Origin of the sequence: Streptomyces netropsis, assembly GCF_014203545.1 — a bacterium.
GTDB lineage: Bacteria > Actinomycetota > Actinomycetes > Streptomycetales > Streptomycetaceae > Streptomyces > Streptomyces netropsis.
Map to the genome: position 1 here is coordinate 1 of NZ_JACHJG010000026.1, position 41,976 is coordinate 41,976.

Annotated in this window: 36 protein-coding genes and 3 pseudogenes; 16 read left to right on the forward strand and 23 right to left on the reverse strand. The window is 69.8% G+C overall.

Annotated elements, in window-relative coordinates:
• Positions 1–702: 702 nt before the first annotated feature.
• The 3 genes from FHS38_RS33880 to FHS38_RS33890 form a co-directional block, all read right to left on the reverse strand.
• A complete protein-coding gene (locus tag FHS38_RS33880) occupies positions 703–1,362 on the reverse strand; it encodes a hemerythrin domain-containing protein (protein WP_229822911.1) in 660 nt (219 codons plus the stop codon).
• A gap of 615 nt (positions 1,363–1,977) precedes the next feature.
• Entirely contained in the window at positions 1,978–2,865 is an 888-nt protein-coding gene (locus FHS38_RS33885) for a LysR family transcriptional regulator (RefSeq protein ID WP_184740352.1), read from the reverse strand.
• Positions 2,866–2,932: 67 nt separating this feature from the next.
• On the reverse strand, positions 2,933–3,556 hold the full coding sequence (locus FHS38_RS33890; protein ID WP_184740358.1) for a hypothetical protein: 624 nt from the start codon (positions 3,554–3,556) through the stop codon (positions 2,933–2,935).
• Positions 3,557–3,619: 63 nt separating this feature from the next.
• On the opposite strand from FHS38_RS33890, the gene FHS38_RS33895 reads away from it, so the two are divergent.
• Positions 3,620–6,163 (forward strand): PEP/pyruvate-binding domain-containing protein, encoded by a 2,544-nt coding sequence (locus FHS38_RS33895; protein ID WP_221495690.1) that lies wholly within the window; start codon positions 3,620–3,622, stop codon positions 6,161–6,163.
• A 44-nt stretch (positions 6,164–6,207) separates the two neighbouring features.
• Complete coding sequence (zapE, locus tag FHS38_RS33900) at positions 6,208–7,281, forward strand: cell division protein ZapE (RefSeq protein ID WP_184740297.1); 1,074 nt, start codon at positions 6,208–6,210, stop codon at positions 7,279–7,281.
• 41 nt (positions 7,282–7,322) lie between these two features.
• Here zapE and FHS38_RS33905 read toward each other — a convergent pair.
• From FHS38_RS33905 to FHS38_RS33915, 3 genes and pseudogenes are all read right to left on the reverse strand, one after another.
• Positions 7,323–7,704, reverse strand: a pseudogene (locus tag FHS38_RS33905) (transposase family protein); the annotation flags it as partial.
• 112 nt (positions 7,705–7,816) lie between these two features.
• The gene (locus FHS38_RS33910) at positions 7,817–9,103 is read right to left on the reverse strand and encodes an MFS transporter (protein ID WP_184740299.1); all 1,287 of its coding nucleotides are present in this window, start codon (positions 9,101–9,103) and stop codon (positions 7,817–7,819) included.
• A 555-nt stretch (positions 9,104–9,658) separates the two neighbouring features.
• The gene (locus FHS38_RS33915; protein ID WP_184740301.1) at positions 9,659–10,558 is read right to left on the reverse strand and encodes an SDR family NAD(P)-dependent oxidoreductase; all 900 of its coding nucleotides are present in this window, start codon (positions 10,556–10,558) and stop codon (positions 9,659–9,661) included.
• Between the two features lie 1,611 nt (positions 10,559–12,169).
• Between FHS38_RS33915 and FHS38_RS33920 the strand changes: the two genes are divergently transcribed.
• Positions 12,170–13,039: an IS5 family transposase gene (locus FHS38_RS33920; protein WP_184740303.1), complete on the forward strand. Its 870-nt coding sequence runs from the start codon at positions 12,170–12,172 to the stop codon at positions 13,037–13,039.
• A gap of 77 nt (positions 13,040–13,116) precedes the next feature.
• Here the strand turns inward: FHS38_RS33920 and FHS38_RS33925 are convergent, their stop codons facing one another.
• From FHS38_RS33925 to FHS38_RS33930, 3 genes and pseudogenes are all read right to left on the reverse strand, one after another.
• Positions 13,117–13,605: a DUF4265 domain-containing protein gene (locus tag FHS38_RS33925; protein WP_184740305.1), complete on the reverse strand. Its 489-nt coding sequence runs from the start codon at positions 13,603–13,605 to the stop codon at positions 13,117–13,119.
• A 130-nt stretch (positions 13,606–13,735) separates the two neighbouring features.
• A pseudogene (locus FHS38_RS36575) lies at positions 13,736–13,996 on the reverse strand (helix-turn-helix domain-containing protein); the annotation flags it as partial.
• Between the two features lie 94 nt (positions 13,997–14,090).
• Entirely contained in the window at positions 14,091–14,528 is a 438-nt protein-coding gene (locus FHS38_RS33930) for a hypothetical protein (RefSeq protein ID WP_184740307.1), read from the reverse strand.
• Between the two features lie 310 nt (positions 14,529–14,838).
• Between FHS38_RS33930 and FHS38_RS33935 the strand changes: the two genes are divergently transcribed.
• The 5 genes from FHS38_RS33935 (at position 14,839) to FHS38_RS33955 (ending at position 20,912) form a co-directional block, all read left to right on the forward strand.
• Positions 14,839–15,918 carry a hypothetical protein gene (locus FHS38_RS33935; RefSeq protein ID WP_184740309.1) on the forward strand — a complete coding sequence of 360 codons (1,080 nt, stop codon included), beginning with the start codon at positions 14,839–14,841 and terminating at the stop codon, positions 15,916–15,918.
• Positions 15,919–15,920: 2 nt separating this feature from the next.
• Entirely contained in the window at positions 15,921–17,216 is a 1,296-nt protein-coding gene (locus FHS38_RS33940; RefSeq protein WP_184740311.1) for an ATP-grasp domain-containing protein, read from the forward strand.
• A gap of 53 nt (positions 17,217–17,269) precedes the next feature.
• Positions 17,270–18,286, forward strand: coding sequence for a guanitoxin biosynthesis L-enduracididine beta-hydroxylase GntD (gntD, locus tag FHS38_RS33945; protein ID WP_184740313.1), 1,017 nt, complete (start codon positions 17,270–17,272; stop codon positions 18,284–18,286).
• A gap of 122 nt (positions 18,287–18,408) precedes the next feature.
• On the forward strand, positions 18,409–19,665 hold the full coding sequence (locus FHS38_RS33950) for an ATP-grasp domain-containing protein (protein WP_184740315.1): 1,257 nt from the start codon (positions 18,409–18,411) through the stop codon (positions 19,663–19,665).
• The gene (locus FHS38_RS33955; RefSeq protein ID WP_184740317.1) at positions 19,662–20,912 is read left to right on the forward strand and encodes an MFS transporter; all 1,251 of its coding nucleotides are present in this window, start codon (positions 19,662–19,664) and stop codon (positions 20,910–20,912) included. Before FHS38_RS33950 ends, FHS38_RS33955 begins: the two co-directional genes overlap by 4 nt.
• A 240-nt stretch (positions 20,913–21,152) precedes the next feature.
• Here FHS38_RS33955 and FHS38_RS36495 read toward each other — a convergent pair.
• Positions 21,153–21,350 (reverse strand): annotated as a pseudogene (locus FHS38_RS36495) (cytochrome P450); the annotation flags it as partial.
• Between FHS38_RS36495 and FHS38_RS35900 the strand changes: the two are divergent.
• The 3 genes from FHS38_RS35900 to FHS38_RS33970 all read left to right on the forward strand — a co-directional run bounded on the left by FHS38_RS35900 (position 21,285) and on the right by FHS38_RS33970 (position 24,720).
• Positions 21,285–21,785, forward strand: coding sequence for a hypothetical protein (locus FHS38_RS35900; RefSeq protein WP_229822914.1), 501 nt, complete (start codon positions 21,285–21,287; stop codon positions 21,783–21,785). The pseudogene FHS38_RS36495 and the gene FHS38_RS35900 sit on opposite strands and share 66 nt — an antisense overlap.
• Before the next feature lie 15 nt (positions 21,786–21,800).
• Positions 21,801–22,268 carry an ester cyclase gene (locus FHS38_RS33965; RefSeq protein ID WP_184740319.1) on the forward strand — a complete coding sequence of 156 codons (468 nt, stop codon included), beginning with the start codon at positions 21,801–21,803 and terminating at the stop codon, positions 22,266–22,268.
• Positions 22,269–24,510: 2,242 nt separating this feature from the next.
• Entirely contained in the window at positions 24,511–24,720 is a 210-nt protein-coding gene (locus FHS38_RS33970; RefSeq protein WP_184740320.1) for a hypothetical protein, read from the forward strand.
• Positions 24,721–24,897: 177 nt separating this feature from the next.
• On the opposite strand, the gene FHS38_RS33975 is transcribed toward FHS38_RS33970, so the two are convergent.
• On the reverse strand, positions 24,898–25,938 hold the full coding sequence (locus FHS38_RS33975; RefSeq protein WP_184740322.1) for a vWA domain-containing protein: 1,041 nt from the start codon (positions 25,936–25,938) through the stop codon (positions 24,898–24,900).
• Positions 25,939–26,243: 305 nt separating this feature from the next.
• Here FHS38_RS33975 and FHS38_RS33980 point away from each other — a divergent pair, with 305 nt between their 5' ends.
• Positions 26,244–26,417, forward strand: coding sequence for a hypothetical protein (locus tag FHS38_RS33980; RefSeq protein WP_184740324.1), 174 nt, complete (start codon positions 26,244–26,246; stop codon positions 26,415–26,417).
• Between the two features lie 24 nt (positions 26,418–26,441).
• Positions 26,442–27,305, forward strand: coding sequence for a DMT family transporter (locus FHS38_RS33985; RefSeq protein WP_184740326.1), 864 nt, complete (start codon positions 26,442–26,444; stop codon positions 27,303–27,305).
• A gap of 313 nt (positions 27,306–27,618) precedes the next feature.
• Here the strand turns inward: FHS38_RS33985 and FHS38_RS33990 are convergent, their stop codons facing one another.
• The 9 genes from FHS38_RS33990 to FHS38_RS34030 form a co-directional block, all read right to left on the reverse strand.
• Positions 27,619–28,818: a cytochrome P450 gene (locus FHS38_RS33990; protein WP_184740328.1), complete on the reverse strand. Its 1,200-nt coding sequence runs from the start codon at positions 28,816–28,818 to the stop codon at positions 27,619–27,621.
• 505 nt (positions 28,819–29,323) lie between these two features.
• On the reverse strand, positions 29,324–30,967 hold the full coding sequence (locus tag FHS38_RS33995) for a PLP-dependent aminotransferase family protein (RefSeq protein ID WP_184740329.1): 1,644 nt from the start codon (positions 30,965–30,967) through the stop codon (positions 29,324–29,326).
• Between the two features lie 547 nt (positions 30,968–31,514).
• Positions 31,515–31,784 (reverse strand): hypothetical protein, encoded by a 270-nt coding sequence (locus FHS38_RS34000; protein WP_184740330.1) that lies wholly within the window; start codon positions 31,782–31,784, stop codon positions 31,515–31,517.
• Between the two features lie 147 nt (positions 31,785–31,931).
• Positions 31,932–32,336, reverse strand: coding sequence for a hypothetical protein (locus FHS38_RS34005; RefSeq protein ID WP_184740354.1), 405 nt, complete (start codon positions 32,334–32,336; stop codon positions 31,932–31,934).
• A 5-nt stretch (positions 32,337–32,341) separates the two neighbouring features.
• Positions 32,342–32,965: an RNA polymerase sigma factor gene (locus FHS38_RS34010; RefSeq protein WP_184740332.1), complete on the reverse strand. Its 624-nt coding sequence runs from the start codon at positions 32,963–32,965 to the stop codon at positions 32,342–32,344.
• A gap of 187 nt (positions 32,966–33,152) precedes the next feature.
• Positions 33,153–33,371, reverse strand: coding sequence for a hypothetical protein (locus tag FHS38_RS34015; protein ID WP_184740334.1), 219 nt, complete (start codon positions 33,369–33,371; stop codon positions 33,153–33,155).
• 769 nt (positions 33,372–34,140) lie between these two features.
• Entirely contained in the window at positions 34,141–34,581 is a 441-nt protein-coding gene (locus FHS38_RS34020) for a VOC family protein (RefSeq protein ID WP_184740336.1), read from the reverse strand.
• 175 nt (positions 34,582–34,756) lie between these two features.
• Positions 34,757–35,170, reverse strand: coding sequence for a nuclear transport factor 2-like protein (locus FHS38_RS34025; protein WP_184740337.1), 414 nt, complete (start codon positions 35,168–35,170; stop codon positions 34,757–34,759).
• Between the two features lie 21 nt (positions 35,171–35,191).
• The gene (locus FHS38_RS34030; RefSeq protein ID WP_184740339.1) at positions 35,192–35,767 is read right to left on the reverse strand and encodes a MarR family winged helix-turn-helix transcriptional regulator; all 576 of its coding nucleotides are present in this window, start codon (positions 35,765–35,767) and stop codon (positions 35,192–35,194) included.
• A 164-nt stretch (positions 35,768–35,931) separates the two neighbouring features.
• Between FHS38_RS34030 and FHS38_RS34035 the strand changes: the two genes are divergently transcribed.
• A complete protein-coding gene (locus FHS38_RS34035; RefSeq protein ID WP_184740341.1) occupies positions 35,932–36,411 on the forward strand; it encodes a hypothetical protein in 480 nt (159 codons plus the stop codon).
• On the opposite strand, the gene FHS38_RS34040 is transcribed toward FHS38_RS34035, so the two are convergent.
• Complete coding sequence (locus FHS38_RS34040) at positions 36,357–37,418, reverse strand: serine hydrolase domain-containing protein (protein WP_184740343.1); 1,062 nt, start codon at positions 37,416–37,418, stop codon at positions 36,357–36,359. The two genes, FHS38_RS34035 and FHS38_RS34040, sit on opposite strands and share 55 nt — an antisense overlap.
• 36 nt (positions 37,419–37,454) lie before the next feature.
• Entirely contained in the window at positions 37,455–38,702 is a 1,248-nt protein-coding gene (locus tag FHS38_RS34045) for an MFS transporter (protein ID WP_184740356.1), read from the reverse strand.
• Positions 38,703–38,830: 128 nt separating this feature from the next.
• Here FHS38_RS34045 and FHS38_RS34050 point away from each other — a divergent pair, with 128 nt between their 5' ends.
• Both FHS38_RS34050 and FHS38_RS34055 read left to right on the forward strand, forming a co-directional pair.
• Positions 38,831–39,766 carry a LysR family transcriptional regulator gene (locus FHS38_RS34050; protein WP_184740345.1) on the forward strand — a complete coding sequence of 312 codons (936 nt, stop codon included), beginning with the start codon at positions 38,831–38,833 and terminating at the stop codon, positions 39,764–39,766.
• 387 nt (positions 39,767–40,153) lie between these two features.
• Positions 40,154–40,705, forward strand: a complete 552-nt coding sequence (locus FHS38_RS34055) for an SUKH-4 family immunity protein (protein ID WP_229822917.1) — start codon at positions 40,154–40,156, stop codon at positions 40,703–40,705.
• Between the two features lie 414 nt (positions 40,706–41,119).
• On the opposite strand, the gene FHS38_RS34060 is transcribed toward FHS38_RS34055, so the two are convergent.
• Positions 41,120–41,647: a 2'-5' RNA ligase family protein gene (locus FHS38_RS34060; protein WP_184740348.1), complete on the reverse strand. Its 528-nt coding sequence runs from the start codon at positions 41,645–41,647 to the stop codon at positions 41,120–41,122.
• Positions 41,648–41,976 lie beyond the last annotated feature (329 nt).

Below are 41,976 nucleotides of genomic sequence, written 5' to 3' on the forward strand. Positions count from 1 at the left end.
ATCTCCTCGCGGCTCTTCCAGTTAGTGAACGCGTCGTCATTGACAGTCACAGGTCCATCTTTCGAGCTAGGCGGCGCTCATATGCTAACCCGCCGGTGTGGTGGCCCTTCAGGCGGAGCCCCGGGGAGGGGCCCGTGACCAGGCCCGCAGCCCCGCTCGACGGGGACCGCCCTGCCCCCCCGGGGCGGCGGCGCCGTTCCGCGCCCGACGGCCGCCCGGTGGTGGGGCGGTGGTGGGTGGGTCTGCCTGAAGCCCGTCTTCCCGCAGGGGAGCGTGGCCGCGCACGGAGTGCGAACGGGGACGTGGCCGCGAGGGCGGATGTGAGTGTGGCCGCGAACGGGCACGGAACGTGAACGTGAACCCGCGGTGGCGGGTTGTCCGGCGGTGTGGTCCTGATCAGCGGACCCTTTTTGCGTTGTGCCGGGGCGTGCCGGGTTCCTGCCGGTTTTTTCTGCGTCGCCGGTGTTCATGGTGAGGGTCTCATGGCGGCGGCGGGTGGGGGTGCCGATGCCGGGCGGCGCGGAGAGAGGAGTGGCCCTTCACCCCTCCGGCCGGGTGTCGCCGGGGGAGAGGGGGCGCCCGGCCTCCGGGTGGTCCCCCCGGGGCCCCTATGTCTTTGGTCAAGGGAAACGGGGGTGCGTCGGGTCGGTGAGCCGGGCAGCATGGCGGGGTGGCTGATCTAAGACCATGTAGGACACGGTCTTAGGGCCGGGTGACGGTCAGAGCGCCCTGGGTACCCCACCGGTCGAGCACCGCGTAGGCGGGCTGCCATCGGTGCGCGTACGTGTGGTGCGCGGACTCAGGCAGGAGCTGCCTCAGAACGGCGGCCACGGTCCGCTCGGCGACGCCGTCCAGGAGCCATGGCAGGATCCGTGCCGCGTCGGCCTCGATCCGCTGGGCGTGGACGCGCCCGAAGTGTTCCCACTGCTCCTTGCTCAGGATGGTCTGGACTAGCGGGAAGATGGCTTCCTCCTCGTGGCGGAGGTGTCCGCGTAGACCGGTGACCAGCGAGCCGGTGAGCTCACCGAACAGGTCTAGCCCGACATCGGGGCCGGCCAGCGTCTGGTCGATCGCCTCGAGCAGCAGAGCGAGCGCGGCGTGCTCGGCCTCGATCGCCTCCAGCCGCGCCAGGCAGAAGGGACGGCCGTTCAGGGCCTGGCGCAGGGAGGGCCACAGTGCGTCGTCCTCGGCGGCGTGGTGAGCATGCAAAGCCCCCCGGAACAGCTCCCAGCCCGCAGTGGTGCGCAGGACGTTCCGGGGATCGGGATGGGCGCAGGCGGTGGCTCGGGCAAGGTAGTGCAACTCCCTTCGTAAGGCGTTGTGCATCGCGTACGTCACGGTCATGTCGAACCTGTCTCGCACGTCTGTCTGACTCCTGGTGCCGGTGACCGGGTGAGCCCGTGTCAGGCAGTGGCGCCATGACTGGTTCCTCCAGGAACAAAGCAGCGGAAAGCCACGCCTGACGGAGCGGGGCATCATGGGAAGGGTGGCCGGGCGGGAGGACGGCTGGGGGAACCGAGGCCCTCGACGGCCAGCCTGCCCGGGTACCTAAAGCCTCCCGTGAGAGCCATGTCCGGATCAACACAGGCTTCGTGCATTGATCGATAACTCGACGGTTATCGCCGTACGGGGGCGGTCGTGGAACGACGCGGCAGGGAGATTTTCTTGGCCCTGGCGGAGGAGACGCACTTCGGTCGGGACAGCCGAACGGCTCCGGACCGCCCAAGCACGGGGCACCCGGGCATCTGAGCCGGGCCGGACAGGTGCTGCGGGGTCAGGAGTTCGGCGATCAGTGGTGTCGGAGTGTCCTGAATCCCGGGCGGCTGGACCACCGGCTCGCCGGGCACCAGCCGGTCTCCCGACCTCATGCCGGCGTTGTGCCCGCCGACACCGTCACCGCCAGAGGGAAGGAGCCCCGGGACCGTGCCCGTCCGGCCGGCGACGGCGGCATCCTCGACTCCGAGACGTGGCAGCGCGTCAGAACCGCAATGCGCCGAGTTCGCGGACCATGTTGGCGAGAGCGCCGATCAGCTCGTTCTCCGCCTCGGTCCGCCAGACCAGAGCGAAGGACAAGGCCGCCAGGTCCGTGACGGGTATCCAGCGGATGTTCGGCATGCCCCAGTGCCGAGTGACATGGCTGGGGAAGCAGTGGACGATCTCGCCCATGCCGACCTGGTTGATCAGATCCTCCGCGTTGGTCACGGGGCGCCCACGCTCGATCGGCCGGCCCTGGGGAGTGTGGAAGGGCAGGTAGCTGTCCTCCCAGTAGTCCGGCATGCCGGGTGCGACGACGTGCTGGAAGTCGGCGAACATCTCCAGTCGCGCCGACGTCCGCTGGGCGAGCTCGTGGTCGGCGGCAACGGCGAGGATCCGGGGTTCCGTGCACAGGACCGGGCCGACGGTGAGGTCCGGTTCCTCCACGGGCAGCCAGGTGACGAGGACGTCCATGTCGTCGTCACGGAGCAGGCCGAACGGATCCACGTACGCCAGCTGGCGGATCTCCAGCTCCCACTGTGGATACCGCGAGCGGAACTCCCTCCAGTAGGGGTGCATGTCGACGACGTTGAACGGCATCATGCCGACGCGGAGCCTGCCGGTGACACCGCGGGCGGCCAGCCGGGCGCGTTCCAGGGACTCGTGCAGGCCCGCATAGACCGGCTGCAGGTCGTCGCGCAGCTGGCGTCCGACGCTGGTCAGGCGCACGGTGCGGCTGGTGCGCTCGAACAGCGCGGCGCCGATCCGCCGTTCCTGCTTTCGGATGGCCTGGCTGACCCGCGCCTGGGAGACCGTGAGCCGCTCGGCGCTCCGGCCGAAGTGCAACTCCTCGGCCAGGACCAGAAAGATCTCGATGTCCCGCAGCTCCATCACACCCCCCGTGTGTCCTTCTCCGCCGACAACCCACAGGCTGTCGAGCCGCAGAAGTATATGTTGATCATAACTCCGCGCTCACGAGCACTGACGGGAGCGGGCGTGCCGGACGGCAAACTCCTGCCCCTATAGCGCACCCACGAGTGGATCGAGTACGGGGGGCTCGCCGAGGTGCCGGCACACTGAGCCGCCGCAGGGCGGCGATCTCCTCAAGGCGCGTGTCCGGCACCTTGCAGCTCGTGAGGACCACATCAGGGGCGAAACAGTTCCGTACTGCCAGGAAGGCTTCAAACTGGTCGGAGGCCAGGGCGCGCAGCACCAGGCGCTTGGCCGGCTCACCCTTGGTCCAGGACTTGTGCAGGTAGAGCTCCCGGTCCACCAGTGCGCGGCCACGGGTCGTGGCGTAGGCAGCGAAGACGCCGATCTGGCTGGGGGTGAAGTTGCTGGTCTGCCGGGTGGGTCGTCCGGGGAAGTCTCGGTCGGCCATCCAGATGGTGAGGTCGTGGGCGATCCGGTAGGTGCTGGCCTCGGTGGCCACGTCGAGGCTGGTCCCGATTCGGCTTCTGAATCGATGCTGCGCCCAAGGATTATCGCGGCACACGTCCGCCGGCCGGACCGCCGCCCACGGCCCCGCCGTTGCCTCGTCAGCGGACAGGCCTGGTCGTGCGGTCGCCTCTGGTGCGATCATGATCCTTTCTCGGAGGTCGAGTTGGGGGATCAGAGCATGGTCTTTGTGCTGTCCTTGGACGCTGTGGCTGCGACGTTGAACATGGCGGGTGGCAAGGGAGCGGCCCTGTCCGAGCTCGCGCGCGCGGGGCTGCCGGTACCGGGCGGTTTCCATGTGACGACCGCCGCGTACCAGGAATTCGTCACCTTGACAGGCGTGGCCGACCGCATCCGTGCGGAGCTCACTGCCGCATCCGGACCGGACGGCGATCCGAACACGGGTGCGGGTGCCCGCATCCGGGCGCTCTTTGCGGAGGGCCCGCTGCCCTCCGCCCTGGAACAGGCCATCTCGAAGGCGTACGCGGAACTCGGCGACGGCGCGCGCACGGTCGCCGTGCGGTCGTCGGCCACGGCGGAGGACCTGCCCGACCTGTCCTTCGCCGGCCAGCAGGACACCTACCTGAACATCACCGGCGAGAGCGCCCTGTTGGCAGCCGTCCGACGGTGCTGGGCATCCCTGTGGACCGATCGCGCCCTCACGTACCGAGCCCGGGCGGGCATCGCGCATGAGGACGTCTCGCTCGCCGTGGTGGTGCAGGAGCTGGTGGCCGCGGATGCCGCCGGGGTGATGTTCACCCTCGACCCGCTCGGCGGGCGTGCCGACCGGCTCGTGATCAATGCGGCCTGGGGGTTGGGCGAAGCCGTCGTCAGCGGGCTGGTCACCCCGGACACCCTGGTCGTCGACCGGGCGAACCTGGCTGTCGTGGAGGAACGTATCGCCGCGAAGGAGTTGATGACTGTACCGACCGCCGATGGCACCGCGGAGCAGCCGGTCCCCGCGGACCTGCGCGAAGCTCCGGTCCTGACTGCCGAGGAGGCCGGTGAACTGGCCCGGTTCGGAATGGCGATCGAGGAGTTGTACGGGGAGCCGCGCGACGTCGAGTGGGCGCGCGAGGCGGGTTCCTTCCGCATCCTGCAGGCACGGCCGGTCACCACGGTCGCGGCGCCCCGGCCCGAGGTGTGGAACGACAGCACCGGCACCGATTCCCTGTGGACGAGCGCCAACCTGGGCGAGGCCGTCCCGGACGTGATGACGCCCGCGACCTGGTCGTTCGTCAAGACGTTCATGGGCGATGTGATGGTCGGGGCCAGCCTGGAAGGACGCCCGATGTACGGGAACATCGGCGGCCGCTTCTACATGAACCTCAGCGTCACGGCTACCCTCGCGGCCGCGTTCGGGCAGGGCCGGAAGTTCGCCCGGGCCAACGAGTTGGTGTTCGGGCGCCTTCCGGAGGGCATGGCCATTCCGCTGCTGCCCGCATCCCGGCTGCGGGTCTGGCGGGACACCATCGGCGAGGCGTTCGCGGTGCTGAGCCGCATTCGCGCGAACGGAAAGCAGCTGCCGGCGTTCCTGGAGGGGGCGCCCGCGCGCTGCGAGGAACTGCGGGCCCGCGTCGCCGCCGCGGTGACCGCGGAGGACCTGTCGGCCCTGTGGGAGTCGGAGGTGGAGCCGTACTTCCGCCGCTGCTGCCACATGCTCCAGGCCGCCACCCGCCAGGACGGCGACTCCCTCGTCAAGGTACGCGGCACCCTGGAGTCCCTGGTGGGCGAAGTGGACGCCGACCTGATGACCACCGGCCTCGGCGACGAGGGTCAACTGGCCAGCATGGGACCGCTGCTCGGCCTGGAACGGCTCGCCCGCGGGGAGACCGACCGCGACACCTACACCCGTGCGTACGGTCACCGCGGCCCGCACGAGTTCGAGGTGTCCCTCCCGCGGCCCGCCGAGGACGCGCAGTGGATCGACCGGCAGCTCTCCGCACTCGGCACGGTCGAGGAGGACGCGGCACTGCGGCTCGCACGGCAAACCACCGCTCGCGCGGCGGCATGGGACCGCCTGGCCGCCGAACACCCCCGGCGGGTGACGGGGATACGCGTCGCGGTGGACACCTGGGCGGCCTCGGCACGCCTGCGGGAGGCCGCCCGTACCGAGGTCGCCCGCGTCTTCTGGCTGCTGCGCACGTTCGTACTGCGTGCCGGCGAGGTCAGCGGGGCGGGGGAGGAGCTGTTCTTCCTGTCCCGCGAGGAGATCCTCGCCGTGCTCGGCGGTGACCGGACTCCGCTCGCCGCGGTGCCGGCCCGCCGTGCCGCGTACGAGGGCTACCGCGAGCTTCCCACCTACCCGACTCTGATCCGGGGCGAGTTCGACCCGCAGACCTGGGCCGCCGACCCGAACCGGCGGGCCGACCTGTTCGACGCGCAGGACACGACACCCGCCACGGACACGGTCGCGGGCTCGCCCGCGTCCGCCGGCGTGGTGGAGGGCATCGCCCGGGTCGTCGCCGCCGTGGAGGAGGGCGAGGTCATCCGGCCGGGCGAGATCCTGGTGACCACAGTGACGAACATCGGCTGGACACCTCTGTTCACGCGGATCTCGGCGATCGTGACGGACGTCGGCGCGAACCTCTCGCACGCCTCGATCGTGGCGCGGGAGCTCGGCATTCCGGCGGTGGTCGGATGCGGAAACGCCACGACGCGGATCCGGACGGGGGACAGGATCCGGGTGGACGGCGGCCGCGGGACGGTGGACGTCCTGGAGCCGGCGACCGCGACCTCCGAACCCGCCTGACCGCTCGGCCGATGCCCCGACCCCGAAACCCAGTGTACGAACGGATGAGCAGACCGGTGCCCCAGCACGAACAGGCCATGCGCCGCCATTTCCACCAGACCGCGGCGCGGCACGGATTCTCAGTCGCCCCGGCACAGGAAGCCGCCGTCGAGCGGTTGGCCCGCCTGGCGGCCGAACTCGCCCGGCCGGCCTGGACGTTCCCCAGGCCGCCTCGCGACCTGTACGTCTGGGGCCCGGTGGGTCGGGGCAAGAGCTGGCTGGTGGACACCTTCTACGAGGGGCTGCCCGCCCGGCGCAAACGCCGGCTGCACTTCCACGACTTCTTCCGGAGGCTGCACGACGGAGTGACCGGACCGGGCGCCCGCCACGACGGGCAGAGCGCCGTCGACAGCGCTCTCGACGAGCTGATCGGGGATAGCCGGATCCTGGTCTTCGACGAGTTCCACGCACACGACGCGGGCGACGCGATGCTGATCGCCCGCCTCTTCCGGACGCTCCTCGACCGCCGGATCACCCTGGTCACGACCTCCAACTACCCGCCCGCCGGACTGATGCCGGACCCGCTCTACCACCACTTGTTCGAGCCCACCATCAAGCTCATAGAGGAACGGATGGACGTCCTTGACGTTACGGGTCCGGTGGACTTCCGCCGACTCGCCGCGCCTCGGCCGGCGGCCGGCGGCCGCCGGTTCGCGACGGGCCTGTGCCTCCCCCCGGGGGACACCGCCCTGGAGGCGCTGGGCCTCACCGTCCCGGCGCCCGCCGAGGCCACCACCGTCCAGGCCCACCTGCGGGAGCTCCCGGCCCGCGCGGTCCGCGGCGAACTCGTGTGGCTCGGCTTCGACGCGCTGTGCGAGACCGCGACGGCGGTGCCCGACTACCTGGCCCTCGCCGAACGCTTCGGCACCCTGGTCATGGACGGCGTACCCCCGCTGGCCGAGGCCTCCACGGACGGACGGCAGCGGTTCGCGAACCTCGTGGACGTCGCCTGCGACCGCGACGTCCGGCTGATCCTCATCGGCTCCGACCCACTGACTTCCCTCCCCGACGGCCAATCCCTGACCCGCGACCTGGACCGCACGACGAGCCGGCTCGCGATGCTCCGACGCGCGAACTGAGCCCGGGCCGCCGCGGCACCCAGGCCGGGTTTGCGGTAGTACTCTCCCGGCCTGGCACGTTCGTCGCGGCGGATCGGCTCGCCGGTCGGCCGGTCGAGCCAGGCCAGGCGGTTCAGACCGTGCCGGACCAGGATGCGGTGCACGGTCGAGTCGGGAAGGCCCAGGATCGGGCCGATCCGTGCCGGGCCGAGCTTGCAGTCGGTCCGCAGGCGGCAGACACGGGTCTCGATCACGGCGGCTGTCCGGTGTGGGGTCGTGCAGAGCCGGCTGGAACGGTCGTGCAGGCCCGCATCACCTCGGTCCGCCGGCGGCGGACCCCTTTGTGGGCGGTGGGCCGGAATATCCCCCACCTCTGCGGCAACGTGCGCGATCGGACGGCCCGCGAGGACATTCGACCAGGATCCGTCTGCCGTGAACGGTCAGCCGGGCATTACGGTGCGCCGCGAAGACCTCCGTGTGCGGTGAAGCCTAGACGCCTCCACCACACCGGAGGTCTTCGACCAGGCAGCGTGAACAACGCTCGTGATCGATACACCTAGTCCGCGCGGCCCCGGCTGAGCCTCCCCGACTCGGCGGCCTCGCCGCGTGTGGGCGGCACGGCCCCGACCGTCGTGGTGTACACCGCCTCGGCCGGCAGTCGCCGCTCCAGGGCGAGCAGCATGATGGCCCCCGCCGTCGAGCTCGCCGCCAGAACCAGCCAGGGCAGTCGGCCGTCGACCGTCAGCAGCCCGGTGAACAGTGACGGCGCCAGGGTCTGGGACAGCGCCCAGGACAGTTGGTAGGTGGCCAGGTAGCGGCCGCGCGCCTCAGCGGGAGCGGCGCTCACTGAGAGTGCGCCCGCGCTCGGGCTGTGCACCAGTTCGCCGATCGTGTAAAGGACCAGAAGCCCGACCATGCCAGCCATCACGCCCTGGCGGGGCATGCCGCCCAGCAGTGCGTAGCCGAGGAACGCGGTGGCGAAGACCAGGGCGCCGACCGCGGCCACCCGGGTGCGTCGGGCGAAGCGCCGGCCGAGCCCACCGACTGGCACGCCGGCGAAGGCGCAGAGCGCGGTGTTGACCGCGAACAGCGGACCGGCCACCGAGGCGGGCAGGTCGAACTGGCTCACGGCGTACACCGGCAGCAGCACGCTGAGCGCCGAATACCCCAGGGCGATCAGGAAGTTGGCCAGGGTGAGCCCGGCGTACGGGCGGTCGCGCAGCACCGCGCGGTAGCCGGACCGCTGCCGGCCGGTCGCGGGGCGGGCCGGGTGGGGTGTCCTGATCCGCAGCGCGAACAGTGCCGCGACGAAGAAGGTGATCGCGTTCAGCCAGGCGACCGCGAGGAAGCCTCGGTCACCGCCGAGTTGGACCAGTCCGGCGGCGAGCAGGCCGCCGGCGCCGAGGCCGGCGTTGTTCACGCTCCGGGCGAGTGCCATCAGCCGGTCCCGGTGCTCCCCCTGGGCGAGCTCGCCGATCAAGGCCTGCTGGGTCGCGGGGAACGCCTGGGCGCCGGCCGCGGCGAGGGTGGCGACCAGGGCGAAGACCGGCAGGGTGGTGCCGAGCGGGAAGGCCAGGAAGCCGAGGCCGCGGACCAGGTAGAGAACCAGCCGCACCCGTCGGGCACCGAACCGGTCGACGGCCCAGCCGCCGACCGGCATGGAGCCCATCGCCAGTAGTCCGGCCACGGTCAGGACGGTGCCGATCGTCGGCAGTGGCAGTCCGGTGATTCGCTGGAAGAAGACCAGGCTGAATGGTACGTACATGCCGGTGCCCACCGCGTCCACCAGCATCCCGGCGATCAGGTTCCGCTCGCCGGGCACTCGGCGGTCCTTCGCCTTCATACCCTCTCCTCAAGTCGATTTGCTTTCCGTGGATTCCGGCCTCGGCCAGCTGGGCGTCGCCCGTGGCCTTGCTGTAGCCGAGGGACTCGACGATCAAGCCGTCCCGTACCAGCGGGAGGTTCACGCCGCGGACCGAGTCGATGGGTCCGTCGCCGAAGTGGTACCGCCAGCGGACCGTTGCCCGTTCACCGGTGACGACAACGGCCTCCGGCTCGAACTGGCTCATGCGGTCCTCGGCGAGTGCCTGGCGGAACTCCAGGCACTCGGCGCGGCCTTCATAGCGGGCCCGTCGGGCTCGTCGAGGGGCCGGCACTTACGCTTCCCTCACGCAGTCGTCGGCGATCAGGTCGCCGAGCGAGGAGGCGTCGTGGTCGATGAAGGCGTGGTTGAAGCGGTGGATGATCTCGGCCGCGGTACGGAACGACATGCAGCAACCCCGGGCCCGGCCGGGTGGCCGGCCTTCCCCGACGGTGCACATGCCGTCCCGGCGCCGACGGCCGGGCGCCCTCGGCGGCCCGCAGGGCCTGGTTCGGCCGGGGTCTCCAGGCCGTCGGGTCATCGCGTTTCCTGTTGAGGGCCGGTCCCCGCCTCCTCGACCGCGGTGGCGGGAGCGGGGATCGCGTGTTCCGCGGCGCGACTGACGTGCTCCCATGCCGCCCAGGTGTCCATGCGGGTGCGGGTGATGTCGAACGCGAGGTCGTAGATCATGCCCCCCAGGAGGAGACGCAGCGGTGGCTCGTCGCTGTCGACCAGCTTGAGCAGCGCGGCTGCGGCGAGCTTCGGGTCGCTGTCGACCGAGCCTTCGGCGAACTGTTTGGCCAACTCCTCCCGCAGCGGCGCGTACGCCTCCAAGGGGCTCGTGTTGCGCATGGCGGTGTAGAGGTCCGTCCAGTAGCCGCCGGGCTGGACGATGCTCACCTTGACCCCGAAGCTGGCTGCCTCTGCGGCGAGGGCTTCACTGAGCCCTTCCAGGGCGAACTTGCTGGCGCTGTAGAGGCCGGTGCTGGGGAAGCCGCCCAAGGCGGCGATACTGGAGACCTGCACCAGGTGCCCGAATCCCTGCTCGCGCAGGGCGGGCATCACGGCCTGGCTGACCCAGAGCGTGCCGAAGAAGTTGATGTCCATTTGGGCCCGGGCCTCGGCCTCGGTGAACTCCTCGACCATGCCCATCGACAGCATGCCGGCGTTGTTGACGACGATGTCGAGCCGACCGAAGTGGCCGACCGCCTCGGCGACGGCGGCGAACACCGCGTCGCGGTCGGTCACATCCACCCCGAGGGGCAGCACCCGCCCGGGGTGGGCGGCCGCCAGCTCCTCCAGCGGGGCCGTGGTGCGGGCGGCGACCGCGACGCGGTCGCCGCCCGTCAGTGCCGCTTCGGTGAAGGCGCGGCCGAGGCCCCGGCTGGCGCCCGTGATGAACCAGACGCGGCTCGTGGTTTCTTCTGAGACGAGCATGTGCGGTACTCCTGTCTGAGGAACGAGGCGCCCGGGGCTGGGTGCGCGGGCGTGCCGGGCTCGCCGGTCGGCTCCCGGTCTTCTTCCTGCGTGTGTGGGCGTGCTGCCGCCCTGGGACAACGGCTTGTCTCCGGTCGACACGCTCCGGCGGCCGCAGGCGTCCCGCTGGGCGGTGCGGTGTCACCGGTACGGGCGCCGCACCGCTCACGGATCACCGAGCAGCGGTTCCGGCCCGCTGTCGATCTTCCAGCTCCCCGCCGTGACCATCAACATCGAAGATCAGCAGGATCCGATAACTCAGGCTTATTGATCGTTTCAGGATGCCTTCCGGAGTCGGCGGAGGCAGAGCTGCCCGCCCTGCCGAGCAATCTGGTCCTCGGGGCGGGCACGGCGGGGGCAGGCTGTTCTCGGCTGCAACCTGGACCACTCCGGGGACCAGTGTTCACGCACTCCTTGAGAGGGTGCGGGATCTTGCAACCGGCAAGACTGGCGCGGCCATCTCGGCGCGCTTGAACGCGCCTTCCAGGTGCGGCAGCACGGACGCTATGGGCACCCGCGTGCCACCGCGGTCGACATTCAGGGCCAAGGGTGTCGCCGTAGAGCGCGAGGTCGTCCACCCCAGCACTCTGGGTGTGACCCGTGGTGGCAGCGGCATCCGCATCAGCTGGGACAGGACGGTACACCGCGAGAGCGTGGTGTTCAGGATCCGCGGCATCCGGGCACCGCCTCGGCCGGCCAGCAGCACCCCGACGGACTCCACCAAGCCTTGCAAGAACGGGGTGCGGCGTTGGTAGCGCACGGTCAGGCCCGGCACCTGTTCGGCGAAGGTCACCTTCGGGCAGGACGGGTTCTCGCAGTACAAGCGGCCTACGGACAAGTCGATGCGCAGCGGCCGGCCGCCGAGAGCGACATCGGCGAGGCGCCGTACATAGCGGCTATGGCACCACGCACTGGAGCGACCGCATCCCGTACATCCCGTTGGAACGCCAGACTTCGTGCGGGCCCGGACCGCCACGACTTCATCGGAAACATCGGCTGGCACAACCACCACATCTGCCAACTGCGGTAACAGGTTTGCTAGTTCCAAAGAGTACAGCCGCAGGCTGCCCTCTACGCGGACCTGTCGATCCTGTCACCGAGATGATCTCTGGCTACGAAAATCTTGCCAGAGCCGTGAACGCGCACCACTGCGTACGGATGAAAGTGCACCGTTGTTGATGCGGTGAGGCTGGTGTCGCGCGAGTCTTCTGTCGTCCTGTTCGGGGTCGGTGGAGGGCGGCGAGAGTGGTCTTGGATCCGCATCGCTGGTTGGAGTTGAGGCGGTTTCGCGGCCTGTACGAGTCCGGCGCGATGAGCCTGCGGGAGATCGCGAAAGAGACGGGGCTGAACCGGCGCACGGTCGCCAAGTACCTGTCGGGCGAGACGCCGGTAACACCGCCGAGGAGGGCGCCCAACGGGCAGCCGTACCGGCGGATGGTGATGAGGTCGCGCCGTTGATCGACGCGATGCTGTGGGCCGAGATCCTCCTCAAAGGAGCCGTGATCCACGAGCGCCTAGGCCGTGTTTTGGAAGTCGGCTCTGCTCCTCGTCCCGCATCGCGATGATCGCGGTGTGGGACGAGGGGATCTTTCTGACGGGCAGTGGGCGGTGCTGGAGCCGCTGTTACCGGTCGCGGTGCTGGGGCGGCCGTCGTTGGTCCGACGGAAGCTGATCGACGAAATCCGGTGGCGGGTGCGGACCGGTGCTGCGTGGCGGGATCTGCCGTCGGAGTACGGGCCGTGGCAGACCGTCTACGGACTCTTTCGTCGCTGGCAACGCGACGGCACCTGGCCCGAACTGCTGACCCGGCTGCAGGCCCAGGCGGATGCGGCCGGGCTGATCACATGGGAGGTCAACGTCGACTCCACGATCTGCCGGGCCCATCAGCACGCCGCGGGCGCCCGCCGCGACGGCCAGGCCCAGAACGAACCGCCGGGCGGAACCCGCACCGAGCCCGACGACCACGGCCTGAGCCGGTCACGGGGAGGTTTCACCACCAAGATCCACCTGGCCTGCGAACAAGGCCAACGGCCACTGTCCCTGCTGGTCACCGCAGGACAGCGCGGTGACAGTCCTCAGTTCACCGCCGTCCTGGAAGGCATCCGAGTGCCCCGCACCGGACTCGGCCGTCCCCGCGTCCGCCCGCTGCGAGTGCGAGGCGACAAGGCGTATTCCTCCCATGCCAACCGGGCCTACCTGCGAAAGCGGGGAATCCGGTGCACGATCCCGGAGCCGGCCGACCAGGTGGCCAACCGCAAACGGCGCGGGAAGGCCGGCGGGCGGCCTCCGGCCTTCGACCGCGAGGACTACAAGGCCCGGCACGCGGTCGAGTGCGGGATCAGCCGGCTCAAGCGCAACCGAGCGGTCGCCACCCGGTTCGACAAGCTCGCCGTCCGCTTCGAAGCCACCGTCCTGATCGCCGCGATCGGCGAATGGATATGACGGGCCTGAGCGGTCGGTTCCTGCGCGAAAACGATGCAGCCTGGCTCACTGCGGGCTGGGACGGGGCACCACTGCCCTCACGGTCGCGCAGTGGCTTCCCAGGCGGCAGTGACACACCCTTCTTCCCAGTGCCACCACTCCTTCGTCTCGCCGTGCTCCAACAGCTCGCGGATTTTCAGCAGGTCTGCCTGCGGCGGGACATCCAAGGCCACCATCCCGAACCGCTCGATGCCTTCGCCCGTCGTGCCGAGGCGATGGAAGACCTCCAGCACGCTCTGCCGAGCGGCGGCTGAGCCGGCGTCCTTCAGCACGATGAGCCGGATGGTGCAGTTCTGCGAAGGCTGAACCGTTTCTCCGGCCCAGAGAACACCGTCATCATCCGGTTGAACCCGGATGACATCACCACTGGCGACTCCGCGGACGAACCAGGGAGTGTTGTCCAGCCGCACCGTGCCATCGTCGAGGTCGACAGCCCACAGGCTCTCAACACTCGCCGGCGGCCATCCGTCCTCGTCTATCTCCATGCGGAAATGGACCTTCACGTGGTCGTCACTGATGTTCGTCACCGAACCATCATCCACTTCGCATCCACCAGACCAGACTGCGGAGCACGGAGGTGTGTGTCTCCGGACCCGACTGGCAGCCCGCGGCGATCGCCGATCGCCGCCAGATGATCGGCTTCTAAAACACGGCCTAGCCGTGCACGGCCGGCCCTTGCTCCAGGTACGCGGCCAGCATTTCCAGGCAGTGTGGCGACAAACGACACCGTGCCCCGCTCACCCCGCTCGAGATCAGGCCCTGCACGCCGCTGTTCCGCTACAACTGGCGTCACCGGTAGGCCGACTTCCGGCTGATTCGAAGCCGCCGCGCGGCCTCCGGTGGCTTGACCTTATGCCCGAACAACTCAGCTGCCTGGATCCGTACCGTCTCGCGGCGCCGTCGTCCCGTCGCGGTCAACCCGCCCCCATTCGCATACCGCGACTTCCATAAAGATCACCCTGATGAGTCGAAGTCAGTAACACCGACGCCACTGCCCACGTGGGCCCCGTACTCAGCGTTGGATGTGACAGGACTCGGAGCCGGGCCAGCCCGGCTGAGACGGCACCTGTCGTCCGTGCACCTTCACCTGTGGCTGAAGCTGGCCATCGCCGTCGCCCTTGTAGAGGTGGAGGGTGCCGTCCTCCCAGATGGCCATGAGGTCGGCGATGCCGTCGTTAGTGAAGTCGTCCTGCACGCGGAAGGCGGTCTGCCGGATCCAGGCGGCCAGGTCGTCGACCACGCTGGTGCGGGTCTCGGCCGGATCGGTGCCGAGGTACCCACCTTGCCAGGAGAGCGAGTTGACGGCGACGAGTTCCGGGACGCCGTTGTCGTCGCGTAGCGCCGGTCCGCCGGTGTCGCCCTGGCAGATGACGGCGTTGCCCGAGCCGTTCAGGCCGACCGACGTGATGTCGAGGGACAGGGCGGCCCCGGTCCCGACCTGTGCCTTCACGCTGTATCCACGCTTTCCCCACATGTGCACCATGCATATGGACCGCAGTGATGGAATCTCGGCCACAAGGAATTTTTTCGGCCACCCTTCTTTGCGCCGACATTAACAGTCCGAGATCACGGTTGACGCCACGGAATCGGACCATGTGTAGTTGCCATGGAAGGTCAGAAAAAAGAAGACCAGAACGTGTCACCTGCATCGACCTGCAGGGCGAGGGATGTTCAACGTGACGTTCACGGCTTGGGCCCGCCACATGGGCTGTATGCACATCGCAAAGCCGGCGCGAGCGTCAACAGCAAGGAGAAACAATATGGCCGGGCTCCTCGACGCCATCACCAAGACGCAGAAGCCGCGGGTGCACAAGTACACCCGGGAACTTCTGGAGCGGGCAGAGCGCGAGCACGGTGAGGACTCCGGGGCCTACCGGGGGATTTACAACCAGTATTTCCGCATGCCGTCCACGATGCCCAGTATCGGGCAGAGCACCCGGCATTTCGACGCCCTGATGCACGACGACTTCCCGGAGGGGCTGGAGCGACTCTACCGGCGTGTCGTCGTCATCGACATGCTCTCCGCCTGCGCCAGTGAGTGCGTGTTCTGCGTGCGCGGTCTGTACAATCCGCACACCCTGGGCAAGGGCCAGATGACCGCCATCGGGGAGTACCTGAGGAAGGACGCGTACCTGCGCGAGATCCTCATTACCGGTGGCGACCCGCTGATCTCGCCGCGCAAGCTGTACCAGCTGCTGACCACCGTCGCCGAGTACGCGCCCAACATCACCACGGTACGTATGGGAAGCCGTCTTCCCGTGCAGAATCCGACGGCGTTCACCGCGGACACCTACGCCGTGTTCGAGAAGTTCGCCGACCGGTTCCACTTCGATATCTCGTTGCAGATCAACCACTGGTACGAGCTCCAGCCGGAAGCCGTCGAGGTGCTCGAGAAGCTGCAGGGCTGCGGGGCGCGGCTCTACAGCCAGAACGTCCTGCTGAAGGGCGTCAACGACGACATCGAGACGCTGATCGAGCTCTACGACCGGCAGCGGACCCTGCGTTTCATCCCGCACTACCTCTTCCACGCCGTTCCCATGGTCGGCACCGACGAGTTCCGCACCAGCGTGCACCGCGGGCTGGAACTCGCCCGCGAGCTGAGCACCAGTGGGTTCCTCAGCGGTCTGGCCAAGCCGAAGTACACGGTGATGACCGACATCGGCAAGGTCACCCTCTACGACGGCACCATTCTGGGGAAGAACGGGCACGAGCTGACGCTGCGGACTTCCTATCGCCTTGAGGACCGGCTGCGCTGGAACCCCGGTTATCAGCTGCCGGCCAGCGCCACCCCCAATGGGCACGGCACGCTCGATGTCGTCTACATCGACGGCGAGGACTGACCATGAGCGAGCAGCAAAACCGGGTCGTCTTCTACTTCTTCGACTCCGCCTCCTCCATACGCGCCTTCGGTCGGCTGGATCTCCCCAAGGAACGTCAGGCGCTGGGGCTCACCACCGTGTGTGTCACCTCCGATGATGTCGTTGGCGCGGATTTCGTCAGTGACGCCTTCGACCACCTCTTCGTTCTGCCCGCGCAGCCCAGTCCGTACGACCCCGGCTGTATCGACGTCGCCGCCGCACTGGACTGTGTGACGCGGGTGTGCGGGCCGGACTTCGACCGCGATTCCGTCACCGTCATCTCCTGCGGCGAATACACGCCGCTGGCGGCCGCGCAGGTGCGCGAGAAGCTGGGCATTCCCGGCGCCTCGGTGAGCGAGGCCAACGGGTTCCGCGACAAACTGGCGATGAAGCACGCGGTCGCCGCCACCGTCACTGTCCCCAAGAACGTTCCTTTCGACCGGGACCGGTTCCGGCGCGAGCCCGAGGCGTATCTTGATTGGCTCCTGGGCGATCTGGGGCATCCCTTCATCATCAAGCCGACGAACATGGCCAGCAGCTCCGGCGTGCGCAAGGTGCACACCAGCGCAAACGCGGCCGATGTGCGGGCGGTGCTGGAGGCCAACCAAGGCGCGTTCGAGGCCGAGGAGTTCATCAGCGGCGAGCAGTACCACTGCGAGACGCTCTACCACGAGGGCCGCAGGATCGCGTCGTTCGTGTCGCGCTTCAACTCCAGCATGCTGGACATGATGAGCGGCCGTACGGTGGGGTCGCTGCCGGTGCCGCCCGCCGATCCGGTCGGCCGCGCCGTCGGCGAGTGCGCGCATCTGGCGTCGGTGGCGCTCGGGGTGCACAGCGGTGTTACCCACACCGAGGCCATGGTCCGTCCCGACGGCGGCGTCGTCTTCATCGAGACCGCCAACCGCGCGCCCGGCGGCGACGTCGTCCGCCGGTACGTCGAGGCGTTCGGCGTCGACATCCTGGAGATCGACCAGCGCATCAAGTCGGGTGTGCCCTACGAGCTCGACCCCGTCGAGCGGGGCCGGTACTCGTTCTGGGCGTACGTTCCCAAGCCGGACGGCGTCATCGCCGAGCTGCGGCTTCCGGAGCTGTCCAGCTCCATCGACGTGAACTGGTTCGTGGCGGTGGGCGAGCAGACCACGCGCAGCACCAGCTTCGAGGAGCCCGCAGGTCTGCTCATCGTGACGGGCGACGACTACGCGCGCGTGTCCGCCGACTTCGCGGCGGTCCTCGACTTCCCGTTCATCACCGTGCGCTCCGACAGTCAGGGGCACGGCTAGCCCCCGGGCGACCCCGCACAGCGCAGCCACCAGCACTTTTCTTGAGGTACACCATGAGCGATACGGCAACCCCGTCCCTTGATCACCCGCAGGGCAGCGACCAGTACTCCGGGCTGCACATCCTGGACCTGAGCGAGCAGGACGCCCGGGCGGCCCACGCCCTCGCTGCGGAATGCGCCCAGGAGTTCAAGTCCGCCGACGACCCCCGCTTCCTCGACCGGGCGCCGGTCATCGCCCACCGCCTCCCGCTCGCCGTGCGCGATCACCTCAACACCGCCCGGCGCGACGAGCGCACCCGGGCGACGATGATCCGCGGCAACGTCATCGACCAGAGCGCGCTGGGCGCCACCCCCGCCCACTGGAGCGAGGCGAACACCGAGCCCAGCCAGGCCTACGGCTGCCTGCTGGCGCTTTACGCGTCGCTGCTCGGCGACGTCATCGGCTGGGCCACCCAGCAGTCGGGCCGCCTGGTGACCGACGTCCTGCCGAGCAAGGGCTACGAGCACAGCCTGATCTCCGCCTCCAGCGAGCTGGAACTGGGCTGGCACACCGAGGACGCCTTCTCGCCGCACCGCGCCGACTGGGTGGGCCTGTTCTCGCTGCGCAACTTGGCCGAGGTCCCCACCACCCTCTCGTACGTCGACACCCATCTCGTGCCGGCCGACATCGCCCGGGTGCTGTCCGAGCCGCGCTTCGTCGCGCTGCCCGACGCCTCGCACGAGTTCGACGCCTCGGCCCCGCCGATGGCGCCGGTCGCCGTCCTCGACGGCCACCGCGACCGGCCCGTGCTGCGCATCGACCGCGACTTCTTCCAGGCGCAGGACGGCGACGCCGAAGCCGCCGAGGCGTTCGCGTGGATCGTCGCGCACCTCGACGCCAACCTTGCCGACGTCCTCATCGGAACCGGGGACGTCTGCTTCGTCGACAACCGCAACGTCGTGCACGGCCGCCGCCCCTTCCGGGCCGGTTTCGACGGCAACGACCGCTGGCTCAAACGTGTCAACGTCGTCCGTGACCTGCGCCGCACCCGCCCGGGGCGCACCGACGACGCCACCCGCGTCATCGGCTGAGAGCCCGCAGGGCGCCCGGCCCGCACTCCTTCCCCGCGCACCCGCACCCGCTCCCCCGTGCCGCCGCGGGTGCGCGGGCCGCGACGGCACCCTTTCCCCACCACGTACCGAGGAACCCCGACATGACCGCTGTGACAACCGACCGCCAACCGCACTCCGTGCCCGCCGACCGCCCGGTCGTCCTGCTGGTGGAGAGCCGCCGCGCCACCTTCACCGAGAACGTCCTGAGCCGCGACGACGTGACGGTAGTCCTGCTGCGCTTCGACTCGGTCGCGCTGACCCAGGAGTACAAGGACCGCACCGCCGCCGTCCCCACCTTCACCCTGGACACCTCCGCCCCGCTGGAGCGCGAGGCCGAGCGCTACACCCGCTGGGTGCGGGAGACCGGTGTCGTGCCGACGTACTTCTGCAACCCCAACGAGGCCCTCCAGGCCGACGCGCAGAAGTTCGCGGAGCTCGCCGGTCTGCCGCACCTCTCGCAGGAGCAGGTCGCCTGGGTCCGCAACAAGATGACGATGAAGGACCGGTACGCCGAGCTGGGCATCGCCCACCCCGCCTACCGCCCGGTCAAGACGCTCGCCGACGTCGAGTCGTTCGCCGACGCGCACGGCTGGCCGGTCATCCTCAAGCCCATCGACTCCGACTCCTGCATCAACACCTACCGCATCGACTCCGCCGAGGGCCTCGCCGACATCCCCGCCCTCGACCCGCAACTGCACTGGATGGTCGAGCAGTTCATCCGGGGTCGCGAGTTCCAGCTGTGCGCGGTCATCGCCCGAGGCGAGGTCGTGGACGCCTACCTGTCGAAGAACCCGGCGCCGATCCTGGAGGTCCTGGACGGCGCGATCAACGCCAACATCACCTACGCGCCCAGCGAGTCCCTGGAGGTCGACGCCAAGGCGCTGGCCCAGCAGCTCACCGACGGCCTCGCCATCCCGTACGGCTATCTGCACGGCGAGTTCTTCCTCACCGAGGACGGCGAGTTCTACATGAGCGAGGTCGCCGCCCGCCTGTCGGGCTGCGAGGTGCCCATGAACCACGGTCTCGCGTACGGCTTCGACTTCCTCAACGTCGTCCTCGACACCTATCTGGACCGGGTGCCCGAGCCCCGCTACACCCAGGACCGCGCCGTCGGCGACCTCCTGCTGCCCACCCGGCCCGGCAGGCTGGTGGCCATCAGCACCGAGGAGGAGCTGCGTAAGCTGCCCGGTGTGATCGGCGCCCATCTCACCGCGCGGCCGGGCGACCTCCTGGACCCGCCGCGCGCCTCGCACGCCAGCACCGGTTACGTCCACGTCGAGGGCGCCACCGCCGACGAGGTGGAGCAGCGCATGCAGGCGGTCCTCGACCACTTCGTCCTGGAGGTGGAAGCGGCGTGAGCCCGACAACGACCGACGAGAGCGCGCCCGGCTACCGGGAGCTGCTGCGGCCCCCGGGGGTTCCCCGGCTCTTCGCCGGGTCGCTGATCGGGCGCGTCTCCTTCGGCATGATGCCGGTCGGAGTCGTCCTGTACGTACAGCAGGCGACCGACTCGTTCTCCGTCGCCGGTATCGCGATGGCCGCGTACTCCATCGCCAACGTGCTGACCGGGCCGCTGCGCTCGTGGGTGTCGGTCCGGCTGGGGCACAGCGCCGCGCTGCTGGCGCTGTCGCTGCTCAGCGGTGCGGCGCTGCTGCTCCTGGTGCCCGTCGGGGAGAGCGGTGCCCCCTCCTGGCTGCTGACCGTGCTGCTGGCGCTGGCCGGGTGCAGTGTGCCGCCGTTCGGGGCGCTGATGCGGGTCGGCTGGTCGCGCAAACTGCCCGAGGAGTGGGTCTCGCGGGCCTTCGGTCTGGACTCGGTGGTCGAGGAGTCGACGCTGATCGTCGGCCCGCTGATCACGGCGGCCGCGGTGGCCCTGTCGGGTGCGGGGCTCGCGGTGCTCGTCAGCGGCGCCGTGTGCGTGCTCGGCGGGCTGCTCATGGCGTCCGCCGCGGAGCGCGGGCGCCTTGGGGCGGCGCGGGACGAGAAGAGCGGCGGCGGCCACATCCGGCAGGTCGCCCGCGAGATGCGCTGGCTCCTGGTGGTCTTCGTGGGCGTGGGCTTCACGCTGGGCGCCGTGGAGGTGGTGATCCCGGGCTTCGCCACGGAGACCGGCCACACCTCGCTGTCCGGCGGGCTGTTCGCCACGCTCGCCCTGGGCAGCGCGTTCGCCGCGCTCGTCTACGGGCGGCGGACCTGGAAGGCGAGCGCCACGCGCCGACTGATGGTGCTCAGTCTGCTGCTCGCCGCGGGCGCCGCCCTGATGGCCACCGCGAACGGTCTCGCCCTGGCGCTGCCGCTGCTCGTCCTGGTAGGCATCGCGATGGGGCCCGCCGTCATGACCGCCTATCTGCTCGCCGACAACCTGACGGTGGGCGCCGCCGCCAAGACCCACGGGGCGATCCTGGCCAGTGTGGCGTGCAACGGCGGTGCGGGCATCGGCGCCGCCGTTGCGGGGGTGGCCGTCGCCGGGCTCGGCGTCAGCCAGGCCTTCCTCATCTGCGGTCTCGTCACCTCGGCGGCCACCGGCCTCGGCGTGCTGCTCCTGCGAGGCGGCGGGGCGGCCGAGCGGCGGGGCGTGCGCGTGCCCGTGAGCGCCGCCGAGTAGCCGACGGCCTCCTGCGACAGCGGCTGTCCACCCGCCTCCCCGGTGGGCGGACAGCCGCTGTCGCGTCATCGCCGGGGCCGCCAGGTGAGCGGCAACGTGGCCAGGCCCCCCCCGGAAGTTGGAGTACAGGCGCTGCGCGGGCCCCGCGGGCGCCATCTCGCCCACCCGCTCCCGCAGGTCCTCCAGCACCGCGCCGATCTCCGCCCGCGCCAGGAACGCCCCCAGGAAGAAGTGCGAGCCGTACGCGAAGGACAGGCGCCGGTTGGGAGTGCGGTCCAGGCGGAAGGCGTCCGGCTCGTCGAAGGCCCGCTCGTCCCGGTTGGCGGAGGCGTTCCACAGGGTCACCACGTCCCCGGCCCTGATGTGATGGCCGTGCAGCGTCAAGTCCTGCCCGGCGGTGCGGCCCGCGTGCAGCGTCGGCGTGGTCCAGCGCAGCACCTCCTCGACCGCCGTCCCGGTGGCGACGTCACCGGCCTGGTACGCGGCCCACTGCGCCGGGTTGTCCAGGAGGGCGGCGACCCCGCCGACCAGGGCGAGGCGGGTGGTCTCGTCGCCGCCGAGGATCAGGCTGTAGCAGTTGAGGATCACCTCCTCGCCGCTCAGGGGTGCGCCCTGGACCCGTATCCGGGTGAGGAGGCTGACGATGTCGTCCCCCGGATCGACACGACGCTGGGCCGCGAGGTCGCAGAAGTACAGCAGGATCTCGCCCCGGGAGACCCAGGAGTCCTGCCGCAGTCCGTGCTCGCTGTCCGAGCCGAGCGCAGACGATGCCATGTCCAGCAGCCGCCGACGGTCACCCGGCGGTACGTCCAGCAGGTCGCAGATCGCCCGCAGCGGCAGCTGCCCCGCCACGTATTTGATTTTCTTCACTGAAGGAGAGAGAACGCGATGACGACCGACCCAGAAGCTGTGGTCCGCGCCGCCTACCACGCGGCCGAGGGCAGCACCATGGACGTACCGGGATTCATCGAGCTGTTCGCCGGGGACGGCGTGTTCAACAACGTCGTCGCAGGCGAGACCAACCGCGGCGAGCACCTGGGCGACCTGGTCGTCTTCATGGGCAATCTGGCCCCTGACATCCACCGCGAGCTCCACCGGTTCCACGTCATGGGGAACATCGTCGCCGTCGAGCTGTCCATCCAGGGGACCTTCACCGGGCCGTTCGAGACGCCCGCCGGCATCATCCAGCCGACCGGCGCCAAGCTCGACATCCCGACCGCCGACTTCTGGCACATCGAGGACGGCAAGATCAAGGAGTTCAACTGCTACGTCGGCCTCAGCGTCATGCTCGACCAGCTGGGAGTACAGCCCGACTTCGCATCGGCCGTCACGACATCCACCACCACGACGAACTGACCGGCCAACCGAACATGACGATGATCTGCACGGCCTCACGAGAACGGCCATGGACGTGACAGGACAGCCGCTCCGGCGAACAGGCGGTGTCCGAGCGCAGCCACGCGCAGACATCCACGCTGAGCACGATCCGCCGCCGACACGTGGCAACGGCAGTGACACCAGAAGGCCCCGCAGCCGGTCCGCGTCCGGGCGGCCGTGGTTCAGCGTCCCGTACAGCGAGCCGTAGCCCCGGCGGTGCTCGGCGGTCAGCGACAACACCACCGGCGTTCTCACCGCCCGTCCTGGCACAGCAGCGCGTCGCACCGCTCGAAGAGAGCGTCCGCCCGTGCGGACAGACACCCATAGAAGGCCGTCCGAAACCGTGACAGACCCGCGAACACACCGCAGTCGTCAACGTATGGCGGCACACCCATCACCACAGCCTTCGCCGTGAACTCCTGGATCTCGTCGCAGAGTTCAGGATCAGGGGGAATGCCGCCCCCATACCCTGCGAGGCAAGACTGTGGGCCGCCGCCGGGTGGTATCGCCGGCGGCGGCCGTGGTGCGGGGACGGGCGGTTCCCCTTCCGCGGAGCCTTCGCACCAAACGTCCTCACCGGCATCCGGAGTGCGCGGGAGTTCACCCCGGCTCGAACAGCTGGGAGGACTGGGGCCGGAGCCGTGCTCTCGGTGATGCGGCTCCGGCCGTCACTCACCCCAGGGTCAAGGGGGCCAGGCACACGGGCTCAGCGTCCGGCGACCGGATCGTCCCGGCCCAGCGGACACCTGCCCTGGAACCAGCGTAAGACGGGACGAGGCATCGCCGGCACCCCGCCGTCTGGGGTCGGTGAGCCGGAGCACGATGGTTGTCATCAAGGCCTGCTTGTTGCCGCCAGGCGAACGAGGCTGCTGAGGGGAGGGCCCGTGGGCGCAAGCGCGTACTCTTGCCCTGATGGCGGCGCCGAGGCGGCGAGGGCTCGGGCTGCCTGCCCCCCGGCGATGTGTGAGGCGCTCCCGGTGGGAACCGGGGCGACTGGGCGAAGCCAACGGCCGGCCGGCGTCCCTTCGGTGTCTTCCTGTGGATCGACGGTGTTCCGGACGCGGTCGGGCCGGCCGAGATCACGGCCATGCTTCCCGGGGACGAACTGCCGTACGCCGGTGCGCACGTCACGGGCGCAGCTCTCGGGCATGCCGACACAACCACCAGGTGAGGATCGCGTTCACCGTGCGGACAGCCGCTGTAACCTGACGGCGGCAACAAGGCCGCAGACTCGCCGACGGTGACAAGCAGCGTGCCTCGGTGGTGAGAAGTCCTCTGCTTCGCCCGGCGCACATGGCCAGCCGGCACGAACCCGTCGGTGACAGCCACTGTGCTTCGGCACACCCAGGGGCCGGGTCCCGCTCGCTACCCCGGGGGACCGGACAGTCGCCAGCGCGTCCGGCCGCGGGATACGGCTCACGCATCCTGTGCGGGGCCGCTTGCTGACACCAACCGGGCTTGGCCCTGTCCGCCTGTGCCTACGCCAGCAGGCCGGACATCCTCTGTGCGTATCGTGCCCCGGCCGCCGCCCTCGGGAAGGGCCGCAGCTGCGCCTGTGCTGCCGGGACCTGCGCGAACGCCCGGCTGGCTCGCCGCCGTCTCTGGACGGAGGGGGTTGACGGTGTTGACGGTAACGGCATGCCCGTGGTGGGGGAGTGCGCCGGCTCGTCGCCCAGTGCTCGGCCGTCGCCGAGGTCAGCTCCGCGCCACGTTCCCAGGCCGCCGGGATCGTGTTCAGCGGCCTCGAGATCGGCAGCCGGAGGACCTGATGGTCAGGCACGTGGACTGACCGGGGCGGGCACTGACTTCGTCGAAGGGGTCTCGCACGGGCTTCATGCCCGTTCCGGCTGCCGATATCGAAGGCGTTGTTGCGCCCTGGCGTCTTCGTTGCGAAGGAAGGGAAGTGATCTTGCCTTCGATGTTGTGGTGGTGGGTTGGTGGTTGGGTGTCGGCGCCCGGTCTCCCGGCCTGGGGGCGTGGTGGTGGACCGGTGGCCGGGTGGCGAGCCGAGACCGACGTCGCTGTCGATGCCCTGTGGTGATGGACCGTCGCCGATTCGGTACCACGCGGGGCGGTTACCGGGCGTCTGAAGAAATGCCGCGGGGAGGCCACCGACGTCTTCACCCGGGACGGCGGTGGCCGGACGGCGGAACTCGCCAAGGCCGCCTCCGTCCCCGTCCGTAGCATTGCCTGACCGGCACCACCAATGGCGCTGCCCAGGGTGTCCTCTGCAGACTCCGCCCTCGCCCTGCCGCAGCCCGACCTGGACCACCGACAGCTCCAGCCCGGTGATCTGCCGTCGGAGGTGGTCGACGCCGCCCAGACCGGGCTCTCGCCGGCCCGGCCGCCGAGTGCCTGTGACAGGCGTGCTGGTGCCCGCGGCAGCACGCCGCAGTGCGCGGCTGTACGGGGCCGGGGGCACGGCCGGTAAGGAGAGGGCGGTGCGGGTTCCGCCGGCCCCACCGACCGCGCTGGGGCGAGCGGCGTGAAGGCGGCGGCGGTCTCAGCACCACGCACGCCTACGCCGCGCCCGCAGCCGCCGACTCTGTTGCCGGCAGGGCGCCCGGGACGGCAACACCTCCGGTACCCGCCGGAGACTTCCAAGGCGTCAGACCATGAGCAGCAGCCGCGTGTTCGGTACGAGCTTCCGGTTCACGCTGGTGCTCTGCACGAAGATCGTGAAGTCGTCGTTGTGGTCCGGCTTGACGCGGACTTCCACGTCCGGCAGGCCGAGCAGGGCCCGGGCCTCGGGCCCCGTGTACACCCGGTCCGTCTTCTTCTCCAACACCGCGATCTGCTTCTGCGCCTGGATCTTCTCCGACTTGCTCAGCTGATAGAACGCACCACCGGTACGGTAGGTGTGCCCGCACTCGATGACCCAGTCCCGGATGGCCGCTGCGCGGGCCACCGGGATCAGCTGGTACTCCGACAAATCCACCGGGGTGAGGCCGGCTGCCTTGACGGTGTCCTTGTTGACCGCTTCCGCACCCATGGAGAACATCGCCCGCGATCCCCGGATGCCCTGGGCGCGGCCCACCATGAACTTCTCGGTGGCCTGCTGGATGACCTGCCCGGCCTCCTCCAGCCCCTGTGTGCTCGTGGCGTCCCAGATGGCGATGTTGTCCTTCGGGAAACCGCACTGCATGGCCTCGCGCTTGCCCATCTGGTCCGGCACGAGGACGGCCAGTGTCCAGTTGTCCTCCTGCGTCTCGATCATCTTGGACACGGCCTCAACCAGTTCACGCGGATCCCTGGCAGGGGCATCCGGGCAGCGATGACTTGCGTTCTCCTGCCCGTCGGTCAGCACGAATGTCAGGAAGCTGTGGTCGCCGTACAGTTGAGCTGTCTGCGCCAGCTCCCGCTGCGATGTGAGCGTGGCCGCCAGCAGAGCCGTCATTCCACCGACCCGGTACAGCTGCTTCAGGGACGGCATCCGCAGCACGTCCTTGTCGTAGATGACGCATTCCACCTTGTCCGCGAAGACGTACACCGTGACGCGGGTTTCCTGGTCCAGTTCCTGCGACCGGCGGGCCAGATAGGCAATCTGCTGGTCGGCAACTTCGACGACCTTGCGGTTCAGGTGCGACATGGACGAACTGGCATCCAGCACAAGAGCAACGTGATTGATGTAGTTCTGGTTTCCGGACATGACAGCTCCCCCTGTTTCCGACTCGATGCTCCTACCGTCTCACCCACCACTGACAATCGGTCTTGGCTCCCAGGCGGGATGAACGGCTTCCTGGCGAACGTGCAGGTGCTGGCCCGTCACTGCCGCACGGCAGGAGCAGGCCGGCCGGGAGCGCCAGGAGCAGGACCAGGCCCTGCCCGGACAGAAGGCCGGTGTTCAGGCTCTCGCGCCTGTGCACCTGAGCCGGGCCCCCCGGCGGCGCGGGCAGGCCCAAGGCGAACCGGGGCAGGCCCGTGTTGTCGGTGACGGCGGGGAGGCCGGGGCACATGGGCAGGGATGAGGAGTTGCTGCGCGGCCGCCCGCCCGGCCGGGCGAGCGATTGCGGCTGTGATCGCAAGCGTTTCGAAGCGTGGCACGGCCCGTCGTACGAAGTGACTGCCACTCCGCGCGCCTTGCCCGTGAGCGCGCCCGGCCGTGTGATCGTCGTCACCAGTGAATGACACGCCACCGGAGGAACCCGTCTCGTGCCAGCCGCGCTCTCCGCGCTGTTCGCCCTCCTGGCGGCCGTCGGCAACGCCACGGGCACGGTGCTGCAACGCGTGGGCGCCCGCACTGTGCCGCACGGGGACGCCTTCAGCTTCCGGCTGATCCGGCACCTGCTCCACAGCCCGGCGTGGCTCGGAGGCATCGCCGTGATCGTCGGTGCCGCGGCCTGCCAGGCACTGGCCCTCAACCTGGGCTCGTTGTCGCTGGTGCAGCCCATCCTGGTGACCGAATTGCCTTTCACCCTCCTCATTGCCTCCGCCTACGCCCGCCGCCGGCTGCCCGCGGCCGGATGGGCGGCGTCCGTCATGGTCGCCGCCGGCCTCGGCCTCGGGCTCGCCGCCGCCGCACCGTCCGGTGGCCACAGCGCGGTCCCGGCCGGTATGTGGGCACTGGCCCTGCTGGCCACGGGAGGAGCCATGACGCTCTGCGTCCTGGGCGCCCTGCCGAGACCGCGCGGTCCGCTCCGGGCAGCCCTGTTCAGCTCCGCCTCGGCGATCGGTTACGCCCTGACCGCCACCCTCATGACGGCCGCCACCGATGTCTTCGAGCGGGACGGCGCCGGAGCGTTCTTCACCGCCTGGCAGTTCTACGGTTTCGTGGCCACCGGGGCCTGCGCGCTCTTCCTCCTCGCCAGCGCCATGGAATCCGGCCCACTGATCGCCTCCCAGCCCGCCCTCACCCTCGGCGAAGCCCTGGTCAGCCTCGCCCTGGGCATGCTGGTGTACGGCGAACGCGTACGCACCGGCTGGTGGCTGCTCCCGGAGGGAACCGGAGCGGTGCTGGTCACCTGGGGGGTACTGATCCTGCCGAGGGTCGACGCGAAGAGCCCGTCCAAGCTCTGATGAGGGCCGGCGGCGGAAATTGCGCGGACTGTCCCAACCGGTCGCCGGCTGCGGCCCGGATCCGGTCGGCCAGGACGCGCAGGTCCTGGTGCAGCCCCAGGCTGCGCGCGACAGTCCGCCAGGTCGGCCACAGTGGTCCGTGCATACGCCACAACGTCCGGACGGCAGAGCGGATGCGCGCGGGTCGGGAAGGGGGAGCAGCGGCATGGATCCGTTCGGCGGGGACTACCGGCAGCAGGCGCGCTGAGCGGGGCGGTCTCGGCCCCGTCCGGCGGGAGCGGAAGCGTGAGGGGGCCGGTCCGCGGGCCCTGCCTCAACCAGGCGGGCCCAGCGCTGTCGCCCGGTCCGCGGAGTCGCCGAGGCCGTCCACGCAAAGGCGTGCGGTGTAGCGGGCGGCCCAGCCGGCCAGGCGGGGCTGCTCCGAAGGGTCGGCGCGGACGCCGGGGTGGACATCGAGGATGCCGGCGACCAGGCCTTCTACGATGGCGGGAATGAACGCGCGCACGAGGCAGGCGTGTTCTCCGTATCCGAAGGTGACCAGAGGCTGCCGTCGGCGGCGGAGGTCGAAGGTGTCGGGCTGCTCGAACACCGTCTCATCGCGGTTCGCGGAGCCGATCGCGGCCAGGACGTGTGCACCGGCGGGCAGGCGTGTGCCGCCCAGTTCCACCGGTCGCGTGGTCATGCGGCCGACGAGCCCGAACGGTGGCATCCAGCGCAGGACTTCGTGGACGGCATCGCCGAGAAGCTCCGGGTGGTCCCGGACAAGCCGGCGCTGGTCGGGGTCGTTGAACAGTGCGACCAGGAGGCTGCCCGCCGCCCACCCGGGTTCGGGAAGGGAGGGGAGGATCACGCGGATCGTCGGGAGGACCTCCGCGGCGCCTCGCGGACACGCGCTTCCAGGGTTGATGTGTCGCCACCGTGCGATCGCCGAGGACGGGTCCGGGCCGAGGCCCTCGAACCAGGGGGTAAGCGTGGCGTCGAGCTCGTTCGCAGCGGCGGCCGACACCGCGAGCTTGGCGGGGTCCCCGGGATCGAGGGCGCCCAGCCACAGGTCCTGTGCCAGGCGCAGCAGGGTCGTGCTGTCGACCTCGAGGCTCAGCATCCACCGGAACACCTCTGCCACGACGGGTTGCAGGACCTCACCCATGAGGTCCGCTTGCCCGTGCATGCCGGAGACCCGCTCGATGACCAGCTTTCGTGCGTACCCTCGGGCGCGGCCGGCGCATTCGGGCTCGAAGAGTTCCTCGACGCTGGCGCGCATCCCTTTGTGGATGTCGCCGCTCCTCGACAGGATGTTCTCCGGTCCGTAAATCTCCGACATCGCGGACGGAAAGCTGGTGGTGAAGGTCTGACTGTGGCTCATCACCTGACGCACGCCCTGCCAGCGCGTGACAAGCCAGCAGCCGAGCGCAGGGATCTCGGCCACAGGGTGGTCACGTCGAAGCCGCTGATAGACCGGATAGGGATCCGCGTGGAGCTCCTCCGGCGTGATCGTGTCCAGGAACGAGGTCATGCGTCCTTCCGAATGGCTTCGCAGTGGTCTTCGTCGAGTTCCGGGGACCCGGAGGTGGGGAACCGCCGTTGAACCGGCAGCCGCCGAGCTCCCCGCACACGGGGACGCCACGGGTCCGCGCCGAGCCGGATGGAACGGCGCATCCGCCTGACGACTCACCAGCGATCTTGCAGCCAGGGAACCCCTGGCCTATGCGGACACGGTGCCCGCCGGCCCGGTCGGCGGCGCCGCCCGTCCGAACGGGGCGCTTCTTGCCAGTTGGTCGGCTGGTGGGGCAGGGGGATGACGCAGATCAGGCCTTCGGCGAGGGATTGACCTCCTCGCAGACGGGACGGACGGCGGCGGTGGTCTTCGAACTTCCGGTCGACGTGGAGGCTGCCGGCAGCCAGGGGCGGTGACGGGCCCAGGGCTGCGCCTTCGGCCGGTTGCCCCGCACGCGGGGATGTACGGGGCAACATCGCCAGGAGGCGGGCGGGCGATTGCGGTCCGGCTGCCCGCCTGCGGGTCAGCGCTGGTGGGGAATGGGGGGCCGCTGCGCGTCCTTGTCCGCGGAACGGTCGAACGCTCCGGGCCGGGCGAGGTCCTCGAGGAGTTCGTCGATCAACTCCTGGGTGACGTGAGGCATGACGTAGACGTGGCTGTAGTCGTGGCGGCGTCCACCGAGGTTGAGTGGCACGCAGGCCAGCGAGTACTTCTGCGTGATCTCAGCCCGCGGCTGCTGGAACCAGACGCTGAGCGCGTGATCGCCGTGACCGACCTCGATACCGTCCTCGGCCCAGGGCTCACCGCGTTCCTGCAACTGCTCGCTCAGCCGGCGCAGGCGTTCGGCCGTGTACTCGGCGATCCGCAGGACCTCGGCGGCCTGCCGCACCTGCTGCTCCTCGCTGAACTGGGCGAGGTGGTTCCACATGGCCAGGGAGGCGAAGCCGCTGCGGGAGCCGGCGAAGGTGCTGTCGGGGGAGGAGACGACCGCCGGGTCGGACGGCGGGCGCAGCTTGGATCCCGCGCGGGACATGTAGATCCCGGTGGGGACGGGCGCGCCGGGGTACTTGTGTCCGCTGGTGACGATCGAGGACACCTCGGGGATCCGGAAGTCGAAGACCGGCGGTGCGGTCTCGATGAGTCCGCTGTCGCGGGCCTTCTCCAGGTAGGGGGCGTAGGCGCCGCCGAGGGCTCCGTCGACGTGGATCCAGTACCCGTTGCGGATGCTGACCCGGGTGGGGTCGTCGGGGTCGAAGCGCACGGTGCGGTCGACGAGGCCGTGCCGCTCGAAGACGGGCCGCAGGCGCTCGCAGGCGCCCTGAACGTCGTCGTAGGCGCCCTTGAAGACGCTGCCGATGTTGAAGTTGACCAGGACGGGGTGGCCCTTGGCGGCGAAGAAGTCCACGAGGGCCACCAAGGCGTCGACATCGACCGTGCCCGGACCCTCGTCGCCGCCGGTGGTCGGGACTCCGCCGAGCGGCCACCCGTTGTACGTCTGCATGCCGGTGCCGGCCACGTCGATGGGGCACTCGCCCGGGTAGAGGCTGCCGCCCAGGTCGTAGAAGGTCGGGATGTCCAGCACCCGCATCGCCTTGATGTGCGAGTAGTGGGTCTCCTGCGAGAAGAACGCCACCGGCATGTAGGCGTTGGGGTTGTCGTCGGGGTGTTTGGCCCGCAGGTAGCTGGTGCGGCAGCTGGCATCGCCGGAGACCTCGTCGCGCACCAGGGCGTTGCCGTCCAGGTAGTCACGGGCGTTCCACATGGCGTACAGGTTGCCCTCGGTGCTGCCCATGGACAGCACGTATCCCCACCCGTCATCGTCCCCGGGACGGGCCGGGTCCTCGGGCAGCGGGGCGTGCCACAGGCGGGCGTAGTGCTCCAGGACCGCCCGCTCCAGCCACCGCGAGTGCAGGCTGTAGTTGCTGTCGACGAACGGGTCCCCGATGTTGTTGATGTGGTAGCCCAGGAAACGACCCAGCGCGGCGTGGCCGTCGAGCGACAGGTTCACCTGGTAACCCAGAAGACGCTCCCGCTGCCCGCCCAGGTACTCCTCCAGCTTGGCAAGGACCGCGGTCCGCTGCTCATCGGTGTAGGCCTCGGTACCCAGCCGGTAGTCGTCGTTGGCCGGCCGTGCCGTGAGATGCGTATCGGAGTGTTCGGTAATCATTCGATGTCCGATTCTGAGCGAAATCGCGAAACTGCGGCAAGCGGGGATCGCCGCCAGGCGCCAAGGGTCTCGGAAGTCGCTCGGATCCAAGGGGGCAGGTGGTTGCGCGGGTCAGCCGCCTGTACGACGGTCAACGGGCGGTTGCCGAATGGGCCGGTCGCCTGTCGTTGAACTGTCGAAGCGGCGGTTGCCGCGGAGCGCGGGTGTCCCGTCCAGGAACTCGCGGTACGCAGGATATGCGTGACGCGCCGCCCCGATTGCCCACCCTTCTGCATTTATCTCCATCTAGTTATTTCAAGTGAAAAGCGTTTGACATCAGTTCTCCAGGAGTGCCTTCAGGAGTGACGTTTCGGCAACTCCCGGAAAGGCGGCTTCGTGTCGCAGGAGTGTGCTGTAGTCGCGTTCCTTTCCGGCCGGGACCAGTCCCGGGCGTCGTCAGCTACGGCCCACAACCCGGCCCGAGCCCCTGCCGTCCTCGCCCGGGGCCGGCCGGCCCGGACACGCTCGCCGAACGTGACGGCGAGCAGATCGCCCTCCATCTGACCGGTCACCCCCGCGCGGCCGCCGCCGGCGTACGACGCCGCGCCGACCGGATGCCCAAGGACAGCGGCCCCGGGCGCTCGCCGATGTCGTCCAGCGCGAGGCAGAAGACCGGCTGTCCGTGACGCTCGAAGGCGCCAGGAGCTGTGTCCACAACCGTGATCAGGCCAGCCTTGCTGTGGTCTTTCATCGCGGTGTTGAAGGCGAGCGGGGCGGCCGTTCCGATGTTTCGGGAGCGGAAGCAGGCTCCCGGGCCGGCGAGTGCGTCGGCCTCCATGACCGCCTCCACCGGATCCTCCGGATACCTGACTAAGATCGGCCGCATCCAGTCCGGACTCATTTCCCCATGCCCCATACGCTCATCCTGCCGACCCCAGGCTGTCTCACGGGGTTTCCTGATTCCTGGACGAGTCATTCCGAATGATCAGCGGTCGTGGTCACCGGGAGCAGCCGGGACGTTGATAGGGGCTGTCGGCTCGTTCGTGGCCTTCGCCGCCGGGTGCGCCTTGGTGAGGGTGCAAACGCCGTCCGCACACTGGCGCTCCAGACGGCCGAGGGAGATGGTCTGCGCCAGGCCGACCATCCAGCAGGTAGGGCAGCCGCGGAAGGCGATCAGGGCCAACGGGGCCGCCAGCAGGGTGACCGGGCCGGCGACGGGCACCAGGGCGATCGAGCCGATGATCAGGCCGACGCCGATGGCGCCGCGCGCCAGATGGCGCGGGACGGACTTGCTGGCGAAGTTCCTCTCGGGCGCGGCGGACTGTGCGGCGGCCTGGGCCTTCGCGCCCTGCGCGGGCTTCACTGGGTTCGCGACGTCCACGGTGTTCACGGTGTTCACGGTCGTGAGACTCCTCCGACTGATTGGTCGATAGCTTGATCGCGCGCCTGATCGGCGGCTTGACCCAGCGGTTGGTCTGTCACTGCCAGAGAGTGACGCAGAGCTGCGCGCGCTCTGTGCAGCCGTGACTTCATCGCGGCGCTGCTCAGACCGAGCGCATGGGCGACGGTCTTGCCGGGCAGGCCCTGTACGTCCCGCATGATCAGGACCTGCCGCTGGTCACGGGGAAGGGCGCTGACCGCAGCCGCGATGCGCTCCGCCTCCAGCCTGTGCAGCACCGCGTCCTCGGCGGACGGTTCCGCAGTCGCCTCCGGGTCGGCTGTCGCCTCGTCGCTCCGCGAGACGAGCAGCCGTACCTGCCGGAGGCATTCGTTGCGCACGATCCGGAACATCCATGAGGCAAGCGCGCCAGTGGCCCGCAAAGTGCCGATCTTCCGATAGAGGATGATCAGCGCCTCCTGCGCCGCGTCCTCCGCGTCCTGCGGTGAGGAACACAGCGATATGGCGAACCTGCGCACATGAGGCTGCGATTCCATGACAACGGTGGTGAGCGAAGTGACGTCGCCGTCCTGAGCGGCCTTGATCAGCCGCTCGTCCGGCCAAGTGAAACGTTGGTTCATCTGAGACTCCTGGCAGGGTGCTGGTCAGCTTCGGCCCTTGTAGCGCCGCATCAGGTGCCAGCTGCACGCGCCCACGAGCAGGGCTCCGATCACTACGAGGCTGGTGACCATCATGGGTGGTTCCTCCCGGTTCTGCCGGTCCGTTCGGCCGGTACACAGACAAGAGGCAGGGAGATCCGAAAAGGATTCACCTCCAGCCGAAGATTCTTTTGAACCCCACTCCCACAGCCACGGCACACGGGGCGCAAAGGCCGGGAAACGACGGCGCGCACCGCGCCGCGCCGTCGCCAACCCGGATGCGGTCTCGGGCATCCCCGGCCTGAACCGCCCGGAGGTGGTGGAAGGCGCTGATGGCCGCGTCCGGGGTCAGCGGGATGAGCGGCGCGGCGACGGCGGTCTGGAACATGGCATCTCCTCGGGTGCGCGGGCGCCGCGCTGATCGCGGCGGCCTCGGATCCGAGCCTTGGGCGCCGGGCCTGTGGACAGAACAAGCGCCCGGGAGGGGAGAGACCTCCCCTCCCGGGCTCGACGGTGCGGGCCCTGCTCACCCTCGCGCAGCTGCGCCTGGCCACGCCCCGCCGGCCCAAGGCGCTGCTGCTGTCCCACCGGCAGGACACCGACTGGCCGGCACCGCAGGACCGACGGGTCGCCCGTCGGCCGGCGGTGCGGCGGCCTTCGCCGGTGGCTACGCCGCCTCTGACGCGCCCGCAGCTCGCCCCCGTGCCCGGGTCGCGGGCCGGCTGGTGGTGCCGTAGACAGGTGTCACCGCACCCAGGCGCGTCGGAGGAGGGCGCGCCGGTGTCGTTGCACCCTCCGGCGGAGCCGATGCCCGCCCGGGCCCGCGAGGTTTCCCAGGGCCGGCCGGCTGCCGGGCGGCCCTGGGGTTCGAGCCGGAATTCGACGGGTTCTCCAGACACACTCAGATGTGTCTCACCTACGGGTGCCGTCGTTTCAGGAGCCTGCGCGCGAGGGTGGCCACGGGAGCGGGCGCGTTCTTGTCGTACACATGACGATGTGCGACCCGTTCCAGGTGAAGGCGATCGGTACGTTGCGCGGGGTTCCGTCCTTGGCGACGCAGGCCAGGCGGGTCACGTCACGGGCCGGCAGCTCCTGGCTGATCGGGCGGTTCACCACCTCGGTGATCTCGTTCGGCTGCGTGGTTCGGTTCCTCCTTCTCAGCGCAGTTGCTCGGCCAGCCCGACGATGATGCCCTCCGGGCCGCGGAGGTAGCAGAGCAGATAGCTGTCCTCGAACCGGGCGATCTGGCCGACGAGTTCGGCGCCGTGAGGGCGCAGGCGGGCAACGGTGTCCTCGATGTCGTCGACGGCGAACATGACGCGGTGCGTGCCCAGAATGTTGTGCGGCCGGTTGCGCGGCCCGGCGCTGATCACCGCGGGGCTGCGGTACTTCGCCAGCTCGAGCCGGCTGTGACCGTCCGGGGTCCGGACCATCGCGATGTCACAGCGGACGCCGTCGAGTCCGGTGCACTGGTCGGCGAAGAGGCCCTCGACCTCCGCCCTGCCCTCCAGCTCCATACCGAGTTCCACGAAGAACGCGATGGCGGCATCCATGTCCTCGACGACGATGCCGACGTTGTCCATCCGCTGAATCGCCATGCTGGTTTCTCCTTCATCCTCGTGTGGCTCTGTCGGTGAGGTGCGAGAGCGCGTGCCGGTCAGGGCCGAGAGCGCCTTCTTCCAGAGGGAATCGATGTCGCCGAGTTCCGAGAACACTCCGGTACGTGCTTCGGCGGCGCAGGCGATGCCTTCCGTCGTGATGACAGGCGGCCGGTCACGCCATGGGGGCGGCCTCGTCGCGGGCCGGGCCGGCCGCGGACATGATGGCCTGCCAGGGGGCGGAGTCGAAGATGAGCCTGATGGAGGTGATCCGGCCGTCGTGGAGGTGGAAGTGCTCGGCCGTGTGCTGGGTGATGCCGGCGGCCGGGGTGGTGTGGACGTCGTAGAGCAGGGTGGCCTCGGTCTTGCCGTACAGCTCGCTGATCAGCTCCACACCGGTGACGATGCCCAGGAGCCCGTCCAGGCCGTCGAGGTGGCCGGTCGGGCTGTCGGAGGTGATGAACGGGCTGCGGAAGCTGAAGCCTTCGCCGATCTGGGCAGCGGCCGTGGTGACGTCCCCCCGGAACCGGGCCTCGTGGTAGGCCCTGACGGTACGTCGGGCGGCCGCGTCGGCTGAGTCGGTGGTCATGCGGTGCTCCGTTGGTGTCGTTCAGGAAGCCGGCGGCTGGTCGGGCCGGGCCGCGTTCAGGTACTGCTCGATGCGTTGCTGGTTCTCGACCATGCGCAGGCACAGGTCGCGGAACCGGGCGAGTTCGTCTTCGGTGAAGCCCTGGAAGACGGCGGACATGGCGCGCTGCGTCGGCTGCCTGAAGTTGTCCAGCCAGTGGAGGCCGGCTGGTGTGATCGTGGCTCGTACCGACCTGCGGTCGTGCTGGTCCTGGACCCGCTGCGCCAGCCCGTCGCGCTCGAGCGTGTCGACCAGGCCGGTGACGTTGCGGGAACTCACCCCTGCCGCGCGGGCCAGCTCGCCGATGCTCAGGCCCTGGTCGGTTGCCGTACTCAGTCGTGCGAGGACATCGAGTGCCCCCGCGCTGAGCCCCCGTCCCCCCGCACCGTGCGAACGCAGCCGGTCGACCGCCTGCGAGGCCGACCGGAGGGCTGCGGCCGTCTCCAGCGCCAGAGTGTCGTCCCCCGCCGCGAACGCCTGCATGGAGTCCCGGACACCGGGGTCGTAGAGGAAGCCCTCAGGGTCACGGGCCAGGCCAGAATTATGTACGTGCTTCATAATGAAGCCGCACTCTACTTTGTCCGTGGCGACATCACCAGAGACCGCCGCCGCGCGTCGGAGGATGGATAAACGAACTCCGTTCATGCGTTGTTGAACGGGGTGCCCCAGAGTTCCCGGCACCGCGGGAAGGACCCGCGGAACCGTAAGGAACGAGGTTCCTCATGCGACGCATCACCCCCCGTCTGATGGCCGCGGCCACCGTGGCCGCGATCGGGCTCGGCGCTCTCGCCACCGGCACCGCCTCGGCCACCACGGCCGGCGCCTTCGCGGCCCGGAGCACCGAGGTCAAGTTCCACAACGGGACCGGCTGCCAGCTGATCCGGCAGAGTTACGGCCTCGATCACGGCATCTGGAGCCAGGGGCAGGAGCCCCCGCACACCGTGTCCAACACTCAGGACGTCTCCTGGAAGTCGGAGAGCAACGGGTTCATGACCGGCACCGAGGGTTCCGTCACCTACAGGACGTCCAACTGCGAGGAGGGCTGGCGAAACGACCGGCCCGTCCGCTTCCACTGGAACAACCCCTACGCCGGCTCCAACGGCTACGACATCGACGGCACGGACCGCGGCGCATTCCGCGAGGTCCGTCAAGGCGGCAGCGGTGACAACGCCCTGGTCCTGTGGGGCGTGTACAAGAACTGACCCGCACACGAGGCCTGCCGGCAACGTCCGGGTCTGTTCGGCATCGGCCCGGGCCTCGCGCCGCTCGAAGAGGGCGAGGGCGGCCTCCGGACACGCCGCCCTCGCGCCCCTCGCCCTCGCAGCCCGTCCCAGATGGCACAGGCTGCGCCCGAGCGCCCTGAGCACAGCGCCCTCGAGCATGCCGCTGGTCCGCCGGGCCGGCGGCATGAACTCCTCGGCGGCTCCTGCCGCGAGGGCGTAGTGCCCAGCTTGCGCGGGGACTTCGGCCCTGCCACAGCTGCGGCCAGGAGCCGGCTCCCCGTCTCCTGGGCGGTGACGTAGGCGCCGACCTGGATGGCCACACGCGGGTTGGCCGCGGGGTGCGGGGCCGGGTGCGGGGATGACGTCGCGGAGACACGGTGATCGTTTTCGGCTGCGAGACCGATGTGGAAGTCGGCGTCCAGCGGGGCAGCGATCTGGTCGGCGAAGAACGTGCCGATCGACTGCCGGCAGATGCGACGGATGACCTCGCCGATCAGGAAGCCATGGGTGAACCGGTGGTAGCCGGACGCCGTGCCGGGTAACCAGCGGGGCGTCTGGCGGCCCAGCAGGGTGGTGGCCTTCTCCCGGTCGCACAAGTCGTCGAGTGTCATGGGCTGGTTCCAGTCGGGCAGACCAGCGGTGTGGCTGAGCAGGTGCCGCACCTCGATGCGGTCCTTCCCATGGGTGCCGAACTCGGGCCAGTATGTCGCGACCGGTGCGGACAGATCGAGTTCGCCGCGGTCGGCGAGGACCAGAGCACACAGCGCGGTCATCGTCTTCGTGGCCGACCACACGTTGGCGATGGTGTCGCGCAGCCATGGTCGGGTACGTGCCTGGTCGGCGTAGCCACCCCACAGGTCGACGACGGGTTCGCCGTCGAGGTAGATCGCCACCGATGCACCGACGTCCGCTCCGCTGTGCAGGGAGTCGGCAAACACCTCCCGCACCGCGCTGAAATGCTCGGTGCAGTCGCCTTGAATATCCATGCTGAACAAGGTCTCCGATCTCGTCGTGGCGGTCCGTCAGGCGCGGCTCCGTGCCGGCTCCGGCTTGGAGAGAGGCGCTGCCGCGCGGCGGGGGAGCAGCAGCGGGGTCGCCAGCAGGAGCACGCCGGCCAGGCCGATGGCCATCCGCGGGCCGAGCAGGCCGCCCAGCACGCCCCAGGCGGCCGTCAGGAGCGCGACCGAGGCCTTGGCCGTCACCGCCCAGGCCGACAGAGCACGGGCGACCCGGCCGGTCGCGGTGCGCTGGAGGCGGTAGGTGGCGGAGACGGGGTTGAAGACCCCGCAGCAGAAGACGAGCCCGAGCTCGACGCCCATCACCAGCAGCAGCCCGCCGGTCCCCGGCCCCACAAAAGCCAGGCCGACGGGCCAGACCGCGCGCAGCGCCCCGGCCGCGACCAGGACCCGGTGCTGCCCGAACCGGGTGACGAGAGGCCGGGCCAGCCGGGAACCGAGCAGCCCGCCGATCGCGGGGACGGCGAAGGCGAGGCCGTACTGCCACGGCGCGAACCCGAACCGGCCGAGCATCAGGACGGCCAGCAGCGGCGAGGCGGCCATCACCAGGCCGTTGAAGAGCGCGGTGTTGAAGAACAGCGGACGCAGCACCGGGTCGGCGAGGATGTACCGCCAGCCGTCGAGCAGGTCCCCGGCCTTCATGCGCGCCGCCTCCCGGTGCCCGGGTGGCGGCTCGTGGTTGCTGCCCGTCGCGCGGATGCCGAGGGCGGAGAGCAGGTAGCTGACCGAGTCGGCCACCACCGTCGCCACCGGGCCGAGCAGCCCGATCGCGGCGCCGCCCAGCGGTGGCCCGACGATCGTGGTCGTCCAGGCCGTGGACTCGAACCGGGCGTTGGCGACCAGCAGGTCCTCGGCCGGCAGCAGCGTTTTCACGTACGCGCCGGAGGCGGCACGGAAGGTGATGTCGGCCGCCGCGACGACGACCGCGACCAGCAGGAGCTGGAGGAAGGTGAGGGCGCCGAGGGCGTACGCAGCGGGGATCGTCAGCAGGGCGACGCACCGCACCAGGTCCATCGTGATCAGCACCGGCCGCTTGCGGCGGAACTCCACCCACGGTCCGAGCGGCACCGCCACGGCGGCGCCTACGGCGGCTCCCACGGAGGAGAGGGCGGCGACCTGGGCCGGTCCGGCGTCCAGCACCTCGATGGCGATCAGCGGGAACGCGCCGAAGGCGAGCCACGTGCCCAGCGCGCTGGTCCCGTACGCCGCCCAGAGCCACCCGAACCGCCGCCCCAGCCGGTGCCCGCTCAGCACGCCCACGCCCTCCCTCACTACACAACCAACCCGCTACAAGAATCATCAAAGCGAGCACCATCATCACTGGTCAAACAACCACGAGACCATCACTGCACAACCATTGGTTGTGTATGTACGGTGTCGGAATGGATCTCAACGCCGTCCGGACCTTTGTTGCCGCCGCCGACGCAGGGCAGTTCCAGGTAGCCGCCGCCGAGCTGGCCGTCACCCAGCAGGCCGTCTCCAAGCGCATCGCCGCGCTGGAGCGCGACCTCGGAGTGCGGCTGTTCACGCGCACCCCGCGCGGCGCCGAGCTCACCATCGACGGGCAGGCCTTCCTGCCCCACGCGCGCGAGCTGCTGCGCGTGGGGCAGCGCGCGGTCGAGTCCGTGCACGCCGGGCGCCGGCCGCTGCGCGTCGACGTGATCGCTTCGCGCAGCGCGCAGTCGGCGCTGATGCGCGGCTTCCACCGCGCACATCCCGAGATCGACCTCGACGTGGTGATGCTCTTCGACATCGACAGGGCCGTCGCCGCCATCAGATCCGGTGCGATCGACGCGTCCTTCCGCGCCGTCGCCACGCCCGGGCACCCCCTTCCCGAAGACATCACGTCCGTCAGGGTGCTCGACGAGAGCCTCCAGCTCCTCACCGGCCCCGCTCACGCACTGGCGGGCGCCCGCTCGGTGACCATCGCCCAGCTCGCCGGGCACCGGATCTGGATGCCCGGCCTCGTCCCCGGCACCGAGTGGGCCGCCTACTACGACGACCTCGTCGCCGAGTTCGGCCTCACCATCGAGGCCACCGGCCCCAACTTCGGCTCCGACGCGCTCCTCGACACCGTCGCCGACACCCCCGCCCTGGCCACCTTCATGGGCGCGGACTCCCGCCTCGTCTGGCCCGCCGGCCACGGCCTGCGCCGCATCCCGGTGACCGACCCGACGCCCGTCTACCCGCACTCGCTCCTCTGGCACCGCGACAACCCCCACCCAGCGCTGGCCACCCTCCGCGCCCACCTCGCTGCCACAGCGGCCGGCCACGACGCCGCCGGGACCTGGGCGCCGGGCTGGGCGAATCCGCACTGAACACCGGGTACCTTCGGCCATCGTGGCCGGATCGACGGACAGTATCTCGGGGGGGGGGGCAGGCGTGGCCATCGGCGGCGACCAGCTCCGCGAGGTCCTCCTGGCGGCAGCCATCCACGGCCTGGCCGGGGCGGAGCAGGCCGCAGACCGTGCAGGCACACCATCGTGGACCGGCCGACATACTGGGTACCGTCACCACAAGGGCTGCCGGACGCCCAGTAGGCAGCCAGCGCTGGACTGAGGCGCAGTCGGTCCAGCGGCCGGCACGGCGACGGGCCGTGACCCCAACGGTCCGACGGCCTTCGCGGCCAACGGCTGGCCGCGAAGAAGCCGGGGCACGGACCCAAGGGCCTGTGACGGACAAGCCCGAAGGAGGGATGACTGGTGATGGTAGGGATTGACTGGCCCGTGGTCGTTGAACGGGCCGCGCCCGGCGATCTGCTGAGGTTCCGGCCCGACGTGGCGGCATGGATATGGCCGGACGGGGACGGCGCGCGCTTCGTGACCGAGGTCGGGATCCCGCACTCCAACGGGCTGTTCCGAATCCTCGAGGAACTGGCGGACCGGGATCCGGCGAGCCCGGAGACAGCCTTCACAAAGGGCCTGGGAGCCGAGCCGGTCGACACCCCGCACGGGAGGCTGCAGCCGCTGGGCATGCTCTTCCAGGCGGTTGTCTTCGTGAGCCTCGGCGACGGGACGATCTGGGTCTCCGGCCCGGATTCCGAGATCGAGTACGAGCTGATCCACGGGGACGTCTCCTCGCTCGGCTACCTCGTCTACAAGTTCGAGGTGGAGCGGCCGGGGCCGGACGAGCGCCCGAACCCCAACGACTGGGCCGACGTGGAGGAGATCGTCCGTGAGGGGATGGAGGCCTGGGACTCGCTGCCGTTCACGAGCGAGTTCTGGACGTCGTTTCTCGACTCCTACCCGATGCTGTGAGAGAGCCGGTTCGGACGTGAGCGCGGACATGGACGACGAGCTGGCGGGCTGGCGCTGCTGGCACTCTTCGGGCCGCGCGGGGGCTCAGCCTGTCGATTGCTCCCGCTGGGCTTGCTGAGGCACCACCTCACAGCGCCGTCACGCCGCCGCCCATTTGAGTCCGAGTCGTGCGAGTGCGGTGCGTTTGCCGGCACCGCGATACGAGCCCTGGCCCTCACGGTCTACGACCACCGCGGCGAGCGCTGACCCCACCACACCGCCCTGGACGTCAGGCCGCCCCGAGCCTGGCAGGAACTTTCTCCGGATGTCAGTGGGGGGTGTGCGCAGTTCCACCGCTCCTCGGGATGTGGCCAAGGGTGGGGTGCCGGCCTCGGGCTGTGGTCACGGCCAGGGAAAGAGACTGGCGGGCGGTGTTCACGGCCTGTCCGGGACGCCGAGCGGCACGGTGAACCGCGACTGCCAGCCTCCCTCCGTCAGCACCACCAGCTGGACCGCCGCCGCACGGGTGCGCAGCGGCAGCAGGCGGCCGATCGCAGCGCGGACATGGGCGGCAGCTGTCAGGTTGTCTCCACCCATAGCGACCGTGACATGGGCGGCGGGCCGCACCCCGAAGCGGCCCCTGTACGGGCGCAACCCGGGCCACTGGGCGCGGAACGCATCGACGACCGGCTGGAGTCCCGGAACGGTGACGGCGACGAAGCCGGACGCCGTCACGACCTCCTCCAAGAGCAGATCAGCTGCCGGAAAACTCGCCGCCAGGGAACGCACGCCCTTCTCGTCCTGACCCGTCAGCGCCGATTCCGGCACGAACGGGTAGAGGAGCGAGACGTGCGCCGGCACCCCAGGACGCACCAGAGCCGGGTCGATACGCCACGCCGCATCGAGGAGCGGGGCGGCATCGGGCAGGACAATGACGACGGCAGTGGTCCCTGGCTCTGGCACACCGTCATCATCGCAGGCCGGCCCGCTACTGCGCCCATTGCACTCCGAGGTGGGCGAGGGCGGCGAGTTGGGCGTAGTCGAGACGGTCGCGGCCGGCGTTGGCTGGTGATCCACACGCTTCGAGGAGCTGTGGTCGGACAGGTCGTTTCTGGCAGGGGCAGGTGTTGCAGAGGCCGGTGTGAGTCGTTGGCTCCCTGTCGGCGGTCAGTGAATCTGCGCAGCGTCGGGGCTTGTTAGGCCGTGTATCGAGTCGTGATCAAGCGGCTGGCGCAAGGTCCTTATCCAGACCATGGAAGCGCGGACCGGCCGATCACGCCCGACAACCAAGG

Bases quoted from the DNA above. Each gene is read 5' to 3' on its own strand.
- zapE (WP_184740297.1), top strand. From the start codon at position 6,208: ATGAGCAGACCGGTGCCCCAGCACGAACAGGCCATGCGCCGCCATTTC.
- FHS38_RS33885 (WP_184740352.1), bottom strand. From the start codon at position 2,865: ATGGAGCTGCGGGACATCGAGATCTTTCTGGTCCTGGCCGAGGAGTTG.
- gntD (WP_184740313.1), top strand. From the start codon at position 17,270: ATGAGCGATACGGCAACCCCGTCCCTTGATCACCCGCAGGGCAGCGAC.
- FHS38_RS33935 (WP_184740309.1), top strand. From the start codon at position 14,839: ATGGCCGGGCTCCTCGACGCCATCACCAAGACGCAGAAGCCGCGGGTG.
- FHS38_RS34055 (WP_229822917.1), top strand. From the start codon at position 40,154: ATGGTAGGGATTGACTGGCCCGTGGTCGTTGAACGGGCCGCGCCCGGC.
- FHS38_RS33910 (WP_184740299.1), bottom strand. From the start codon at position 9,103: ATGAAGGCGAAGGACCGCCGAGTGCCCGGCGAGCGGAACCTGATCGCC.
- FHS38_RS34025 (WP_184740337.1), bottom strand. From the start codon at position 35,170: ATGACCACCGACTCAGCCGACGCGGCCGCCCGACGTACCGTCAGGGCC.
- FHS38_RS34015 (WP_184740334.1), bottom strand. From the start codon at position 33,371: ATGTTCCAGACCGCCGTCGCCGCGCCGCTCATCCCGCTGACCCCGGAC.
- FHS38_RS33890 (WP_184740358.1), bottom strand. From the start codon at position 3,556: ATGATCGCACCAGAGGCGACCGCACGACCAGGCCTGTCCGCTGACGAG.
- FHS38_RS33915 (WP_184740301.1), bottom strand. From the start codon at position 10,558: ATGCTCGTCTCAGAAGAAACCACGAGCCGCGTCTGGTTCATCACGGGC.
- FHS38_RS34000 (WP_184740330.1), bottom strand. From the start codon at position 31,784: ATGGAGGCCGACGCACTCGCCGGCCCGGGAGCCTGCTTCCGCTCCCGA.
- FHS38_RS33975 (WP_184740322.1), bottom strand. From the start codon at position 25,938: ATGTCCGGAAACCAGAACTACATCAATCACGTTGCTCTTGTGCTGGAT.
- FHS38_RS33965 (WP_184740319.1), top strand. From the start codon at position 21,801: ATGACGACCGACCCAGAAGCTGTGGTCCGCGCCGCCTACCACGCGGCC.
- FHS38_RS33950 (WP_184740315.1), top strand. From the start codon at position 18,409: ATGACCGCTGTGACAACCGACCGCCAACCGCACTCCGTGCCCGCCGAC.
- FHS38_RS33980 (WP_184740324.1), top strand. From the start codon at position 26,244: ATGGGCAGGGATGAGGAGTTGCTGCGCGGCCGCCCGCCCGGCCGGGCG.
- FHS38_RS34040 (WP_184740343.1), bottom strand. From the start codon at position 37,418: ATGGATATTCAAGGCGACTGCACCGAGCATTTCAGCGCGGTGCGGGAG.
- FHS38_RS33990 (WP_184740328.1), bottom strand. From the start codon at position 28,818: ATGACCTCGTTCCTGGACACGATCACGCCGGAGGAGCTCCACGCGGAT.
- FHS38_RS34035 (WP_184740341.1), top strand. From the start codon at position 35,932: ATGCGACGCATCACCCCCCGTCTGATGGCCGCGGCCACCGTGGCCGCG.
- FHS38_RS34020 (WP_184740336.1), bottom strand. From the start codon at position 34,581: ATGGCGATTCAGCGGATGGACAACGTCGGCATCGTCGTCGAGGACATG.
- FHS38_RS34010 (WP_184740332.1), bottom strand. From the start codon at position 32,965: ATGAACCAACGTTTCACTTGGCCGGACGAGCGGCTGATCAAGGCCGCT.
- FHS38_RS33940 (WP_184740311.1), top strand. From the start codon at position 15,921: ATGAGCGAGCAGCAAAACCGGGTCGTCTTCTACTTCTTCGACTCCGCC.
- FHS38_RS33995 (WP_184740329.1), bottom strand. From the start codon at position 30,967: ATGATTACCGAACACTCCGATACGCATCTCACGGCACGGCCGGCCAAC.
- FHS38_RS34030 (WP_184740339.1), bottom strand. From the start codon at position 35,767: ATGAAGCACGTACATAATTCTGGCCTGGCCCGTGACCCTGAGGGCTTC.
- FHS38_RS34050 (WP_184740345.1), top strand. From the start codon at position 38,831: ATGGATCTCAACGCCGTCCGGACCTTTGTTGCCGCCGCCGACGCAGGG.